Consider the following 56798-nt stretch of genomic DNA (forward strand, 5'->3'; position numbering starts at 1 on the left):
CTCGAACGCCCGGCAAGCGGCTATGAAACTGCTCACCGATCCGCCCTTCGCGGCGCTGAGCACCGAGAGGCGGCTGAGCGGTCTCGCGGTGGCAGCCGGCGGCGACCGTTACGGAATGGTGTTCGGGCAGCGCGCCACGCCGGACGGTCGGCTTGAGGTCGACATCGCCTACGATGCCACCGGTCACGGCGGCGGGTACGTCGCGGCCGTGGTCCACGCCCGGCTCTGCGTCCGGCTGTCCGGCGTGGTGGGTGCCGACCCTCAGGTCGAGATGGTGGACACCCCCTGTGCCGCGTCCTTCGACAGGCATCTCAACCCGCCTGATCTGATCGTCACCCTGGAGGACTGACAGTTTCGCGTACCGGAATGTTTTGCCCCGGGGCGGGACGTGAGGGCCATCGGTACGGGATGATTCCTGTCCATGAGCACCCAGTCGACGGCAGACATGGACGACGCCGGGCCCGGCGACCACCCGTCCCGGTCGGACGGGTTCGTCCGTGGCGCATCCGAGCTGATCGGTGGCCCGCTGGGCGACCACGCGACGGCGCTGGACCGGCCCGCCGACCGGGAGAGCCGGTTCTGGACGGCCGCCCGGATCGTGCTGGCCCTGGCCTGCCTGACCCTCGCCCTGCACTGGGTGCAGAAGTCCCCCTGCCAGGACGGCGCGTGGCAGAACAACATCCAGTACACGCGGATGTGCTACACCGACGTGCTGGCGCTCTACTACGCCGAGGGGCTCAACGAGGGCAAGGTGCCCTACCGGGACCACCCCGTCGAATACCCGGTGCTGACCGGCTACTTCATGGGTGCCCTCGGGCTGCCGGTGCACGCCCTCGGCGTCGACAACCCGGAGATCAACCAGGGACGGTGGGCGTACAACGTCAACGCCCTGGTGCTCAGCGCCCTCGCCGTGGCGACCGTCGCGGTCATCCTCGCCCTGCGCCGCCGACGACCCTGGGACGCCGCCCTCTTCGCGCTGGCCCCCGCCCTGTTCCTCACCGCCACCGTCAACTGGGACCTGCTCGCCATCGGGCTGGCCGCGTTCGGGTTCCTCGCCTGGGCCCGCAGCCGGCCGGCGCTGGCCGGGGTGCTGCTCGGCCTGGCCGGCGCGGCCAAGATGTGGCCGCTGTTCGTCCTCGGGCCGATCCTCGTGCTCGCGCTGCGCGCCAACCGGATCCGCGCCGGCCTCACCGCCGTCGGCACGGCCCTCGTGGCCCTCGTCGCGGTCAACCTGCCGGTGGCCGTTCCCTACCGCGACAACTGGGACCGCTTCTTCGAGCTGAACACCACCCGGCCCATCGACTGGGGCACGCTCTGGTACATCGGGCGCTACCTCGACGGCAAGGTCAACACCGGCGGCCCCGGCTCGATGGGGCCGTTCGAGTGGCTCAACGCCAACATTCCCACCCTCAACTGGCTCTCGTACGCCCTGTTCGGGCTGGCCTGCCTCGGCGTGGCAGTGCTGGCCCTGCGCGCGCCGAAGCGGCCCCGGCTGGCCCAGCTCGCCTTCCTCGTCGTCGCCGCGTTCCTCATCTTCAGCAAGGTCTGGTCGCAGCAGTTCGTCCTCTGGCTGCTGCCGCTGGTCGTCCTCGCCCGCCCGAAGTGGGGCGCGTTCATCGCCTGGCAGGTCGCCGAGATCGGCTACTTCGCCGCCTTCTACGGGGAACTGCTCGGCTCGGCGACCAGCCGCCCGGTCTTCCCCGAGGGGGTCTTCGTGCTGGCGGCGGCGCTGCGGTTGGGCACCGTCGTGGTGCTCTGCGTGCTGGTCGTGAAGGAGATCATGCACCCCGAGCGCGACGCGGTGCGGGACACCTACGCCGACGACCCCGACGGCGGGGTGCTCTACGGAGCCCCGGACGCCCCCTGGGTGGACCGTTGGCGACGGCGACCCGAGCCCACCGAGCCCGCCGCCGTGCCGGCTCCTGCGCCAGCCTGACGTCCCTCGGTGCGGCCCAGGCCACCCCCCGGCCCCGCCACCCGGCCCGGCCCCGCCACCCGGCCCGGCCCCGCCACCCGGCCCGGGCCGCACCGAGGCTCGCCGTCAGAGGCGGAAGACCACCGCGTTGTCGACCTGCTCGCGGGTGATGCCGAGCGCGTCGACCGGGGCGTCGATCGTGGTGGCCCACGGAGTGTCGGCGATCTGGTCGCGCAGCACCACCACGCTGCGCACGCCCAAGGCGCGCAGGTAGGTCACGCTCGCCTGGTCCGGGAAGGCCTCGGTCGCCTTCCGGATCTCGGCCAGCCGCGCCGGGGTGAAGCCGCTGCCGCCGTTGACCACGTCCTGGAAGCGGCTGGTCGACCACAGCATCACCGGCTGGTCGTGGCTCTGGCTGCTGGGCAGCACCAGCATCGGGCCGTCCACCGACCGCATCGCGGCCGGCTGGATCGGCACCACCGGATGCGGGGTGACGTTGAGGCCCTCGGCGATCACCAGCAGCAGCGGCAGCACGGTGGCCAGCCGCAGCCACGGGCCCGGCCACGGCGGAACCCGCTCGGCGGCCCACTCCCGCACCCGGATCGCGAAGGCGCTGACCGCCCCAGCGGCGAGCAGCCCGAGCAGCAGCGTCGTCCAGAGCATCATCCGCCCCGGCGTGCGCAGGCCGTTCCAGCCCGGCAGATACTCGAAGAGCAGCCCGTAGGTGAAGGTGCCGCCGAAGAACCGGGTGCCCATGGCCAGGATCGCCGTCACCACCACCCCGGCGAGCAGCAGCAGCCGGTGCCGCAGCCGCCACACCGAGAAGAACAGCCCGCCGGCCGCCAGCGCATAGAGCACGAAGCCGGGTAGCAGGGTCATCTCCGGAGAGGACCAGGGCAGCGCGGCGCGCGCCCCCTCGTGCAGCTCGCCCCAGACGCCGGACTCGGCCGGGGCGGTGAAGAAGCCCGAGAACGGCGGCGAGTAGATGCCGACGTCGTCGAGGGTGCGGGCGGCGTTCGGGTGCAGCTCGGCGACCTTGAAGTAGGGGACGGCCAGCAGAGCGCCCACCCCCGCGAAGAGCAGCGCGCCGACGACGTCGGCGACGAGCAGCCGCATCCCGAACGGCCGCCGCACCGACCGGCGCCGGACGAACCAGGTCACGGTGGCGACGAGCGTCACCCCCGCCAGCACGTACGCGAACGGCAGCCCGATGCCGAAGCCCAGGCTGAGCTGCCAGGCGGCCACCACCCACCCGGCGTACGCCCACCCGGCGTGCCGCCGCTCGGGCCGGTAACCGTGGCGCAGCGACCAGCCGTGCCCCCGGGCCAGCATGGCCAGCGCCAGCGGGATGCCGCCGTTGGAGACGATGTGCAGGTGCCCCGCCTGGGCGAGCAGCCAGGGTGCGTACGCGTAGCCGGCCCCGGCCACCGCCGCGCCCGCGCGCCCCGCGCCGAGCTGCCGCGCCAGCGCGTACGCCCCGAGCGTGGCGAGCGCGTGGGCCAGCACGAACATGATGTTGTAGCGGAGCAGGGCGGCCTCGGGACCGGTGCCGATCATGCCGGCCGGCGCGTATCCGAGCAGGGTGTCGGAGAAGGCGAAGCTCCACGGCTCCGGGAAGAACGTGTTGGCGTGCCACAGCCGCGCCGGATCGGTCAGCAGGATGTGCCCCGACCAGGCCATCTGCCAGGCCTGGAGGCTCGGGTCCCAGTAGTCCTGCGGAAGTGTGTGGCGTGGGTAGCGCAGCGTCGGCCAGGTGAGCGTGACGGCCAGCGCCAGCGATCCCAGCACCGCCAGGGTCCACTCGTGGATGCCGAAGCGGCCGACCACCCGCAGCCCGCGACGCAGTCGCCCCGGCACCGGCTCCGGCGCGGGGGCGAACGCCTCCCAGCGGTCCGGCTTCCCGTCGCCCTTGCCGCTGCCGTCGTCCTTCGCGCCGCTGTCGTCGCTGTCGTCGGTGTCGCCGTCCTTCGCGCTGCTGTCGTCCTCGGCGTCGCTGTCCTTCCTGAGCTCGCCGTCCTTCCGGGCGTCGCCGTCGCCGGGGGCGGCCTTTGCGGCTGTGTCGGCCACGGCTGTGTCGCCCACGGCCGGCTCCGCTGCGGAGGCGCCGCCGGTGGCCGGCTTCGTCGCGGCGGCGGCCTCGTCCGTGGCGCCGGACGGCTCGGTCGTCATGCGGCCCGGCTCCCCACGCCGAGCCGGTCGCGCAGGAAGGCGATGTCGGCGCCCTGACCGTCCGCCCCGCCCGGGGTCTCCACGATCGCCGGCGCGCCCGCCGCCCGGATCACGGCCACCACCAGCTCCGGGTCGATGGTGCCGCCGTCGAGGTTGTCGTGCCGGTCCCGCCCCGAACCGAACGTGTCCTTCGAGTTGTTGGCGTGCACCAGGTCGATCCGCCCGGTGATCGCCTTGACCCGGTCGACCAGGTCGAGCAACTCCTCGCCTCCGGCGTGGGCGTGGCAGGTGTCGAGGCAGAAGCCCACCTCGTAGTCGCCGACGGCGTCCCAGAGCCGGGCGAGCGCGTCGAGGCGTCGGGCACAGGCGTTGTCTCCGCCGGCGGTGTTCTCGATCAGCACCGGCAGGGCGAAGCCGCCGGCGTCCGCCGCGTACGCGAAGGTCTTGCGCCAGTTGTCGAACCCGACCGCCAGGTCGTCGCCCGCGTTGACGTGGCCGCCGTGCACGATCAGGCCCTTCGCGCCGATCTCCGCCGCCGCGGTGGCGTGACCGAGCAGCAGCTTCCGGCTCGGGATGCGGATCCGGTTGTTCAGCGTCGCGACGTTGACGACGTACGGCGCGTGGACGTAGAGGTCGACCTCGGCGGCGCGCAGCCGGTCGGCGTCCTCCCGGGGTTGCGGGGCCTTCCAGCCCTGCGGGTCGGAGAGGAAGAACTGCGCGGCCTCGGCGGCCCGGGCGGTCGCCTCGGACAGCGGGTCGGCGGAATCGACGTGGGCTCCGATACGCATGGAGGCGAGCCTACGTCGGGGCACCGACGTGCGGGGCGACGGTGCGGCCGGGTCGCGGTGTCCACGGCGGGCCGGCCGGGTGCGACCGGACGGCCGGTCGTCACCCGGCTCGCCCCCCGGTCGTTGGTCCAGGTGGGATCGACGGCGAGGATCATCGGGCAAAAGCGCCAACTCTCTCCATACGTGACGAAATCGTTGTACGGTCGGATAACAACACAAAAAAGCTCCGCGGGGCGTTTCGGTCCAACCTCATCGGTGTGGTCGTTCCTCCCCAGGTCCCACCCAAAGAATGCGGACGGGACGCCCCGCGGCCTCGTGACCGGGGGCCGTGGTCGACGCGCGATCGTCGGCCCGGCCCCCGGCTCCGTGCGTGCCGCCGGAGGCGCGTCCCGCCGCGCGGAATCGCCGACGCCGACCTGCCCGGGCATGATCGTCCGGGCCGGGTATCCTGGTCCGGTTGTCCGCGTCCGGCCGGGTTCCCCCGGCCCGGAGCGGCCACGACGCCAGACCTCCTGCCACGGAAGGACCGTGGCCGCTTAGCCCACAGGAGGTGAGCACGTCTTGCGTCATTACGAGATCATGGTGATCCTCGACCCCAGCCTCGAGGAACGCACCGTCGCCCCGTCGCTCGACACGTACCTGAACGTGATCCGGACCGCGGGTGGCTCGGTCGAGAAGACCGACGTATGGGGCCGCCGGCGCCTCGCGTACGAGATCAACAAGAAGGCCGAGGGCATCTACGCTGTCGTCGACCTGCAGGCCACGCCTGCCGCGGTGGCCGAGCTGGATCGTCAGCTGCGGCTCAACGAGTCCGTGCTGCGCACCAAGGTCATCCGGCCGGAGATGCGCTAACAGCAGTCCAACCCGGTTCACCACCCGGATCAGCCTCATCGAGGTTGTCGTAGGGCCCTGAGAGCCTGTACGGCGAACGATGAGTGCGCGAGGAGATGGTCATGGCAGGAGACACCACCATCACGGTCATCGGCAATCTGACCGATGACCCCGAGTTGCGTTTCACCCCCTCGGGGGCCGCGGTCGCCAAGTTCCGGGTCGCCTCGACGCCCCGGTTCATGGACAAGGCGTCCGGCGAGTGGAAGGACGGCGAGCCGCTGTTCCTCGCGTGCACGGTCTGGCGGCAGGCCGCCGAGCACGTCGCCGAGTCGCTGCAGCGCGGTGCCAGGGTGATCGTGTCGGGCCGGCTGCGTCAGCGGTCCTACGAGACCCGCGAGGGCGAGAAGCGCACCGTCATCGAGCTCGAGGTCGACGAGATCGGCCCGTCCCTGCGCTACGCCACGGCGAAGGTGCAGAAGATGTCCCGCTCCGGCGGCGGTGGCGGCGGCTTCGGCGGTGGCGGTGGCGGTGGTGGCAACCAGGGCGGCGGCGGAGGCAACTTCGACGACCCCTGGGCCTCGGCTGCACCGGCTCCTTCGCGCGGTGGTTCTGGTGGCGGCAACTTCGACGAGGAGCCTCCGTTCTAATGGCGCCGAGCGCCCGTGATCGCAAACCAGGAGCCCGAGCAATGGCCAAGGCCGCTGCACTTCGCAAACCGAAGAAGAAGGTGAACCCGCTCGACAAAGACGGGATCACGTACATCGATTACAAGGACACCGCGCTGCTGCGCAAGTTCATCTCCGACCGCGGCAAGATCCGCGCTCGGCGGGTGACCGGCGTGACCTCGCAGCAGCAGCGGCAGATCGCCCGCGCGGTCAAGAACGCCCGCGAGATGGCGCTCCTGCCGTACACGGCCACGGCCCGCTGAGAGGAGGCACCGATATGAAGATCATCCTGACTCAGGAGGTGTCCGGCCTCGGTGCCCCGGGCGACATCGTCGAGGTGAAGAACGGCTACGGCCGTAACTACCTGCTCCCGCAGGGCTTCGCGATCGCCTGGACCAAGGGTGCGGAGAAGCAGGTCACGGTCATCAAGCGGGCCCGCTCGGCCCGCGAGATCCGCGACCTCGGCCACGCCAACGAGGTCAAGGCCCAGCTCGAGGGCCTGAAGGTCAGCCTCAAGGCCCGTGCCGGCGACGGCGGGCGGCTCTTCGGCTCGGTCACCCCGGCCGAGATCGTCGACGCCGTCAAGGTGGCCGGCGGTCCAGCCCTCGACCGTCGGCGGCTGGAGACGCCCGGCCACATCAAGTCGCTCGGCGCGTACCCGGTCAGCATCAGGCTGCACCCCGAGGTGACCGCCAAGTTCGACCTGAACGTCGTCCAGGGCTGACACCCGCCAGCACTACGCGAAGGGCCCGCACCGGATCGCCGGTTCGGGCCCTTTCGCGTTCGGCGCGGACGATTCCGCTCAGCGGGCGGGACGCTGAGGACGCTGCGGACGCTGCGCGGTCATGCACGATCAACCGATGGGCTGACCGGTCACCGCGCTGATCATCACCGTCGACAGCCCGCCGCCGACCACCGCCGCCGCCAGCGCCACCGTCGCCGACCGCCACGTAGTGCCGACCCGCCGCAGCAGCAGCGCGACCACGAGGCTGCTGGCCAGCGCCAGGCCGAACCGGGGTGCCCCGTCCACCAGCGAACCGAGGGCGTGCGACCGCGGCGAGTCACAGCCGCCACCGCTGATGTCCGTGACGCAGCCGGCCGGCGCCTGACCGTCCAGCGTCAACAGCCAGACGAAGACCAGCACCGCCGGCAGCAGATAGCACGCCGCCGTGTAGACCAGCGGCCGGAACGGCCCGCCCGGATCCGGATCGAGCAGGTCGTCCTCGAGACGACGGTTCCACGACCTACTGGCGGGCGTGGACTCCGCCCGCCGACGGGATGGCACGCCCACCGCCCGCGCGCCACCGACCGGCTCGCCCCGGCGACGAGCCGGCTCCGCCCGGCGTCGCGGCGCCGACCGCGGCCGGGGCGCGGTGTACGGCACCACCGGCGACCGTGGCGCGGACGCCGGAGCGTCCATCCACCGGGGATCGTCTCCGGCGAGCCGGGTGCCCGACCAGAACCCCTCCACGTGCTCCGGCCAGGACCATCCCTCGATCGAGCCGTCCCCGGACCGGGGTTCCGCCGCCCGATCCCAGCGTCGGCCGTCGTCGACCCGGTCCCGCTGCCCCGTCTCGGTGGTCGACCGTTCCCGAGACCCGGCCTCGCCGGCCCGTTCCCACCGCCCGACCTCCTCGGCGCGGTCCCACCGGCCGATCTCACCCGTGTGGTCCCACCGCCCGGCGTCCCCGGGCTCCTCCCACCGCCCGACCTCACCAGTGCGGTCCCAGCGCCCGATTTCGCCGATTTCGCCGGTCTGGTCCCAGCGGGCCGCGCCGTCGGGTGACTCCCACCGGCTCTCGACCGTCGACCGGTCCCACGCGTGCACGCCGGAGGCGTCCCACGGGTCCACCGCCGGCTGGTAGGACGCCACCTCGGCGGTGGCCTCCGGCGTATCCGCCGCGCCCCGCTCCCACGGGTCCACGGCCGGGCGGGTGGACCAGGAATCGGCGCCCGCCCGGCGGCTGCGGCGGGTCCGCCGTCCTCCGCTCTCCGCCGCGTCCGCGCCGGCCGCGCCCGTCGCGGTGCCCACGTCCTCCAGACCCGACCAGACCACCTGAGGGCGGCGCGACGACGATCGGCGGGGCCGCGCAGCCCGCGCCGCGCCCGACACCGGCTCGTCCTCGTCGGCCCGCCGGCTGCCCACGTAACCCTCGTCGCGGGAAGCCTCGTCCCACCACCCGCCGGACCGCTCGGGCTCCGGGGCCGCCTCGATCGCGGGCACGTCCCGCCACCCGCCCGGCTGCTCCCGCTCGGGGGCCGCTTCGATCGCGGGCACGTCCCGCCACGTCGTCTCGCTGACGCGCCGCCAACTGGTGGTCGTCTCGGTGGTGCGCCAGCCCGCGCCCGAGTGGGGCCGGACGTCGTCATCGTCGTCGCGCGCCGCGTGTCGACCCCCACCGTCGGCTCGCTCGACGCCCGAGTCCAGCGCCCATCGCGGCAGGTACGTCTCCACCGGTTCCTGCTGGCCACGGCGCGCGGCACGGCGGCGGCTCGGGGTGCGGTAGCGCTCGACGGCCGAACTGTGCGAGTCGGCCGGAGGCTGGTCGCCGGAGGCGTCCCACGGGAGGCTCGGCTGCCACTCGCGCGGGCTGCCCTCCCCGCGTCCCCAGTCCCGGTGTCTCACGGCCGGAGCGTGACCCTTCTGACCCGAAAGTGCAATCCGCTGTCCAGGTGTAGCCGTTTGCAGGAGATAGTACGGGACGAAGCGCCGGAGAAGCTCACCAGAAATTTCTCATCCACAGGGTGGGGACAACGTTTGTGCAGGTAGAGGCGTTTCGGGCCGGAATTCCCCAACACTTATCCACAACCTGTGCACACCCTGCGCACATGTTGTCCACCGGCGTCCACAGGTTGTCCCAAGGCTCGTCCACCGGCCTGGTTGAGTCGCTGACCTCGGGTTCCGTATGGTTGCCTCTCGACCGACGGTGCGATGACCCCCCGATCGACCCGACCGGTCCGATCGGACGTCGTCGTGCCTGGCGGCGGAGCGATAGTCCACGCCGACGCAGCGGAGGGGGGATCCCGTGTCGGTCACCGACGACATGCGGACGGAACCACGGGGCGGCGGCCAGCCACCGGCACCCGCGCAGCGGGACGGCCAGTTCGAGAAGACCCCACCCCAGGACGTCGCTGCGGAGCAGTGCGTCCTCGGCGGCATGCTGCTGTCCAAGGACGCCATCGCCGACGTCGTCGAGATCCTGAAGTCCAACGACTTCTACCGGCCGGTGCACGCCACGATCTTCGACGCCATTCTCGACATCTACGGCCGGGGCGAGCCCGCCGACGCGATCACCGTGGCCGCCGCCCTGGCCGACTCCGGCGACCTCGCCCGCATCGGCGGCGCACCCTACCTGCACACCCTCATCGCGACCGTCCCCACCGCCGCGAACGCCGCCTACTACGCCCGCATCGTCGGGGAACGGGCCGTGCTCCGCCGCCTCGTCGAGGCCGGCACCAAGATCGTGCAGCTCGGGTACGGCACCGGCAACAACGGCAGCCGCGACGTCGACGACGTCGTCGACCTCGCGCAGCAGGCCGTCTACGAGATCACCGAGCGCCGGGTCAGCGAGGACTTCGCCATCCTGGCGGACATGCTCCAGCCGACCCTCGACGAGATCGAGGCGGTGGGCGCCCAGGGCGGCGTCATGACCGGCGTGCCGACCGGCTTCACCGACCTCGACCGGCTGCTCAACGGCCTGCACCCCGGCCAACTGATCATCGTGGCCGGCCGGCCCGGTCTGGGCAAGGCGCTCGCGCTGGACACCCCGCTGCCCACCCCCGACGGCTGGACCACGATGGGCGAGGTGACGGTCGGGGGCCGGCTTCTCGCGGCGGACGGCACCCCGACCACCGTCACGGCCGCCTTCGAGGTGCGCCACGACCGCCCCTGCTACGAGGTCGAGTTCTCCGACGGCTCGGTCATCGTGGCCGACGCCGAGCACCTGTGGAAGACCACCACCCGAGAGGGCGCGGTGACGACCGCCCAGATCGCCGCCACGCTGCGCACCGACACGGCGGACCGGCGCCCCCGGCACACCGTCGAGAACTGCGCGCCGCTGCAACTGCCCGAGCGGGACCTCGCCGTCGCGCCGTACCCCCTCGGGGTGAGCCTCGGCGAGGAGCGCACCGAGCCGCACATCCCGCCGGAGTACCTCCGCGCGTCGGAGGACCAGCGCCGGGCGCTGCTCGCGGGCCTGATGGACGCCGCCGGGACGGTGACCCCCGACGGGGGCCTCCGGTACGCCTCGACCTCCCGGCGGTTGATCGGGTGCGTCCGGGAACTCGTGGTCGGCCTCGGCTACCGGTGCACCGTCGACGAGCAGCCGGCGCGGGAGGGCCCGTCCGGCGCGTACACCGTGAACTTCTCGACGCCCGACGCCGTCTTCCGCCTGGCGGACAAGCAGGCGGCGCACGCCGCCCGGCGGCGGACGGCCCCGGACTCCCGCGCCCGGTTCGTCGTCGACGTGCGGCCGGTGCCGAGCGTCCCGGTCCGCTGCGTGTCGGTGGACAACCCGGACCACCTCTACCTGGCCGGCTGGTCGATGATCCCGACGCACAACAGCACCGCGAGCATGGACTTCGCCCGCAACGCTGCCATCCGGGCCAACCAGGCGGCGGCGATCTTCTCGCTGGAGATGAGCAAGGTCGAGATCGTCATGCGACTGCTCTCGGCGGAGGCCCGCGTCCCGCTGCACGTGCTGCGCAGCGGCCAGCTCTCCGACGACGACTGGACCAAGCTGGCCCGCTGCATGGGCGAGATCAGCGAGGCCCCGCTCTTCGTCGACGACACGCCGAGCATGAACCTGATGGAGATCCGGGCGAAGGCGCGCCGGCTCAAGCAGAAGCACGACCTGAAGCTGATCGTCGTCGACTATCTCCAGCTGATGACGTCGCCGAAGCGCACCGAGAGCCGGCAGCAGGAGGTGGCGGACCTGTCCCGTGGCCTCAAGCTGCTCGCCAAGGAGGTCGAGTGCCCGGTGATCGCGGTGAGCCAGCTGAACCGTGGCCCGGAGCAGCGCACGGACAAGCGACCGCAACTGTCCGATTTGCGCGAGTCTGGGTCAATTGAACAAGATGCTGACGTGGTAATCCTTTTGCACCGTGATGACTATTATGACAAGGAGTCGCCGCGCGCGGGGGAGGCGGACTTCATTGTCGCCAAGCACAGGAACGGGCCGACCGACTCCATCACCGTGGCCGCGCAGCTCCACCTGTCCCGCTTCGTCGACATGGCGATCGTCTGAGCCGGCGGGGCGATCCCGGCCACTGAGCCGGCGGGGCCGGTCCCCGGCCGCCCCGGTGCCGCACGGCTCACACAATGCCGGCGACGTGGGGCGGTCACCGGGACCGGATGCCCCCACGTCGCCGACATGGCGATCGCCTGAACGGGTCAGTCGAAGAGTTCGCCGAGGAAACCGCCGTGGTGCTTCTTGCGGCGGTAGTGGCCGTGGTAGCCGTAGTGCTGTTGCCCGTGCCCGCCGTAGGCCGGGGCGGGCGGCGGGTAGCCGTGCGTCGGGGGCGGCGGCGGGGGCACCGCGCCGTAGCCCGGCTGCTGCGGCTGGTGGGCTGGCGGCGGGGGCGGCGGGTAACCGCCACCGGGCGTCTGGGCCGGCCGTGCCGGGTTCGGGGCGCCCGCCGACTGCTGCCGGTTCCAGTTCGCCTCGGCCTCGAACAGCTTCTCCAGTTCGCCGCGGTCGAGGAAGATCCCCCGACATTCGCCGCACTGGTCGATGACGACTCCGCTGCGCTCGTACTGGCGCATGTCTCCGTGACACTTGGGACAGGTGAGCTGCATTACCCGAAGGTACCTGGTGAAGTCACCCGATCGCCGCGAGCGCGTCGGTTACCTCCTCGTCGGACACCTCGTGGAAGTCCTCGTAGTAGGCGCCGACCGCGCCGAAGTCGGCGGGCCGCTCGGCGCAGACGACCTCGTCGGCCTCGGCGGCGAGTATCTCGTACGCCTGCGGCGAGCCGACGGGCACCGCGACGACCACCCGGCGGGCGCCGAGTTGCCGGGCCACCTGGACGGCGGCGCGGGCGGTGGCCCCGGTGGCCAGGCCGTCGTCGACGACGACGGCGGTCCGGCCGGTCAGGTCGAGCGGGGACCGTCCGGCCCGGTAGCGGCGTTCGCGCCGTTCCAGTTCCGCCTGTTCCCGGCGCTGCACCTCGGCGACCTCCCCGGTGCCGAGCCGGGCGGCCACCGTCTCGTTGAGGACCCGCACACCGTTTGGGCCGAGCGCGCCGAAGGCGACCTCGGGGGCCAGGGGCAGGCCGAGCTTGCGGACCACCAGCACGTCGAGGGGGACGCCGAGCCGTTCGGCGACCGCCCGGGCCACCGGCGCGCCGCCCCGGACGAGCCCGAGCACGGTGACATCGGAGTGCCCGACCAGCCCGGCGAGCCGGTCGGCGAGGACCCGGCCGGCGTCTTCCCGGTCGCGGAAGGTCATGGTCATGTCTCAGGTGTACGCCGTGCCGGTCGGCCGCGCCGGCGGTCGGCGGCGAAGACCCCCGGTCAGGGGGTGGTGGAGGGGCCCGGGGCGGGGTGGGTCAGGGCGGGCGCCCAGGCCAGCAGTGCCGCCGGGTAGAGCAGGTAACCGAAGCGGGTGGTGGGCATCAGCAGGATCGCCGCGAGCAGCCCGTACCCGCAGATCAGGGCGGTGGCGGTGGCCGTGCGGGGCGGGCGGCGCAGGAGCCGGACGGCGATCGCGGCCCCGGCGGCGACGAGCAGCGCGGCGGCGATCACCCGGCCGGCGGGCAGGCCGGTCGCGATCAGGTGCCCGGGAAACGGGGACTGCGCCGGGCTGGTGACCAGGCCGTGGCCGAGCGGGTAGCGCAGCACGTTCTCGACCAGCGCGTCGCGGTCGACGAGCAGCGCGGGGAGCAGGGCGAGCGCCGGCACGCCGAGCGCGCCGACGGCGAGTCGCCCGGCGGAGCGGCGGGTGGCCGCCCAGGCGATCAGCACGAGGGCGACCGGCCAGGCGAACAGCTTCAACGCGCCCGCCGCGCCGATCGCGAGCCCGGCCAGGCCCGGCCGCCCGCTGGCGGCGAGGGCGAGGGCCAGCAGGCACCCGGCGAGCACCGGCAGGTCGTCGCCGCCGGTGGCGAGGGTGAGTGCGCAGACCGGCAGCACGGTCGCCGCCTGGACGCCGCGCAGCACGGCCGCCGACCGGTCGCCGGTGCCCACCGGACCGCTGGCGGCGGTCGGCGCGGTGGGGCGCAGGGCGCGCACCGCCAGGGCGAGGAGCAGCGCGGTGGCGACCGCGAACCAGACCCGGGCGTCGGTCCACCAGCCGTCCGTGACGGCGCGCGGCAGGCCGAACAGGGCCATGCCCGGCTGGTACGGGGTGTAGCCGAGCAGCCGCTCGTCGGCGGGGAGCGCCGCGATCGCGTCGTGCCCGAGGTAGGGCGTGCCGGTCTCGACGAGGCGGTTGCCGCTGTGCTCGACGACCACCACCTCCTCCTGCGCCCGGTCGGTCCGGCCGGCCGCCCGCTGCGCGCTCTGCAGGAGCAGTGGCAGCAGTGTGGCGCCGGCCCAGGCGAGCCCGGTGACCGCCCAGCGGGCCGGCAGCCCGGCGAGCGGCGCGGCGGCGTCCCGGTGCGGGCTGCCCGGCCGGTCGGCTGGGCGGAGACGGTGGCGGGCGGCGAGCTGGCCGGCGACGGCGAGCGCGGCGAGCAGGTATCCGAACGCGGCGACGGTCCCCCAGGCGCGGTGCGCCGGGAGGGTGGAGGTGGCGGCGGTGACCGCCGCGAACGCGGCGGAGGCGGCGTACAGGCCGAGGTCGAGGGCAAGGCCACCGGCGGCCCGGTCGATCCTCCGCCAGCTCGCCGGGGCGCGGGTGGTCCGGTCGGTGGCGGCGGTCACGCGGGCAAGTGTGGCAGACGCTCTCCCCGGCTGCGGCCGCCCTGCCGGCGCCCGGCGGGGAGCCGGACCACGGTGCCCGCGTCGTGCAGCGGCGGGGCGAGGGTGCCGGTGCGGCCGCCGAAGCCGCGGTGCAGGGTGGACAGGAGCGTGCCGGCCGGCACCGGCCGGCCGAAGAGGTGGCCCTGCCCGGCGGTGCAGCCCAGTTCCCAGAGTGCGCGGCGCTGCGGTTCGCTCTCCACCCCCTCGGCGACGACGGTGAGCCCGAGGCTGCGGCCGAGGTCGAGGGTGGACCGGATGACGGCGGCGGCCTCGGCCGACCCCTCCATGGCCGACACGAAACTGCGGTCGATCTTGAGTTCGTGGACGGGGATGCGGGAGAGTAGGGACAAGGACGAGTAGCCGGTGCCGAAGTCGTCCAGGGCGAGCCGGACGCCCTCGTCGCGTAGCCGGCTGAGCACCCGGTCGACCACGTCGAGTTGGCTGAGGGTCAGCGTCTCGGTCAGCTCCAGGACCAGCCGGTCCGGCGGCAGGTCGTGGGCGCGCAGCCGGGCCAGCACGGAGCCGGGGAAACGGGCGTCGAGGAGGCTGCGCGGCGACACGTTGACCGCCACCGGCAGGTCGAAGCCGGCGTCGCGCCAGCTGTTGGCGGCGATGAGCGCCTGGTCGAGGATCGCCTCGGCGAACGCGGGGAGCAGGCCGGAGCGTTCGACGGCCTCCAGAAAGCGCAGCGGGTCGATCACGCCGTGCACCGGGTGGTGCCAGCGGGCCAGCGCCTCCGCGCTGGTCACTTCGCCGGTGCCGAGGTCGACGATGGGCTGGAAGTTGACGGTGAACTCCTGGTCGGCGACCGCCCGGGGCAGCTCCCCGCCGAGGGTGAGCCGGCCGAGGTCGGCGGTGTCCCGGGTCGGCGCGTAGGTGGAGATCCGCTGGCCGGCGCGTTTCGCCTGGTACATCGCGACGTCGGCGCGGCGCAGCAACTCGGGCATCCCGCCGCTGGCAGGCGCGACGGAGATGCCGCCGCTGGCCTCCACGCTGATCCGCATGCCGTCGAGGTCGAGGGGCTCGTGCAGCGCGGCGAGCAGGGCCTCGGTGCGGTGCGCGGCCACCGCCGGGGCGGGCAGGCCACGCAGGAGCACGGCGAACTCGTCGCCGCCGAGGCGGGCCACTAGGTCGTCGCCCTGGGCGGCGCCGCGCAGCCGGTCGGCGACCTGCATGAGCACCTGGTCGCCGGCGGCGTGGCCGAGGGTGTCGTTGACCTCCTTGAAGTGGTTGAGGTCGATCAGCACGAGGGCGGTCACCCCGTCGGCGTGCCGGGCGTTGAGCTGCTCGCTTCCCTGGTCCAGCAGGTGCCGCCGGTTGGCCAGGCCGGTCAGGATGTCGTGGGTCGCCGCGTACGCGTGCTCGTCGGCGACGCGGGCCAGCTCGGCGTACGCCTGGGCGTTGCGGACCGCGGTGCACAGCGCCGAGGCGAAGGTACGCAGGGTGTACTGCTCGCGTTCGGAGAACCGGACGGGGCCGCGGAACCGCAGGCGGAGGGTGCCGACGTCAACGGCGCGGTCGTGCCCCTCCAGGCGGGCGGAGATCACCGACCCGTCCGCCGTGCCGCCGGGATCGGTCGGCCCGTCGTACGTGAGGGTGTCGGCGGAGCCGCGGACGGTCCGGCCGGTCTCGCGCAGGGCGATCTCCACCTCGTCGGCGGAGAAGAGCTCGGCGGCCTGGGTGACGGCGGTGGTGAGGACCTTGTCGAGGTCGACGACGTTGAGCGCGTCGGTGGTACGGGCCAGCCGCTGCCACGCCTGCTGCTCGGTGCGGGTGCGGACCCGGTTGGAGTAGAGCAGGTGCAGGCTCAGTACGAGGGGCGGGACGGCGAGCAGAAGGCGGCTGTCCGCCCGGAGGATGAAGACGGTCCCGACGATCACCAGGAGCCGGGCGGCGGCGGTGGCGGCCCGGAGGCCCCAGTCCTCCCGGAACAGATCCCGCAGTCGTTCGCCGGTCGCCATCGCGATGACCGGGAGGGTGACCAACTCGTCGATGACCACGGCCGCCAGGTAGGCCATGGAGAGCGGCAGGACGAGGTGAGCGATCAGGCTGTCACCGGTGTGCCAGCCGGAGGCGTGCAGGACCACTCCCGCGACAGCGGCGACGAGCGTGTTCTTGCCGATGCCGAACAGCGCTTTGAGGGTGGTTCGCCGGTGCAACCAGGTGGTGACTGCTATGCCGAGGCTGGTGGCGACGACCACCGTGGGGGTCGGGGCGACGGCCAGACCGATGAGGATCGCGGTTTCGGTCCAGGCGATGTCGTGGTTGGTGGCTCTGATCCTGATCCGGACCTTGACGGTGACCCCGACGGCCACCAGTGAGACGAGCGCGGCCCAGAGCGCCGGGTTGCCGGGTTCGTTCTCGGCCAGTAGTTGGTTCGCGGAGACGGCGAGGGCGGCGGATGCGCAAACGACGACGAGACCGACTAGCGACAGGAGTCGCCGATCGGTCCCGGTCCGTCGATCCTTCGGAGCAGACACCCATCGTCCTCGCGTTGTCACCGATGGCTATGCGTCCCTCAGGGTAATGGCGTTTCCCTGCTCCGAGAAGTGTCTTCAGTGCCACTCGTGCGACTTCATCATGACCCCCAGCCGTCCGTTCTTCCTGTCTGACGTAGGGGAGCTTAAGGCCAGCGTCATCCGTTTCTGTACAGATAAATGTCGGTATGCGCAATATAAGCCAAGATGGGGGTGATTTGTTACCTTGCGTCCACCGAGCCTATGCGGAGCGCTCCATATGGAAATGCGTCGCGCTCGCCGGTTCTGTGTCATGCGCTTCGTGGCCTGCAAAGGGTACGGCTTCCCAGGTACCCAGTGTGGCGAGGTGCCCTCTCCAGTTCATCCACGCTTCGGGTGTTTCTTCCCGTGAGTGTGTGGAAGCGGCGGGTGCCCTCCCGGGCGGTGATGCACGGAGCAGCTCGCGGCTGCACTGTTGGCCGTCCGTCCCGCGCGGCGAAAACGGTGCCTGGCCGACGCAATTTCCTTGTCCGCCCCGTTGGGCGATCGGGGACAGGTCTTCCGATTCAGTCAACCTCGGCTGTGTCGCTGGCACTGCCCGCAGGATGGGCGGAAACCGAAGCCGGGCGTACCGGAAGGATAGGCTCACGACCGTGACGGACCCCGCGCAGCTCACCCACGTCGACGCCGCGGGCGCGGCCCGCATGGTCGACGTCTCCGCCAAGGCGGTCTCCGGTCGGCTCGCGGTGGCCGCCGGCCGGCTGCGCACCACCGGCGAGGTGGTCGACCTGCTGCGCCGCGACGGGCTGCCCAAGGGCGACGCGCTCGCCGTCGGCCGGCTCGCCGGCATCATGGGGGCCAAGCGGACCCCGGATCTGATCCCGCTCTGCCACCCGATCGCGCTGCACGGCGTGACGGTCGACCTCGCGCTGACCGATGACACCGTCGAGATCACCGCCACGGCCCGCACCGCCGACCGCACCGGCGTGGAGATGGAGGCCCTGACCGCCGTCGCGGTCGCCGGCCTCGCCCTGGTCGACATGGTCAAGGCGGTCGACCCGGCGGCGTCGGTCGACGCGGTGCGGGTCCTGCGCAAGGAAGGCGGCAAGACGGGCCTGTGGCAGCGGCCGGCGGACCGGCCGTGATCCGCGCCCGGGTGGTGGTCGCCTCCAACCGCGCGTCGGCCGGCGTGTACGCCGACACCAGCGGCCCGCTGCTCGTCGCCGGCCTGCGCGAGCTGGGCTGCCAGGTCGACGACCCGGTGGTGGTGCCCGACGGCGAGCCGGTCGGCGCGGCGCTGCGGGCCGCCCTCGCCGACGGGGTCGACGTGGTGCTGACCAGCGGCGGCACCGGGATCACCCCGACCGACCGCACCCCCGACGTGACCCGCGCGCTGCTCGACCACGAGATCCCCGGCATCGCCGAGGCGATCCGCGCGCACAGCCGGGACCGGGTCCCGACGTCGGCGCTGTCCCGGGGCGTCGCCGGGGTGGTCGGCCGGATGCTGGTGGTCAACCTGCCCGGCTCCACCGGCGGCGCCCGCGACGGCCTCGCCGTCCTCGGCCCGATCCTGGCCCACGCCGTCGACCAGCTCCGGGGCGGCGACCACTGAGCGGTCCATCCGGTCCGCCCGATGTCCGGACGCGGTCCGGCGACCCGGGGCGGCGGGCGTGGGACGGCGCGGCCACTGGCGGGGCGGGTCCCGCCGGCCGACGCTAGGCTCGGCCGGTGAGCACGGAAACCGCGTCCGCCGCGGAACAGGTCGCCGTACCGCCGCCGGCCGGCTGGGAGGAGGCCCGCTCCCGGGTGTACGCCGTAGGCCTCGCCGCCGCGCTGCCCGCCGTCGGCCGGCCGCTCGCCGACACCGACGGGCACACCCTCGCCGAGCCGCTGACCACCCGCACCGACCTGCCCGCCTTCCCCACCTCCAGCGTGGACGGCTGGGCGGTGCGCGGGGACGGGCCGTGGCGGGTCGTCGGCCGGGTGCTGGCCGGCGGCAGCCCGGCCCCGCTGCCCGACGACGGCACCGCCGTCGAGATCGCCACCGGCGCGATGGTGCCCGAGGGGGTCACCGCGATCCTGCGGGTCGAGGAGTCCACCCGCACCGCCGACGGCCGGATCGCCGGCACTCCCCGGCCGAGCCCGGAGTGGCGCAACCCCGGCGAGGAGGCGTACGCCGGTGAGAGGCTGCTCCCGGCGGGCACCCCGGTCGACCCGGCGGTGATCGGCCTGGCCGCCTCCTGCGGGCACGACACCCTGCGGGTGCGCCGACCGCCCCGCGCCGCGCTGCTGGTCTTCGGCGACGAGCTGCTGACGTCGGGGCCGCCGGCCGCCGGCCGGGTCCGCGACGCCCTCGGGCCGGCCGTGCCGGCGTGGCTGCGGCGGTACGGCTGCCAGGTGCGCCCCGCCGACGTGGTCGGCCCGGTGGCGGACACGCTGCCGGCGCACGTCGCGGCCCTGCGCGCCGCGCTGGCCACCGCCGACCTGGTCTGCACCACGGGCGGGACGATGCACGGCCCGGTCGACCACCTGCACCCCACCCTGGAGGCGCTCGGCGCGGACTACGTGGTCAACACGGTCGCGGTCCGTCCCGGGTTCCCGATGCTGCTGGCCCGGCTGGTCGACCCGGACGGCCGGGTCCGCTTCGTCGCCGGCCTGCCCGGCAACCCGCAGTCCGCGATCGTCGCGCTCGTCTCGCTGGTCGCGCCGCTGCTGGCGGGCCTACAGGGCCGGCCGATGCCGGTGCTGCCGCACGCCACGCTGGCCGAGGCGGTGCCGGGGCGCGGCGACCACACCCACCTGGCACTGGTCCGGCTGGACCGGGTCGCCGGCACCGCCCACCCGGTCCGGCACGTCGGGTCGGCGATGCTGCGCGGGCTGGCCAGTGCCGACGGCTTCGCGGTCATCCGTCCCGGCACGACCGGCGAGCCGGGCGCGCGGGTGCCGGTCGTGCCGCTGCCCCTGGTCCCAGGGGAGCGGTCGTGGTGACCGTCTTCGGCACGGTCACCACCGAGCCGCTGGACCTGGCCGCGCACGAGGCGGCGGTGGCCGACCGGCGGGCCGGGGCGGTGGTGTCGTTCCAGGGCGTGGTCCGCGACCACGACCACGGCCGCGCGGTGCTCAGCCTGGAGTACGAGGGGCACCCGAGCGCCGCCGCCGTGCTCCGGGAGGTCGCCGCCGAGGTGGCCGCCGACCCGGACGTCCACGCGGTCGCCGTGTCGCACCGCGTCGGCCCGCTCGCCATCGGCGACGCGGCCCTGGTGGCGGCGGTGAGCACCGCGCACCGGGCCGCCGCGTTCACCGCCTGCGCCCGGCTCGTCGACGAGGTGAAGGCGCGGCTGCCGATCTGGAAGCGGCAGGTCTTCGCCGACGGCACCGAGGAGTGGGTCAACTGCCCCTGACGGCACCCGCGGCGCGGCCGAAGCGGTCGGCGTAGAAGGCCGGCTCGGCACCCGGCCGCCACGGCAGCGCGGCGACGAGCACGATCAGGGCCACGGCCAGCGAGTTTTCCATCAGCGCGCCGAACAGGCCGTCCTGGTAGTGCGACACCTCGGGTAGCTGGTGCTCGTACGGCCAGATGGGCGAGATCAGGAACAGCAGGTAGAGCCCCACCGCCGCCACGCCGTGCCGCAGGCCGGTCAGCGTCGGATACCAGATCGGCGGGCGCAGCCCGTTGACCCCGGGCAGCCCACCATAGGACGACGCCTGGCCGGGGCGCTGCACCACGCCCCGGCTCGCCTCCCGGCGGCGTAGCGCGGCGTCGGCCAGGACGACGACCGCCGGGACGACCCAGACCAGGTGGTGCGACCAGGAGATCGGGCTGACGACGTTCGCGGTGAGCCCGACCAGGGTGAACGCGGTCAGCTCGTCACCGTCGGCGCGCGCGCTGACGGCCCGGGACAGCCCGAGCGCGAGCATCAGCACCGAGAACGACAGCCAGAGCAGCCCGGGGGTCTCGATCGAGTCGTAGAGCCGCGCCAGCAGGCCGGCGAGGGACTGGTTCGGGGTCATGTCGGCCGCGCCAACCCGCTCGGTCTGCCAGAGCACGCCGCCGAAGTAGGCCCGCGACTCGGTGCCGACGAGCGCGAAGCCGGCGAGGGTCACCCCGATCGTGGTGCCGACCGCCGTGGCCGCCGCCCGCCACTGTCGGGTGATCATGAGGTACGCGATGAAGAGCGCCGGGGTCAGCTTGACGGCGGTGGCCAGGCCGATCCCGACCCCGGCCCACGCCCCGCTGAACACGAACCGCCGCAGCGGCCCGGCGGCGGCGTCGAACCGGGTGCCCCGCCGCGCCCGCCAGCGCAGCCCGATCAGGTCGGCCATGATCAGCGCGAACAGCAGCAGGTTGACCTGCCCGTAGCCGAGGGTCTCACGCCCCGGCTCGATGGCGATCGCCATCGGCGTCGCGATGCCCACCGTGTACCACAACGGCCAGCCCAGCCGGTCGACGATCGGCCGCAGCAGCCCGGCCAGGACGAGGGCGAGCGCGCCGATGCTCGCCAGCGCGTTGAGCCAGCCGGCGACGTCCACGGGCACCAGCGCCATGGGCAGCATCACCAGCGCGCCGAACGGCGGGTAGGTGAAGCCGAGCGTGGTGGAGGGGGCGATGAAGTCGTACAGCTCGTTGCCGTTCGCCCACCACACCACCGCGCCGTGGTAGATCTTCATGTCGAAGAAGTTGTACGGCCGCCCGAAAGCGCCGATCGCGAGCCACGCCGCGTACGCGACGGTGGCCACGACACCGGCCCGTACCGCCGTCCTGCGGTCGACCCCACGGGTCGCGCGACGGACCGGGGCGAGGCGGTCCATCCGTCGTCCGACGGTTGCCGGCATGGCGTGGCCACCCCCATACCAAGGTCGTCCTACCCGTCCAGGTCCAGCACGGAGCCTAGAACGGCGCCTCACGTTGATGCCTCCCGCGTTATGCGACCGTGTCCGATCCCACACTGGTTTTTTACATTTCCACCGCGTTAACGCCTACCGGGCGGTTCAGGTGATTCGCGGCGTTGGCGGGGGCGGGCCACCGGGAACGGGGTCGCGCCGCAGGTCAGCCGGGCAGTCGACGGGCGGTGGCGGCCGAGCGTACGGCGATCCGGGCCTCGCGGCGGGCCGTGCGGACGGCCCGGGCCACCGACCGTCGCGAGTGGCCGATCCGGTGACCGGCGCGCCACCGCAGGCCCGGCTTGCCCTCGGTGTCGGCGGCGGCCAGCAGCAGCCCACCGAGGAGCCCGAGGTTCTTCAGGAAGTGGACCTGGTTCTGCGTCCGCTCGGCCGGGTCGACACTGTTCCAGAAGGGATGGCCGGCGGCGGTCGTCGGGATCAGCGTGCCGGCGAGCACCAGCGCGGCCGGGCGGGTGAACCTGCCGGTGGCCAGCATCAGCCCGCCGACGAGCTGGGTGGCCGCGTTGGCGCGGATCAGCGTCTCGGTGTCGGTGGGGATGCGGGGCGAGACCTGCTGGAGCAGCGGGGTCACCCGGTCGGTGACCGGCTTCGCCGCCGGCACCAGCCGCCCGGGATGCTGGAGGTTGCGGGCGCCGCTGACCACGAAGATGCCGCTCAACATGACGCGGGCGAGGGAACGCACGGGTGTCATGGACCAGTCATACCCCGTCGCGGGCGTCGCCACCCCTGCAACGGCCCGATCCGATCGGCGAACGTGGACGTCGCGGGCGTGCCCGTGGCCTGCGGGCCGTCGTGCCGGTCGAAGCGCGTCGCCGATGGGAGCGCCACGCCGATCGGGGCGACCGTCGGTGGTGGACCCGGCTCGGCGGGTAACCTCGCCCGGGTGACGACTCTGCGGCTGCGTCCCGAGGGCCCGGCGGACACCGGCCCCGTCCGGCGGGTGCTGACCGCCGCGTTCGCCCGCCCGGACGTGTCGACCCCGCCCGAGGTGGGGCTGGTCGAGGACCTCCGCGGCACCGAGGCCTGGATCCCCGAGCTGGCCATGGTCGCCGAGTACGGCGGCGAGGCGGTCGGCTACGCCCTGCTCACCCGGGTCCAGGTGCGCGGCGACGGCGGGAGCGCCCCGGCGCTGGCCCTCGGCCCGGTGGCGGTCGCCCCCCACCGGCAGCGGATCGGGCACGGCACGGCCGTGGTGCAGGCCGCCCTGGACGCCGCCACCGAGCTCGGCGAGCGACTCGTGGTGCTGCTCGGGGACCCGGCCTACTACCGGCGGTTCGGCTTCACCCGTGCCGACCGGATGGGGCTGACCAGCCCGTGGTCCGGCCTGGGCGACCCGTGGCAGGCGCTGGTCCTGCCCGCCAGCACCAGCGGGGACGGCCCCGTGCCCCGGGGCGAGGTGCTGTTCCCGCCGCCCTGGTCGAAGGTCTGACCGCTGCCGGGCCGGCATGTGTCGCCGGCGGGCCGGGTGCTGGGGCGGTCAGGCGGGCTGGGTGCGCAGGTAGCGGCCGAAGTGCGGGACGGTGAACGCGACCGTGCCGCGCTCCCCGGAGTAGATCAGCCCCTTCTTGATCAGCGCGTCCCGCGCCGGGGAGAGGCTCGCCGGCTTGCGCCCGAGCGCGCGGGCGATCTCGGCGGTCGGCACGGCCGCGTCCATGTCGTCCCGGCCGCCCGCGTCCCCTTCGACCAGGGACAGGGTGGCCATCGCGCGCATGTACTCGCGCTCGGCCGGCGTGGCCCGCTCGAACCGGGAGCCGAAGAAGCCCACCGCCAGCTCGGCCTCCGCCTCGGGGGCGGCCACCCGGACGTCCGCGTCGGTGATCGGGGAGCGCGGCGCATGGTCCCAGGTCGCCTTGCCGTACGCCTGGACGAAGTACGGGTAGCCGCCCGACTTCTCGTAGAGCAGGTCGAGGGCCTTCGGCTCGTACTCCACCTCCTCGCGCTCGGCCGGCGCGCAGAGCGCCTGGTCGGCGGCGATCCGGTCGAGCCGGTCGATGCGCTGGTAGCGGAACAGCCGCTCCGAGTACGACTTGGCCGCGCTGAGCACGGCCGGCAGGTGCGGCAGGCCCGCACCCACCACGATCAGCGGCGCGCCGAGCTGCGACAGCTCGTGGCAGGCGGCGCAGAGCGCCGAGACGTCCTCGGGGCCGAGATCCTGCATCTCGTCGATGAAGACGGCGATGCCGGTGCCCACGTCGGCGGCCACCGCCGCGGCGTCGCTGAGCAACTCCACCAGGTCGATCTCGATGTCGCCGGAATCGGCCCGGCCCGTCGCGGCCGGCACGTCGATGCCCGGTTGCCAGCGGTCGCGCAGCTTCGGGGCCGCGCCCGCCCGCCCGGTCGGCGCGGACCGCTGGGCGAACGCCTTCAACACCCCGAGGAACGCGTCGATCCGGTCCGGGGCGCGGTGCCGGGGCGCCAGCTCCCGCACCGCCATGTGCAGCGCGGCGGCGACCGGGCGGCGCAGCGACTGGTCCGGCCGTGCCTCGATCTTGCCGGTGCCCCAGAGGCGGGTGATCGCCTGCGAGCGCAGGGTGTTGAGCAGGACGGTCTTCCCGACGCCACGCAGGCCGGTGAGCATCAGGCTGCGCTCGGGGCGGCCCCGCGCGATGCGTTCGAGGACGACGTCGAAGACGTCCAGCTCCCGCCCCCGCCCCGCGAGCTCGGGCGGGCGCTGGCCGGCGCCCGGGGCGTACGGGTTGCGGACCGGATCCACGAATCGCACAGTATCGGGCCGTCTAGCTGGGAGGCTAGACATCCGTAGAGGACACTACCGGCGTGTCGCCGGCCGTCGAGGCAAAACTAGGGCTGTCTAGCGTCCAGGCTAGACAGCCCTAGTTTCGGGTAGCGGTTCTGTGCCCGGCGGCGCGAACCCCGCCGGCCCAACCCCAGCGTGCCCGGGCTCCTCAGCTCGTGCGCTTCGTCAGGCAGAGCACGTAGTCGAGGGCGTCGATCGGGTTGTCGCTGACGAAGTTGGCGGTCGCGTTCGGCGACGCCGTCTTGCACCGGTCGCCGTTCGTGGTGCCCGGGATGCGCAGCAGGACCTCGTACGTGTCCGGCCCGCACGGAACCTTCCGCAGGTCGGCGTTCGCGTCCGTGCCGTCGTTGACCACGCAGTCACCCCTGGCGAAGTCCCGGTCGTCGTCCTCGGTCGGGCTCGGCTCGGCCGTGGTCGGGGCGGCCGTCGGGTCTTCCGTCGCGGCGTCGCTCGGCTCGCCCGTAGGCGCCGCCGACGTGGTCACCGTCGGCGCCGCCGAGCCGTCGTCGTCGGCCACCCGCCAGATCCCCCACCCGGCCAGCCCGAGGCAGGGGCAGAGCAGCAGCACGATCACCAGGGCGATGATCAGGCCGATCCGGCGGCCCCTGCCCGGCGCGGGCGGGGCGAGGGGAGAGGGCCCGTACCCCGGAGGCGGCGGCGGACCCCACGGCCCGGCCGGGCCCGGCTGGGTGACGGGAGGAAAGGGGCCGGGGGGCGGGTAACCGCCGGGCTGGCCGGCAGCGGGCTGGGGCGGTGGGTAGCCCGGCGGGCCGGCGGGCGGCCGGGCGTACGGGTCGTCGGGTGCGCCGGAGCCGGGTGGTCCGAAGGATGACATCTCTTCCCCAGGGGTGTGGCGGACGGGGGCGTGGCACCGGGTGAGCGGGGTCAGCGGAGCTTCGGGCAGGAGCACTCAGCGGAGCTTCAGGCAGAGCACGAAGTCGAGGGTGTCCAGCTGGCTGTCGAAGAAGTACCAGTTGGTGTAGCCGGTCACCTTGGCGCACTTCGCCTCGGCATCCTTCTCCCCACTGGTCTGCCCGTCGAACCGGCGCAGCACCTCGTACGTCTTCGGGCCGCACGGGCTGATCAGCAGCTTGGGCTTGCCGCCGGCCGGCCCCTCGTTGCGTACGCACTGCCCCACCTTGACGAACCGGGGGTCCGCCGACGACTCGGGCGCCGGGGCGGTGGGCGCGGCCGTCGGCGCCGCCGGGGTGTCCTCCGCCGTCGGATCGGCGCTGGGCGCGGCGGGACCGGCGGCGGGCGGCGGACCGTCCTGCCGCAGCAGGTACCACACCGCCGCGCCGCCGACGAGCGCGAGCACGACCAGGGTGGCCAGCACGGCGGTCAGCGGACCACGACGGCGCTTGCGGTCCGACGACGGCCCGGCCTCCCCGGGATACGGAGACGCAGGCCCTCCGGGATACGACGGCGGGGCCCCTCGGGGATACGGCGGCACGGGCTCTCCCGGGTAGGGCGGCGCTCCGCCGAATCTCGGGTACGGCGTGGGGGGCTGCCGGTCGTCGACGTACCGGTCCCCGGGGTGCGCCGGGCCGGCCCCCGCCGGCCGGTACACGTCGGTGCGCCCCGGGTCGTGGGGTCCGGGTCCGCCCCACGGGCCGGGCTGCGGTTCCCGGGCACCGGCCGCGAACCGGCCGGGGTCACCCGGCCACGGTGCCCGCTCAGCCGGCTGCGGGCCGGGCTGTGGGGGGCCGTAACGCCCGGCGGGACCCGGCTCGGGCGGATGCCCGGCGTACGTCGGATACGGACCCGGCTCGGGCCGGTGGCCGGGGGGTGGGCCCGGCTCGGGCCGGTAGCCGCCCTGCGACGGGTACCCCGGCTCCGGTGCGGCCGACCGGCGCGACGGGCCCGCCGCATCCGGGTGCCCCCAGGCGTCGTCCGCCCACGGCTCGGCCGGCGTGCCGTACCCGCCGTCGGGCCGTCGCCCGGGCCCCGGCCCGGCGGGACCCTCACCCGATGGTCCGTAGTTCGACATGCGCACCCTCCTACCCCGAGCGGTGAGGCCGGCCACCAACCAGGGACGCCGACGCCGTGGTCACCGTAGCGTGGCGAACCGATGACATCACCACCCCGGCGGGTCACGCCACCCCTACCGAACGTGCCGGAGCCGGCCGGCGGACCCTCCGCGCCGGCGGCCCGACCGGCGCTGATCTGGACGGCGCTGGCCGTCGTCTACGTCCTCTGGGGCTCCACCTACCTGGGCATCCGGGTCGCGGTGGAGTCGCTGCCGGCCCTCGCGTCGGCCGGCCTCCGGTTCGGCGCCGCCGCCGCCGTGCTCGCGCTCGTTCTCCGGGTACGCCGGGGCGCCGGTGCCCTGCGCGTCGACCGGCGGCAACTCGGCTCCGCCGCTGCGGTCGGCGTGCTCCTGCTGGCCGGCGGCAACGGCATGGTGGTCCTCGCCGAGTCGGGCCCGCCCGGGACGGCGGTGCCCTCCGGTATCGCGGCGCTGCTGGTCGCCACGGTTCCGCTGCTGGTCGTCCTGCTCCGGACGGTCGGCGGCGACCGTCCCCGGGTGTGGACCTTCGCCGGGGTGACGCTGGGCTTCCTCGGCCTGGTCCTGCTGGTGCTGCCGACCGGTGGGTCGGGCGCGGCTCCGCTGGCCGGCGCGCTGACCGTGGTCGTGGCGGCCACCTGCTGGTCGGTCGGGTCGTTCCTGGCCGGGCGGCTGCGGATGCCCACGGATCCGTTCGTCGCCACCGTCTACGAGATGGTCGCCGGCGCGGTGGCGCTGACCGTGCTCGCCGCCGCCCGGGGCGAGCTGCGGGACTTCGACCCGGGGCGGGTCACCGGCCGGTCGTGGCTCGCCCTCGCGTACCTGATGATCGCCGGCTCACTGGTCGCCTTCACCGCGTACGTCTGGCTGCTGCACCACGCGCCGATCTCGCTGGTGTCCACCTACGCGTACGTGAATCCGGTGGTCGCGGTCGCGCTCGGCGCGTTGCTGGTCGCGGAGCCGATCACCACCCAGGTGCTGCTCGGTGGCGCGGTGATCGTCGCCGGGGTCGCGTTGGTGGTCAGCACGGAACGCCCCGGACGGCCCACCGGGACGGCGGCCCGACCCGCCCGGCGGTAGCGTCCGGCCGGTGCCCACCACCGGCCCGCCGACCGTCGCCGTCCTGGCCCTGACCAGCCGGCCGACCGTCGGCGTTCTCGTCCTTGCGCTGATCGGAGCGGTGATCGGGGCGTTCGTGCCGTGGCTGACGGGGCGCTTCACCGCCGTACCCCGGCTGGTTTCCACCGGGTTCGTTCCCCGCCGGCCCGTTCGCAGCCGGGGCGGGGCGGCCCGGGGGAGGGTGGTGGCCTGGGCGGCGGTTGCCGCGGTGGTCTTCGGCGGGCTCGGCGTCGCGCCCGGCGTCGGCTCGGCGCTGCCGGCGTTCCTCGCGGTGGCGGCGGCCGGCCTGGTGCTCGCGGCGGTGGACCTGGCCTGCCTGCGGCTGCCGGACCCGCTGGTCGGCCTGGCGGCGCTCGGCGCGGTGGCCGGGCTGGTCACGGCGGCGGCGGTCGACGGCCGGCCGGATCGGCTGCTAGCGCCGCTGGCCGGGGCGGGGCTGTCCTTCTTCGGGTATGCGCTGCTCGCCCTCCTGCCCGGCTCGCGGCTCGGCTTCGGGGACGTGAAGCTGGCCGCCGCGCTGGGGCTGCCGCTCGGTTGGCTGGGCTGGCCGGCGCTGCTGACCGGGCTGGTCCTGCCGCACGTGCTGCACGGGCTGGCCGTGTTGGGCCTGCTGGCCGCCCGCCGGGTAGGCCGGGACACCCTGCTGCCGCTCGGGCCGGCCCTACTCGCCGGTGCCTGGCTGGCGGCCCTCACCGCCTGACCGCACCCCGCCGGCCCCGGCCGGCCCAGCGCCCCCGCCCCTTCAGCGGCGGTGGTGAGCGCCGCCCAGGTGTCACCCCTGAATCACCTGGGCGACGCCGTCCTCATCGCACCTCCCGGTGGCCGCCGGCTAGCGACTGACCAGCTCGAACGCCTCGGCGAGGAGCTGGTAGGAACGCAGCCGGGCCTTCGGATCGTGCACCAGCGTGTTGATCACGAGCTCCTCGACGCCGTGCACGTCGGCGAGCTGGGTCAGCGCCGTCCGCACCTGCTCCGGGGTGCCGCAGAAGACCGCCGAGGTGTTGGCGAACCGACGGTGCTGCTCCGCGGGTGTCCAGTCGTGCCGCCGGGTGGCCTCGGGCGAGGGGAAGCGCTCGTCGTGTCCGAGGTCCCGCCTGCTGCGCCACAGCAGCACCGCTTCGGTGAGGTCCCGGACCTCCTCTGTGGTCTCGGCCACGACGACCCGTACGGCCAGCGCCGACTGCCGGGGGGCCGGCGGGGTCGGTGGGACGAACCGCTGCCGGTATGCGTCGAGCACGTCCAGGGCGGGCCGGGGGTCGAGGAAGTGGCCGAAACAGAAGTTGGCGCCCCGCTCGGCGGCGAGCAGGGCCGAGCGGGTCCCCGCGCCGAGCAGCCAGACCTGCGGCGGCACCGCCGCTGCCCGGCTGGTCGCGAGCTGTCGCAGGCCGGCGGTCAGTGCCGAGAGCTTGGCCGGGAAGGTCTCCGCCGGCCCGCCGGCCCGGCCGAGGCCGAGGTCGACCCGGCCGGGGTGCAGCTCGGCCAGGACGGTGAACGTCTCGGCCACCCGCATCGGGTCGTGCCGGGGCAGCAACACCCCGCCGCTGCCGACCCGCATGGCACGGGTGTTCTCCAGCACTGTGGCGACGAGTACGTCCGGGGACACTCCGGCGAAACCGGCGGCGTGATGGTGCTCGGCCACCCAGAACCGGGTGAAGCCGAGGCCGTCCAACTCGGCGGCGAGTTCCACGGTCTGCCGCAGGGCGGTGGCGGAGGTGGTGCCGTCGGGAACGAGGGACTGGTCGAGCACCGAGAGCCTGAGGGTCATCGCCGACCATCCGCTCGGGCCCGGGTGGCCGGTACGATCCGGAAGTCCGCCTGGAAGACCAGGTTGTGCAGGTCGGCCGCTGCGATGGCCCGCAGGGTGTCGATCTGGCCGGCGGCGTCGGCGGTGCTGAAGACGTTCAACGGCCATTCGCCGACCGTGCCGCCGCGCAGGTGCGGGTGGTGGAAGCCCCGGCCGTAGTGGGCGTGGATGGTGATCGGGGCGACACCGGCGCGTTCCTGCTCCCGCCAGGAGAGCGTCCAGAGCGCGGCCAGCCCGCCGTCACGGCTGGGTTGGGGGCCGACCAGTTCGATCTGCCCGGAGTTCAGCAACAGCGTCTCGTCGATCTCGCGGAGTGCCTGCCTCGCGTACGGGTCCAGCAGGGTGACCGCCTCGGTGAAGAGCCGCTCCTTGTCGGCCCGGCGTACCAGGTCGCCGTGGGTGCCGTCCCGCAGGTCGGCGAAATGTCGCAGCAGAGCCTCCAGGTGCGGCTCGGCGGATCCCTGGGTGGTGGAAACGTTGTTGGTCGTCACGACATCGCCCTTCTGGTCTGGGTCGTCGCGGAGAAATCGCGCGGCCGGTTCAGCACCTCGCGCAGGGTGGCGCCGAGCCAGCTCCGTAACGGGTCGTCGGCGGCGCGGTCCCGGCCGCTCGACTGCGTGGGCGGGCGCAGGAACACGCCGTGCCCGAGTTGGGGAAACTCGCGGAAACTGACCGGGACGGCGGCGCCGGTGAGGCGCTCGGCGTACGCCCGGACGTCGTCGGCGACCGGGTCCCGGGAGCCGACGACGAGCACGGCCGGGGCGACGTCGGTCAGGTCGGCGGCTTCGGCCGGAGTGCTGTAGTGCCCGGTGCTGGCGTCGAACCGGTATCCGGGCCCCCGGTAGGCCTCCCAGGACCCGACCAGCCCGCCCCGGGTGGGGAAGCTGGCCGGGTCGGTCCGGTAGGACGCGGCGTCGCACTCCGGGTCGATCGGCGGATACGCGAGCACCTGCGCGCCGAGCGGTCGGTGCCGGTCCCGCCAGACGAGGGCGGCGCAGGAGGCCAGCGTGCCCCCGGCGCTGTCCCCGCCCACGGCGATCCGGCTGCCGGGCTGTTCGCGGTCGGCCTGCCGCTGGGCCCAGTCCATCACGTCCAGAACGTCGTGCAGCGCCGCCGGGTGTCGGTGTCGCGGCGCCAGCCGGTAGTCGACGCTGACCACCGTGCCGCCGGCCAGCCGGGCGAGGTCGGCGCAGGCGTGGTGCCAGGCCCCGCCCACCGATCCGCCGGTCCAGCTTCCGCCGTGCGCCCAGACCAACCAGAGGTCGCTGGCCCGGGTGGGGCGGAAGAGGCGGATCGGCACCTGTCGACTCTCCGTGGCCACGGTGGTGGCGGTCCAGCCGACGGCCGGGTCCTCGTCGGCGCCCTCCCGGAGAGGGCCGGTCCTGACGTTCATGCCGCTGGCCCTCCTCCTGCGTGGAGCGGGTTCGTCGGAGCCCGGCTCACGTGGCGACCTCGGCGGGTGCCTTCGCCTCCCGGGGGGCCCGGAGCGTGACGGCAACGACGAGGGCGGTGGCCACACAGAGCAGGGTGTTGACGACGATGGCTGCGGAGACCCCGGAGAGCACGGTCGAGGGGCTCTCCCCGCCGCCGAGCGAGTTGACCCGTGCCGTCACGATCGCCGACATGATCGGGATGCCGAGGGTGATGCCGATCTGCTGGCTCATCGTCGCCAGGCCGGTGGCCAGGCCCTGCTCCCCGTCGGGTAGCCCCGAGGTGGCGGTGACCATGAAGCCGACGATCGCGATCAGGTTCGCCACGCCGCCGAGGAAGGTGGCGACCAGCAGCACCGGCATCCAGGCGGAGTCGGGGCCGAGGAAGATCAACGGGAGGGTCGCGGCGGCCTGCGCGAGCAAGCCCACGACGATGGCGCGGGCGCTGCCCAGCCGACCGATGATCTTCGGACCGACCATGCCGCCGAGGACGGTGCCGACGCCGAGGACGGCGAAGGACAGGCCGGCGGCCAGGGCCGAGTAGCCGAGCACCTTCTGCAGGTAGAGGGTGAGCAGGAAGACCAGCGAGGTCTCGGTGGCGAAGGCAAGCAGGCCCGCGAGGTTGCCGATGCCGACCGTCGGGCGACGCAGGATCTGGACCGGTACCAGCGGTGCCTCCGCCCGACGCTCGATCATGAAGAACGTGATCAGCAGGACGGCGGCGACGGCGAGCGAGCCCAGCGCGACCGGGTCGGTCCAGGACTTCTCACCGGCGATGGTGAGGCCGTACACCAGGGCCAGCAGACCGGCGGTCACGGTGACGGCGCCGGGGACGTCGAGGCGGGGACGCTCGGCGGGGCGGCTCTCCGTGAGCACCGCCGGCGCGATCAGCAGCACGACGACCGCGACGAGCACGTTGATGAAGAACGCCCAGCGCCAGCTGAGCAGGTCGGTCAGGACGCCGCCGAGGATCGCCCCGGTGGTGAAGCCGGCGGCCATCAGCGCTCCGTTCAGGCCGAGCGCCCGGTCCCGAGCGGGTCCCTCCCGGAACGAGGTGGTGAGCAGCGAGAGCGCCGCCGGTATGACCGCGGCGGTGGCAAGGCCCTGGGCGACGCGCGCGACCAGCAGCAGACCGGGGCTGTTGGCGACGCCGCCGACCAGGGACGACACGCCCAGCAGCAGGATGCCGGCGAGGAAGAGCCGACGCCGGCCGAAGAGGTCTGCGACGCGGCCGAACAGCAGGGTGCAGCCAGCGGCGAACAGGGCGAAGGAGGTGGCGATCCACTGGAGGTTCTCCAGGGAGAAGCCGACGTCGTTCCCGATGACCGGCAGGGCGACGTTGAGGATGGAGAAGTCGACAGCGAGAGTGAAACTCGCCGTGAGCAGGACGGCGAGGACCAACCGTTCCCGCTTGGTCATTCCGCTGGACGGCTGCGACAGTTCCGGCGGGCTGAGCTGCTGGCGACTTGTCATGGTGCGTCACTCCCTTGGTGACCAGGTGAACTGCTTGTGCCTTCACCCTGCGTGCCGTCGACCGGGGCAGCCAGACCTCTGCCGACGCTATCCTGAGGCTGTCTAGCACTGACAGTGACAGGCAGACCCCGAACGGTTCAGGCAGGATGGTCCCCATGAAGGAAGAGAACGGGCTCGGGGTGGGTGAGCTGGGTGCCTTTCTGCGCAGTCGTCGGGCGCAGGTAGCCCCCGAGGACGTCGGTCTTGTCTCCTACGGCGCCCGCCGGGTGCCTGGCCTGCGTCGGGAGGAGCTGGCCCATCTGGCCGGGGTCAGCGCCACCTACTACACCCGGCTCGAGCAGGGGCAGAGCAGCAATGCGTCCGAATCGGTCATCGAGTCCCTCGCCAGGGCGCTCGGGCTGAACGAGGACGAACGGCAGCACCTCTACGACCTGGCCCGGCCGCAGCCGTCGAAGCGGCGTCGGACCGTCCGGCCGGACGTGGCCCGCCAGGGCACCCGCCGGTTGCTCGACGCGATGCGTGACGTGCCTGCGGTGGTCCTCGGCCGGCGCAGCGAGGTGCTGGCGTGGAACCAGCTGGGGCACCGGCTGCTCGCCGGCCACCTGGACGAGAGTGCCCCGAACCGCCCCGCCGACCGCCCCAACCTGACGTGGATGCTGTTCCTCGACCCGCACACCCGTGACCTGTACACGCGGTGGGAGGAGGAGAGCAGCCGAGCGGTGGCGTCGTTGCGGCTGGTGAGTGGGCGTTATCCGGACGACCCGGAGCTGGCCGCCCTGATCGGGGAGCTCTGCGTCAAGAGCCCGGAGTTCTCCACGCTCTGGTCGAAGCACCCCGTGCAGAAGTGCCTCTCCGGTTCGAAATACCTGCGCCACCCCGAGGTCGGGGAGCTGGAGCTGGAGTTCGAGGCGCTCCAGCTGTCCGACGACACCGGGCACCGGATGCTGACGTACACGGCGGTCCCGGGCACCTTCTCGGAAGCGGCGTTGCAGCTTCTCAAAGCCGGCGTGCCCACCGAGGATCCGGTGGTGCGTCGCAACCGCAGCGAAAGCATGCGCCGCCACTGATTCTCCCGAAGCCGGCCGCCGGCATGCAAATTGCGCTTCTTGCGAAGTCGGCTGCCGGCGTGCAAATTGCATCTCTCATTGGCTGACGGCCCCGCCCACGGTCGCGCATTCTCCGCACCGATGAACGGGGTCCTTTCCCGTATGCGCGGCCCGGGCCTTCCTTCCACCCGACCGCCGTCCCGAACAGAGACGGATCATGAAATGGATTTACAGGTAGCGGACAGGGTTTACCTGGTGACCGGGGCTTCCGCCGGTATCGGTGCCGCCATCGTGCGCGTTCTGGCCGCCGAGGGGGCGTTCGTGGTGGGGGTGGCCCGCCGGGAGATCGACGTCGTGAGCGCCGGCCCGCGAGTGAGCGGGATCGGCGCGGACATCACCGATCCCGATTCGGCCGAGCGGATCGTGGCGGAGGTGCTGGCCCGGCACGGCCGGCTGCACGGCCTGGTGAACAACGCCGGCGGCCTGGAGTCCCGGGAGGGCTTCCTGGACATCGACGACAAGCAGTGGCAGTGGACCTTCGACCTGAACTTCCACGCCGCGGTCCGGCTGACCCGGGTGGCCCTGCCGACGTTGCTCGACCAGGGCGAGGGCAGCCTGGTGCACGTCACCAGCGAGGCGGCGCGGTTCCCGGACGCGGCGTTGGCCGACTACGCTGCCGCCAAGACCGCGCTGCTCTCGGTGTCCAAGTCCCTGGCGGTCGAGTTCGGTCCACGGGGGATCCGGTCGAACATCGTTGCCCCGGGCCCGACGAGGACCCGGCTGTGGGACGCCCCGGGTGGCTTCGCCGACCAGCTTGCGGCACGGTTCGGCCTGCCGGTGGAGGAGGCCGTGACCCACTTCGTCCAGGAGGTGCGGCGTCTGCCCAGCGGGCGGCTCGGCACCGCCGACGACGTCGCGAGGGTGGTCGCCTACCTGCTGTCCCCACTTGCGAGTCAGGTCACGGGCGCGGAGTGGGCCATCGATGGTGGAGCATTGCGCCAAATCTGACCAATTTGCTGCGGAATACATTATTGCCGGTAGGCCCCGGGCCTGCCGGCAATTCTTGTGCCTGCGGGTGGGGTCGTTGATCTAATGGCCAACGTATTAAAAATACTATGATGTGCGTCACACTGGATGCGTCGCGCCGAGAGGTTGACAGAAGTTGCACGGCAACCACAAAATTTACATGCGTCTATTCTTTGGCGCTAAGCGATGTTCGGCAAGACAATTTCGCGCGGTGGCGGGCCGGAATGCTCGACAGTCACCTTTTCTGCGAAAACCGGACCATCTGCTCAACCTCACATGTTCCGGCTGTCCAATCAGCCGAACAATCCACCCCTGAATGGAGTTGGCAGCTATGACACAGATCGATCGGCGGAAGCTTCTGGCCGGTACCGCGCTGGCCGCGGGCGCGGCGGCGATCGGTGCCGGGACCGCCCTGCCCAGGACTGCCGGGGCAGCCGCGCCGGCGGCAGTCGGCGACGTGATCACTGCGGCGGACCCGCGCTACGTCGCGCTGGTGACCGGCAACAACCAGCGTTTCGTCGCCCGGCCGGACTACGTCAAGATGATCCGGTCGACGCAGGACGCCGTCGCGGCCGTGCAGGAGGCGGTGCGCGCGGGCAAGCGGCTCTCGGTCCGCAGCGGCGGACACTGCTTCTCGGACTTCGTGTGCAACCCGGATGTCGAGGTCATTCTGGACCTCTCGGAGATGACCGACATCTCCTATGACCCGGGGCGCCGAGCCTTCTCGGTACAGCCGGGTGCCCGGCTGATGAACATCTACGAGGAGCTCTTCAAGGGTTGGAACGTCACCCTCCCCGGCGGCATCTGCTACAGCGTCGGGGCCGGCGGCCACATCTCCGGCGGCGGGTACGGGCTGTTGTCCCGGCGGCACGGACTGGTCAGTGACCACCTCTACGCCGTCGAGGTGGTCGTCGTCGACGAGCGCGGCCGGGCCCGCGCCGTGGTTGCCACCCGGGAGAAGTCCGACCCGCACCACGACCTGTGGTGGGCGCACACCGGCGGCGGTGGCGGCAACTTCGGGCTGATCACCCGGTTCTGGTTCCGTTCGCCGGACGCGCGGGGCACGGAGCCGGCCGACCAACTCGTCGCACCGCCGTCGGAGGTGCTGGTGAGCGCGTTGGCCTTCCCCTGGGAGCAGTTGACCGAGAAGCGGTTCGCCCGACTGCTGAAGAACTTCGGCGCGTGGCACGCGGAGCACAGTCGCCCGGACTCTCCGACCTGCGCGCTGAGCAGCCTGTTCAACGTCAGCCACAAGGCGCACGGCAGCATGGGGATGTTCACCCAGGTGGACGCGACCGTGCCCGGCGCACAGCAGATCCTCGACGACTACCTGGCCGCGATCCTCGACGGGGTCGACATCACCCCGCAGGCGGCGAGCAAGCCCACCGGCGAACTCCCCGCCATGCCGCACCTGATCGAGCCGCGCCGGCTGCCCTGGATCCAGGCGACCCGACTGGTCGGCACCAACAACCCGACCATCACCAACCCCACCTCGCGGGGGGTGCACAAGTCGGCCTACATGCGTCAGAACTTCAGCGACGCTCAGGTGGCCACGCTCTACAAGCACATGACCGGCGACAACTTCCACAACCCGGACACCATGCTGGTGCTCTTCTCCTTCGGCGGCCAGGTCAACGGGATCTCCCGCGACGCGACGGCGAACGTACAGCGGGACTCGATCTTCAAGATGTGCTTCCAGACCTTCTGGGAGGACGCCAAGGAGGACTCCTTCTACGTCGGCTGGGCGCGAGCCGTCTACGAGGAGTTCTTTGCCACCACCGGCGGCGTGCCGGTTCCCGGCCGGGAGTACGACGGCTGCTACATCAACTACCCGGACAACGACGTCGCCAACTCTGCGTACAACCGGTCCGGAGTGTCCTGGGAGACCCTCTACTACGGCACGAACTACCCCCGGTTGCAGCGGGTCAAGCGCCGCTACGACCCGCGTGACCAGTTCCGCCACGCGCTGTCCATCCGTCCCTGACACGTGCGTGCCCCGGGACGCGTTCCCGGGGCGCCGACGGACCCGTCGTGGCAGCCCAACCAGCTCAGCCCGTGTTTCCAGCGTCCCCACCGGCCCTGCGCGCCGACTGCGAGAATTGGAGCACCAAGGTGAGATCAATTGCGGTCATTATCGGCACCCGACCTGAGGCGATCAAGGTCGCCCCGATCATCCGGACGATGCGTGAGGACAGCCGCTTCCGCCCGGTGGTCGTGTCCACCGGGCAGCACCGTCAGATGCTCGACGAGACCCTGCGGGCCTTCGACATCGAGCCCTGCATCGACCTGGGCATCATGGCCACCCGACAGACCCTCTCCGAGGTGACCTACCGGGTCATCCAGGGCCTCGGCGAGCACCTCGGCTCGCTGGACGTCGACGCCGTCATGGTGCACGGCGACACGGCCACCACGCTGGCCGGCGCCGTGGCCGGATTCCAGCACCAACTGCCGGTCATCCACGTCGAGGCCGGGCTGCGCAGCGGGAACGTGCACTCCCCGTTCCCCGAGGAGGCGAACCGCCGCCTGGTCGGTCAGATCGCCGCCCTGCACCTGGCACCCACCCCGGGGAACGCGGCGAACCTGATCCGGGAGGGCGCCGACGTGACCCGGATCGTGGTCACCGGCAACACGGTCATCGACGCCCTGCAGTGGGGCGTTCGGCAGCAGGTGGAGTTCACCGAGCCCGCGCTGCGGGAGCTCGAGGCCGGTTCCGACCGGGTGGTCCTCGCCTCGGCGCACCGCCGGGAGTCGCACGGGGCCCCGATGCCGGAGATCGGCCGGGCGCTGCTCGACATCGCCGACATGGGCGCCGTGCGGGTGGTGGTGCCGATGCACCGCAACCCGGCCGTGCGGGACGTCCTGATGCCGCTGCTCTCCGGTCACCCGAGAATCACGATCGTCGACCCGCTGCCGTATCTCCAGTTCTGTCGGCTGATGCAGCGCAGCGACATCATCCTCTCCGACTCCAGTGGCGCGGAGGAGGAGGGGCCGGCGTTGGGCAAGCCCACCCTGGTGCTGCGCGACCTCACCGAGCGGCCGGAGGCGGTAGCCGCCGGCACGGCCCGGCTGGTCGGCCGTACCCGGGCCCGGATCGCGGCCGAGGTGCAGCGGATCCTCCTCGACGACGTCGCGTACGCGGAGATGGCCACTGCCGTCAACCCGTACGGAGACGGCAGGGCGACCGAGCGGGTGCTCGCCGGGATGTGCCAGTTCTTCGACATGGGCCCGAGCGTGCCGCCGTTCGTCCCGGGCATCCGGACGATCCCGCGTACGCCGCTCCCGGCGCGCCTCGTCGCCGCCTGAGGGCGTCCCCATGATCCCGTTCGAGCCCTGTTCCCGCACTGTCAGAAGGGAGTACGCCATGGCCCTGGAGGCCACCCCCAGCTATCCCGCACCGCGGTTCATCCCCGAGGTCGTCGCCGACCAGCTTCGTGACGGCTACTGGTTGGAGGCCCCCGACATCGACGGGGACGGCCGGCCCGACCTGATCGGTTTCGGTCTGACCCTCGGCGAGATCTCCTGGTACCACAACCCGGACTGGACCCGCCGGCTGGCGGTCAACAAGATTCACATGCCAGTCGGCGGAGCGTTCGCCGACATCACCGGCAACGGTCGTCCGGACCTGGTCGTCTCGTACGAGCTGTACGGCCCCGGCGGCACCATCCACCACCCGAACGCCGAGGGCGGCAAGATCGACTGGCTGGAGCACCCCGGCGACGCCACCTCGGCGGACCGCTGGGTGCGGCACTACGTCGGTAACACCGTCGGCATGCACCGACTGCGGATCGGCCACTTCACCCAGACCGAGCGGTGGGAGATCATCGGGCTGCCCGTGGTGGCGATGGAGGGAGTGCACGGGCTGCTCCCGGTGGTGCTCTTCACCGAGCCCGACGACGTCCGCGACGCCAAGGAATGGCCGATGACGGTCATCGACGACACCAGCTTCCGGATGATCCACGGAGTGGCCCGCAAGCCGGGCCTGATCCCCGGCTCCGACCTCGACTCGGTCCTGCTCGCCTCCGACGAGGGCGTCACCTGGCTCTGGTACGACGCCGACGCCGGGCAGTGGCGGACCGAGCTGATCGGCACCGGCGAACGGACCCGGTTCGAGCAGACCGGGTTCAGGGGCAGCGGTGACGTCGACAGCGGCCGGGTCGGCGCCGACCCGATGGCCTACGTCGCGGCGATCGAGCCGTACCACGGAAACACGGTCGCGGTGTACCACCGCGACCCGGCCGACGGTGGTTGGAAGCGGGTGCTGCTCGACATCTTCGGCGAGCCGAACGAGAACGGCGAGGGTACGGGGCACTCCGTGCTCTGCGCGGACTTCGACGGCGACGGCGACGACGAGTTCCTGATCGGGCTGCGCGGCCCGGCACCCTGGCAGGGCGTCTACTACTACAAGGCGATCGACCTGGCCAACGGGGTCTTCGCGAAGTGGAAGGTCGGCGAGGAGTCCGCCGCCCGGGTGGTCACCGGCGACTTCAACGGCGACGGCACCCTCGACTTCGCCACCATCGCGTACAAGGTCCCGCACTACTACGAGGCCAGGGACGCGAAGCTGATGGTCTACCGCAACCAGCGCGGCAGGACCGCCTCCTAGCGCGGCACAGCCCTCGAACCACCCCTCACAGAGATTCCGCCGGGCGGGCGGGCGCGTCCCTGCCCGCCCGGCGCCCCTTCACTGATTGGAGCTGGTCATGGCAGCCGATCGTCACAACCAGGAGCGACCGCTCGGCTTCTCCGGACGGCACGTGCGGGCGAGCCTCGTCGAGCACGCCAAGGAATTCCCGGTCGAGGGCCGAACGATCGTGGTCAACCTCGACGCCACTCCGGCCTACCTGGCCGAGGACCCGCGCGCGGTGATCCCGGCCTTCTCCGCGACCACGGTGGTGGACTCCCGGCTGGAGCAGGCCGGGTCGGTGGTGCTGCTGCGGGTCGACGAGTCGACGGAGATCGCCGGCATCACCCGCGAGCCCGGCTGGGCGCACTTCGCCGACGTCCTCGCCGAGCGGGCGCCGGCCGGCGCCCCACCCCCCTCCTTCCCCCGTGCGACGCAACTCTGGCGATCCCCGGTGGACGACGGCGGCGTGGTCGTCTTCGACCCGGCCGCCATGCTCGGCGAGGGCAGGGGTGACCGGCTCCGGCGATTCCGCGTCCGGGTCAACCTGTGGTTCTCCCCGGCCGGCACCGACTGCGGGCTGCACGACCGGCACGACTTCATCGAGACCCACGCGCAGGTGGCGGGGTTCGGGCGGATGCAGAAGTTCCGCCGGGAGGAGCACGGCTCGCTCTACGAGGACGTGCTGATGAGCCCCGGTTACGCCACCCCGGTGCCGTTCTGCGCGTTCGGCACGGACCCGGTCTTCCGCTACCCGTGGCACCAGTACCGGGCCGACACCGACTGCGTCTGGCTGGTGGCCGAATACCACCTGGCGGACTGACGTACGCATCCTCCTCCCGCCTCGATCCCGCGACGGCGGCAACCGGAAAGGCCGTGATCGTATGCCTCCCGCCCTGCTGGCCCTGGCCGTCAGCGCGTTCGGAATCGGTACCACCGAGTTCGTCATCATGGGGCTCCTGCCCGAGGTGGCCGGCGACTTTCACGTCTCGATTCCCACCGCCGGCCTGCTCATCTCCGGCTACGCCCTGGGCGTCGTGGTGGGCGCCCCGGTGCTGACCGTCGGCGCTGCCCGGTTGCGTCGCAAGCACGCCCTGGTCGGGCTGATGGCGATCTTCGTCATCGGCAATGCGCTCTCGGCGCTGGCACCGACCTACGGGCTGTTGATGACCGGCCGGATCGTCGCCTCGCTCTGCCACGGGGCGTTCTTCGGGCTCGGCTCGGTGGCCGCCGCCAGCCTGGTCCCATCGGCGCTGCGGGCCCGCGCGATCGCCCTGATGTTCGGCGGGCTCACCCTGGCCAACGTGCTCGGGGTGCCGATGGGCACCGCCCTGGGCCAGCGGTTCGGCTGGCGTGCCACGTTCTGGGCGGTGGTGCTCCTCGGCGTGGTCGGGCTGGTCGCCCTGTTGCTCCTGGTGCCGGACCGGCAGCCCGAGGGCGACACCGGAGTACGCGCCCAGTTGGCGCCGTTCCGCCGCCCGCAGGTCTGGTTGGCCCTGGCCATGACCGCGCTCGGGTTCGGCGGCCTCTTCGCCTCGTTCACCTATGTGGCACCGATGATGACCGAGGTGGCCGGCTTCGCGCCGAGCAGTGTCACCTGGCTGCTGGTGCTCTTCGGCATCGGCCTCTGCCTGGGCAACTACCTGGGGGGCCGGGCCGCCGACCGGGCGCTCATGCCGACCCTGTTCGTCGTGCTTGCCCTGCTCACGGCGGTGCTGGCCGTCTTCACGGTCACCTCCCACCACCGGCTGCCCGCCGCGGTGACCCTGTTCCTGCTCGGCACGGCCGGCTTCGCCACGGTTCCCGGCCTGCAGATGCGGGCGATCCAGCAGGCGGGCAGGGACAGCACGTTGACCTCCGCGCTCAACATCGCCGCCTTCAACCTCGGCAACGCGATCGGTGCGTACCTCGGTGGGGCGGCGATCGACGCCGGGTACGGATTGACCGCGCCCAACCTGGTCGGTGCGGGCCTGACCGCCGCCAGCATCGCCGTCGCGGCGGTGGCGGTGCTGCTCGCCCGGCGGACGCCGGTGCCCGCCGCGGGGGCGGGAACCGGGAAGGCGCGTCCCCTCACCTTGCCCGCCCAGCGCTGACCCGCCGGGCGACTCACCCCTGACACCCCTCCTGCCGAAAGGTCGTCACCCCTGATGGAAACGAAGCTGCCCGCCAGAGCGGGCGCCGGGCCCAGCACCCGGCTCCCCTCCCTGACCGGGCTGCGGTTCATCGCCGCGATGCTGGTCTTCTGCTTCCACATCACGCTCTCGGACTCCCCGATCCCGCCCAACGACCCGATCAACCTTTTCGCCGACGACTCGTTGGCGGCCAACTCGGCGTGGCTGTTCAGCAAGGCCGGCTACCTCGGGGTGTCCTTCTTCTTCGTGCTCAGCGGCTTCGTGCTGACCTGGTCGTCGAAGCCGAGCGACTCGCTGATGTCGTTCTGGCGCCGTCGGATGTTGAAGATCTTCCCGAACCACCTGGTCATGTGGGTGCTGGCGATGGTCCTCTTCGCGGCGGCGATCACCGAGCCGAGGTCGTGGCTGCCGAACATCTTCCTGCTGCACTCGTTCTTCCCGCAGCCCGAGACATACGTCGGGGTCAACCCACCGAGCTGGACGCTCTGCTGCGAGCTGCTCTTCTACGTACTCTTCCCGTTCCTGCTGCGCCCGGTGCAGCGGATCAGGCAGAGCCGGCTCTGGTTCTGGGCCGGAGTCATGGTGGCCGGCATGGTGGCCGTGCAGTTGGTGACCCAGTTCATCATCCCGGACGAGCCGCGCTCGCCGATCACGCCGGTGTCGGTGCAGCAGTTCTGGTTCGGCTACATCTTCCCGCCGTCGCGGCTCTTCGAGTTCGTGCTGGGGATCGTGCTCGCCCGCATCGTGATCTCGGGACGGTGGCTGCCGATCAGCATCGGTCAGGCCGCCGGGCTCTCCGTGGTCGGCTACGTCGTCGCGCTGTTCGTGCCGTTCCTGTATGGCTTCAACGTCGCCACCATCATCCCGGTCGCCGCCCTGATCTGCGCCGCCGCGGCGGCGGATGCCGCAGGCCGGCCGACCGTCCTCTCCACTCCGCGGATGCAGTGGCTCGGCGAGATATCCTTCGGCTTCTACCTCTGCCAGGGCGTCGTGATCTTCTACGGCCGGCAGCTCATCGGTGCCCCGGACGGCTTCGGCACCCCGATGGCGCTACTGGTCACGCTCGGGTTCTTCGTCGCCACGCTGATCGGGGGCTGGCTGCTCTACTCCCGCATCGAGCATCCCGTCATGCGGCGGTGGAGCAGGCCGCGCCGACCGGCCGCGTCGACCACCCCGCCGGTTCGGCCGGGGCCCGCCGGCGGGGCACCGCTCGGCGAAGCGGCCCTGGTGGTCCCCGCGCCGGCCCCGGTCGCCCCCGGCGGATCCTCCGGTGAACCGGTTCCATCCGGGGTTCGGCACGACCCCACCACCTGACGACTCGGTCGGCGGGCCCCGACCCGCGGCCCGGCGGAGTTGGGCCCGCCGACCGAGTCCCCGGTCTGTAGGTAGAGAAGGGGATCCTTCTCTACCTCAGGCGTTAGCAGGGGGCCCTTCCTTTCACAGCAGGCGGAGCTGGCGGTCCTTGGGGCGGCGTGGCTCCGCCTCGCCCAGGCGCTCGAACAGCCCCGGGTCGATCACGTCGAGGAACGGCGTCGGCCGGCAGTCCCGCTCCGACCCGTGCCGGCTACGCCGCGCCGCGTGGCTGACGTAGAGCCGGTCCTGGGCGCGGGTGAGGCCGACGAAGAACAGCCGCCGCTCCTCGGCGATCGCGTCCTCGTCGGGCGTGGAGCCGGGCCAGCGCAGCGGGAGCAGGCCGTCCTCGCAGCCGACGAGGAAGACGACGGGGAACTCCAGCCCCTTCGCGGCGTGCAGGGTGAGCAGGGTGACCGCCTCGGCGCGCGGGTCGAGGGCGTCGACCTCCGCGCCGGTGGCGAGCTGGGACAGGAACAGCTCCAGGTCGTCGCCGCAGCGGCGGGCCAGCGGGGTGAGCAGGTCCACGGCGGCGCGGACCTCCTCGGGGCGTACCGCGCCGGAGCCGTCGAGGGTGGGGGCGGCGAACCGGTCGGCGACCACCTGCCCGGCGAGGCGCACCCGGGCCGGCAGGCCGCCGCCGAGGCTGTCGGCGTGCCGCAGTTCGCGGGCGATCGCGGTCACCCCGGGCCGGTCACGCAACCGGTCGTGCGAGCGCTTCTGCACCGGCACGTTGGCGCGGGCCAGGGCGTCCACGATGGGGGCGGCCTGCGCGTCGGTGCGGTACAGCACGGCGATGTCGGAGAACGACAGGCTGGTGGACCGGCCGTCGATGCGCCCCGAGTCCAGCGACCGGTGGGACAGGCCGCCGACCAGGTCGTCGACGGTGCGTACGACGAAGTCGGCCTCGTCGGCGACGGACGCGGCGGCGTACCGGCCGACCAGCGGGGCCTCCGGGTCGAGCCGGGCCGGGTCGAGCCGGCGGCCCCGGACCAGCGACGACGGTGCGATGGCCTGCACGGCGGCGGCGAGGATCGGCGCGGACGAGCGGTAGTTGCGGTTGAGCCGCACCAGCCGGGCGTCGGTGAAGTCCTGCGAGAAGCGCAGGAAGTAGCCGACGTCCGCGCCCCGGAACGAGTAGATCGCCTGGTCCGGGTCGCCGATCGCGCACAGGTTGCCGTCGGCGGGGCTGAGCAGCCGCAGCAGCTCGTACTGGACGGCGTCGACGTCCTGGTACTCGTCCACGAAGATCCACTGCCAGCGGTCCCGGTAGCGTTGCATCAGCTTCTTGTCCGCGCGCAGCAGCTCGACCGGCAGGGTGAGCAGGTCGTCCAGGTCGACCAGGTCCCGCTTGCGCAGCAGCGCGAGGTAGGCCGCCTGGTCCTCGCCCGCCGCCACCTTCGCCGCCGCCCGGTCGGCGTCGTCGGCGATGCGGAAGCCGGCCGGTAGCCCGGCGGCGCCCGCGTTCTCCCGCAGGATGGTCAGGCCCAGCGAGTGGAACGTGCCGACGGTGACGTCCTCGGCCACGGGCCCGAGCAGCCCGTCGAGGCGGTGCCGCAGCTCCTCGGCGGCCCGCCGGGTGAAGGTGATCGCGAGACAGCGCTCCGGGAACACGTTCAGCTCGGCGCAGAGGTAGGCGATCCGGTGGGTCAGCGTCCGGGTCTTGCCGGTGCCCGGGCCGGCGACGATCAGCAGCGGCCCGCCCGGCGCGGACGCGGCCACCCGCTGCATCGCGTCCAGCCGGTCCAGCAGCCCGGTGCCGACCTCCTCCATGCCGGCGAGCATCGGCTCGAACGGCTCGTGCGGGGAGGGCTGCGGTGGGATCGGGGGCGGCGGGGCGGGCTTCCGCTTCGGCTCGGCCTTCGCCGCGGCCGGGCGCTTCGCCTTCGCCGCCGGCTCCGCAGCCGGTCGCTGCGCCGGCACGGGTACGTCGAACAGCGTCTCCGCCTGCGCCCCCGTCCCCTTCGCGCCCAGCTCGGCCGGGTCGAAGAGGGTGATCACCCCGTACTCGCCGTCGTAGCCGGGCACCCGGCGCACGTCGCCCCGGCGCAGCCGGCCGATCCCCTCGGCGAGCAGTTCCCCGCCGACCCGGCCGATCTCGTCGAGCGGGGCGCGGGTCAGGATCTCCAGCTCCGGGCCGAGCGCGGCCACCAGGTCGTTGAGCTTCCCCTCGACCTTCTTGGACTTCGGGCCCACGTGGTTCAGCTCGCCGAGGATCTCGGCCAGCGGCACCAGGTGGGTGACGCCCCGGGCGTGGGCCGGCCGGTGACCCTCGGGCCGGTCGGCCAGCTCCTCGACGCGGCTGAGCACCCCGACGGTGAGCGGCTTGCCGCACTCGGGGCAGCGCCCGCCGGCCGCCCGGGTCCGCTCCGGTGACCAGTTGACGCCGCAGAGCCGGTGCCCGTCGGCGTGGTACTTGCCCTCCTCGGGGAAGAACTCGATGGTGCCGGCGAGCCCGTCGCCGGTGCGCAACGCCTCGCGGATCGCGAAGTAGTCGCGGCCCGTGGCCAGCACCGTCGCCTCGCGGGCCAGGGCGGGCGGCGAGTGAGCGTCCGAGTTGGACACCAGCTGGTAGCGGTCGAGGCTGCCGACCCGCCAGTTCATCGCCGGGTCCGACGACAGCCCGGTCTCCACCGCGAAGATGTGCTCGGCCAGGTCGGCGTAGCAGTCGGCGATCGCGTCGAAGCCGGACTTCGAGCCCAGCGCCGAGAACCACGGCGTCCAGATGTGCGCGGGCACCAGGTAGCCGTCCGGGCTGGCCTCCAGGGTGATCTCCAGCAGGTCGCGGGAGTCGAGGCCGAGGATCGGCCGGCCGTCGGAGGCGATGTTGCCGATCCGCCCGAGCGTGGTGTTGAACCGTTCCACCGCGTCCAGGTCGGGCAGGTAGACCAGGTGGTGCACCTTGCGGGTGCGGTCGTCCCGCTTGTAGATCGTGGAGATCTCCACGCTGAGCATGAACCGGACCGGGTCCGCCTCCGCCTCGCTGGCCAGCCGGGGCGGCAGCCGGCGGGCGACGTCCCGCTCCGCCTCCGGGGAGAGCCGGTAAAGGCCCGGCTCGGCCGGGTGCAGCGTCTCGCGCAGGTGGTCGTACCAGGCGGGGTGGGTGAAGTCGCCGGTGCCGAGCACGCCGATGCCCTTGCGTCGGGCCCACCAGGCGAGGTTCGGCATGGTCAGGTCGCGGCTGCACGCGCGCGAGTACTTCGAGTGGATGTGCAGGTCCGCGACGAACGGCGAGGGGCCGGCCGGAGGTACGGCGCTGAACGGGAGCACGCCGCATCCTGTCACGCCCGCCCCGAGGCCCGCCTGCCGCCACGCGTACGCGTGACCTGAGCAATCCTTGTCTGGACACCGGGGCGAGGGCGCGCTAAGCCCATCAGGGGGTGCGCAGCTCCACAAGGGTGACCTGAGGGTTGGCACCCACCCGCACGGGCGGCCCCCAGAAGCCGGCGCCGTTGGTGACGTACACCTTCGTGCCGTCGACCTCGCCGAGCCCGGAGACGACCGGCTGCTGGAGCCGGACGGCCAGGTCGAACGGCACCATCTGACCGCCGTGGGTGTGCCCGGACAGTTGCAGGTCCACGCCGAACTTCGCGGCCTCGACGGCGGCCACCGGCTGGTGGGCCAGCAGCACCACCGGCCGGCTCGGGTCCCGGTCGCCGAGCGCGGCGGCGTAGTCGGCGGGGGCGGCCAGCCCGGTCCCGGCGGCGCTCACGTCGTTCACGCCGGCGAGGTCCAGCACCCCGGCCGGGGTGCGGATCTCCTGCCGGACGTTCTGGAGCACCCGCAGGCCGATCCGGTCCACCTCCCGCACCCACTCCTCCACGCCGGAGTAGTACTCGTGGTTGCCGGTGACGAAGAAGCTGCCGTACCGGGAGCTCAGGTCGCCCAGCGGGGCCGCCGCCTCGCCCAGCTCGGCGACCGACCCGTCGACCAGGTCGCCGACGATCGCGACGAGGTCGGCGTCCAACCGGTTGATCATCGCGACGATCCGCTCGGTGTGCGCGCGGCCACGCAGCGGGCCGAGGTGGATGTCGGAGACGGTGGCGATGCGCAGGCCGTCCATGCCGCGCGGGAGCTTCGCCAGCGGGATCTGCACCCGGTCCAGCCGGGGCGGGCCGAGGGCGTTGCGTACCCCGTACCCGACGGTGCCCGCGGCCGTGAGGCCCGCGAAGATCGCCGCCCCGCGGGCCAGCAGCAGCCGGCGGGACGGGTCGTGGTCGGGCTGGTCGACGGCCTCGGCGGCCGGCGGGTCGGCGGCACCGGACGCCCCGACGAGCACCGGCTCGGGCGCGGCGGCGGCCGGCTCGGCCGCGACCGTCCGGCGGCGCAGCACCCGCCGGGCGACCAGCAGCGGCACCTCCAGCACGACCAGCGCGACCAGCAGGTAGAACATCAGGGCCAGCCACACGTATCCCGGCCAGGCCAGCCAGTACAGGCCGTTCTGGGTGCCGGCCATCGTGGCGGGCACGAGCAGCGTGAGCAGCGCCGCCGCGACCGCGCCGGCCCGGCGCAGCCGCCGCGACGAGGTGGTGCCCGCGACCAGGCGCATCCACAGGTAGAGGTGGATGAGGCCGATCACGATCAGCACGAAACCCACCAGAGCCACAACCGCCAACACCGAGCCTCCTCAGCCGCCCGCGAACGGCGGCAGCACGTCGATCGTCGCCCCTGCCGGCAGCGGTGTCCGGCGATCGTGACAGGTCACGCCGTCGACCAGGAAACTCGCCACCCTCAGCACGGCGGCGAGGCGTTCGCCGTGCCGTCGCGTCAGTTCGTCGGTGAGTTCGTCCAGGCCGCAGCCGGCGGATGCGGTCTCCTCGGCCGTGCCGGCGGCGGCCCGCGCCCCGGCGAAGTAGCGGATGGTGAGCCGGCCGGCCGGGGTTTCGGCAGCGTAGTGGCGCACCGGTCACCCGCCGATCGCGGACATCGGCCGGGCCGGCTGGAGGAACGTCGGGTCGTCGATGCCGTGCCCGGCCCGCTTGCCCCACATCGCCGTACGCCACCGCCGGGCCAGCTCGTCGTCGTCCGCCCCGGCCCGCAGCGCGCCGCGCAGGTCCGACTCCTCGGTGGCGAAGAGGCACGCCCGGACCTGCCCGTCGGCGGTGAGCCGGGTGCGGTCGCAGTCGCCGCAGAAGGGCCGGGTGACGCTGCCGATCACGCCGACCCGGGCGGGACCGCCGTCGACCAGCCAGGTCTCGGCGGGGGCAGTGCCCCGCTCGGCGGGGTCGGGGGTCAGGTCGAATCCGGTGCGCGGGTCGGCTCCGGTGCGCGGGTCGGCTCCGTTACGGAGGTCGGCTCCGGGACGCGGGTCGGCTCCGGGACGGAGGCTGGCGAGGATCTCGTCGGCGGTGACCATCGCGGCGCGGTCCCAGCCGTGCTGGGCGTCCAGCGGCATCTGCTCGATGAACCGCAGCTCGTAGCCGTGGGCCAGGGCGAAGCGGAGCAGCGCGGGGGCCTCGTCGTCGTTGACGCCCCGCATCAGCACACTGTTGATCTTCACCGGGGTCAGCCCGGCCGCAGCGGCCCCCGCCAGCCCGGCGAGCACGTCGGCGAGCCGGTCGCGGCGGGTCAGCCGGGCGAACCGCCCGGCGTCGAGGGTGTCCAGCGACACGTTCACCCGGTCCAGGCCGGCGGCCCGCAGCGCCGGCGCCAGCCGGTCCAGCCCGAGCCCGTTCGTGGTCAGCGAGATCCGGGGCCGGGGCTCCAGCCCGGCCACCGCCGCGACGATGCCGACGACGCCGGGGCGGATCAGCGGCTCCCCGCCGGTGAACCGCACCTCGGTCACCCCGAGCCGCTCCACCGCCACCCGGACCAGCCGGATGATCTCGTCGTCGCCCAGCAGCTGTGGGCCCGCCAGCCAGGGCAGCCCCTCGGCCGGCATGCAGTAGGTGCAGCGCAGGTTGCACTTGTCGGTCAGCGAGACGCGCAGGTCCCGGGCGACCCGGCCGTACCGGTCGACGAGGACGCCGTCGGTCCCTCGCGCGGCGGTCACCGCTCGACGGTAGCGCGCCCGACCCCGCGCAGGGTGTCCCGGGCGGTGGCACCGACCGCATCGCGGTACGCCGCGCCGAACAGAGCGGTGTGCACCAGCAGCAGGTGCAGCTGGTGCAGCGGCACCCGCTCGCGCCACCCGTCGGCCAGCGGCCACGCCTCCCGGTAGGCCGCCATGATCCGCTCGTGGTGCGGCGGGCCGCCGAAGAGTGCCAGCTGGGCCAGGTCGGTCTCCCGATGGCCGCCGTGTGCGGCCGGATCGACCAGCCAGGCCCGGTCGTCGGCACCCCAGAGCACGTTGCCCGGCCACAGGTCGCCGTGCACCCGGGCCGGCGGCTCGTCGCCGCCGAACTCGACGACCCGCTCGACGACCTGCTCGACCAGGCCGGTCTCGGTGGCGGTGAGCGCGCCAGAATCGACCGACATCCGCAGGTACGGCAGCAGCCGTCGGCGCGCGAACCACGGCGACCAGGGACCGTCGTCGGGCGTGTTGTCCTGGGGGAGCGCGCCGACGAAGCCGGCCCACTCCGCGCCGAACGCGGGGGCCCCGGCGCGGTGCAGCGCGGCCAGCTCGCGGCCGAACCGCTCGGCGGCCTCCGGCGTCGGCTCGCCGGGCTCCACCCAGTCGAGCGCCAGCAGCTCCGGCAGCGCCACCACCACCTGCGGTACGGCCACCGCGCCGGCCTCCCGCAGCCAGCGCAACCCGGCCGCCTCTGCCGCGAAGAAGCCCTCCGGCACCGGCTGCCCGGCCCGTTCCTCGGGCCACGTCTTCGCGAAGACCGAGTGCCCGTCGTCCAGGGTCAACCGGGACGCCGCGCAGACGTCCCCCCCGGCCACCGGCGTCTCCCGGATCCGCTGGTGGGTGAGGAAGGTGGGGAGGTGCTCCGGATGCGCCCGCAGGTACGCCAGGTCCATGTGCGCAAGGTAGCCGCTGCGCCGCCCGGCCGTTGCTCTCGGGCCGTTTATGAACTGCGCTGACCTGCTCGAATACTGTCAGTAATGTGGACAACTCGGCGTGTCGTCCACAGGGTCTCCTGGGGTGCCCTTGCTCGGCCCAGGCTGCCTGCATGACCCGCACCGATCCCGCCCGGCTCACCGTCCGCTCCCCCGCCGACCTCATCGCCGCCGTGCCCTACCTGCTCGGCTTCCACCCCGCCGACAGCGTGGTCGTGGTCGCCCTGCGGGGCCGGCGAATCGTCTTCGCCGCCCGCGCGGACCTGCCCGGCCCCGGCGACGACCCGCTGGACCCGGCCGTCCACCTGGCCGGCGTGATCGCCCGGCAGGAGGCCGAGTCCGCCACGGTGCTCGGCTACGGTGACGCCTCGGGGGTCACCCCCGCCGTCGACGCGGTACGCGAATCGCTGGCCGCGGCAGGGCTGGCCGTGCTCGACGCGCTGCGGGTCACCGACGGCCGCTACTGGTCGTACCTGTGTGACGAGCCGGCCTGCTGCCCGCCCGAGGGCACCCCGTACGACACCGGCATCAGCGAGGTCAGCGCGGCGGCCGTCTTCGCCGGCCAGGTGGCGCTGCCCGACCGGGCGGCCCTGACCGCGCAGGTGGCCCCGTTCGGCGGCCCGGCGCGGGTGGCGATGCGCCACGCGGTCGACCGCGCCGAGCGCAAGCTGGACGCCCTGATCACCGCAGCACCCGAGGCCGACCTGCTCGGCGGGCGGGCGCTGCGTCGGGCCGGCGTCGACGCGGTCCGCGCCGCCCAGCGCCACAGCCGCCGGGGCGAGCGGCTCACCGACGACGAAGTGGCCTGGCTGACCCTGCTGCTGCTTCACCTGCCCGTCCGCGACCACGCCTGGGAACGCACCGACGGGCGGGACGGGGACATCGCCCTCTGGACGGACGTCCTGCGCCGCGCCGAGCGGGACCTGATCGCCGCCCCGGGCTCGCTGCTCGCCTTCGCCTGCTGGCGGGCGGGGCAGGGGGCGCTGGCGGCGGTGGCGCTGGAACGGGTGCTGGAGGCGCATCCGGACTACTCGCTCGGCCTGCTCCTCGACGACCTGCTGCGCCGTGGGGTGCCACCGTCGCAACTCGACGGGTGGCCGGCGAAACGCCCGCCGGGGGTGCTTCGGCGGCGCCGCCGCCGCCGGGATCCCTGAGGCGAACGTGGTCGGCTCGCTGGGCGTGTTTGCCGGCCCGATCTATGGGTGGGGGCGCCTTCATGTGGGTGGGGTTCGCCGGGGCCCGCCCGCTCCGGGCGGTCAGGCTCGATCCCGCCGACGGGAGTGTCCGAAAGCGACAGACGATCATGGAAGCCCCGACGGGCGGCCGGCAGGACGGGCGGCAGGAGGCTCCTGCCGGGATTCCTGCCTGGTCCGGGCGTACATCCATGGGTTGACTCTCGGTCATGAGACGAACCTGGAAGGTGACCTCCCGCGTTCTCGCCGCAGGGGTCCTCGCCGGTGCCACGGCGCTGGCCGGCCCGGCGGCGGTCCCGGCCCACGCGCAGGCTGCCCCCGCCCCCCGGGCGGGCGACGCCACGATCCTCGACCTGATCCCGGGCGGCACCCGGGACCGGATGGTCGCGCAGGTGCCGCTGGTCGACGCGGCGACCGGGCTGCGGGCCGCCGTCGAGCGCGGCCCCTCGCACGGGTACGCCGGCATCGGGCTGGTCGGCGGCCACGTCACGCTCTGGTGGAAGGGCAGCCTCCCGGCCGACGTCGCCTCGGCCGTCGCCGTCGCCCGCCGGATCGCGCCGGTCGAGGTCGCCAAGGCGACGTACGCCAAGACCGAGCTGGCCGCCGCCGCCGCGCGGATCGCGCCCGTGGTGGACGGCGACGCGCGCGACGCGGCGCACGATGTGCGGCTGCGTACCGACGGTTCGGGCCTTGAGATCGCCGTCGACGACGCCGACGCGGCACTGCCGAAGCTGCCGGCGACCGGGGTGCGCACCACCGTCGTGGAGCGCGACCGCCTGGCCCCCCGGTCCCGCGAGGACGACTCGGCGCCGTGGAACGGCGGGGCCCGGATCTGGAGCGACTCCGGCGCCGGCTGCACTGTCGGCTTCGGCGTACGCGAGGTGGCTACCGACACCAACCACCTGCTCAGCGCCGGGCACTGCGGCTCGGTGGGGTCGCAGTGGAGCGACGGTCAGGGCGAGCCGATCGGCCTGCAGACCCACAAGAACACCGACCACGACACGATGCTGATCGGCACCCCGTCGGCCGGCGGCTGGCTCTACGTCGGCGGCTCGAACGACGAGGTGAAGGCCCGGGTGGTCGGCTGGACCGAGGTGTTCCCCGGCCAGCTCCTCTGCCAGTCCGGGGCGACGTCGGCCTGGGAGATCGGCGTCCCGGTCTGCAACCTGGAGGTGCAGTTCCACTACACCGACCAGGAGGACCTGGTCGAGGCCACCCAGCTCGACGGTGACGAGTCGGCCCGCAGCGGTGACAGCGGCGGCCCGGTGTATGCGGTCAACGCCAACGGCACCGTCCTGGCCGCCGGCACCACGACCCGCTCGGCGGGGCCCGGGTTCGGGTTCCAGGACTTCGCCACCGCCCGGGACGACTTCGGCGACATCGTGCCGGTGACCGGGACGGCCACCACCTGCCGGGTGTCCTTCGCCGTCGTCAACTCCTGGGGTACCGGCTACGAGGCGGCCGTCACCGTCTACAACGACGGCCCGCAGGTCACCGGCTGGACCGTCGGCTGGACGTTCGGCGGGAGCCAGATCGTGCAGGGGCACTGGAACGGCGTCTTCCAGCAGAGCGGCGCGACCGTCACGGTCACCAACGAGAACCACAACGCGACGATCCCGTCCGGTGGCTCGGTGAGCTTCGGTTTCACCGCCGACGGGTCCGCCACCAACCCGGCCCCGTTCACCCTGAACGGCGCCACCTGTTCCTGACCCCAGCTTCCCACCACGGGTGGGTCCCACCGGGCGGGCACCCGGTGGGACCCACCGCTCTTTCATTCACACGTTGGTGAGAAGGGGACCCTTCTCTACCCCAGGCGTTAACAAGGGGCCCTTCCTTCCCCTTCAACCGCGAGGCGCTCGCGGGCGTAGATGCGGGTCAGGCCGTGGAAGGCGTACCGGTCGCCCTGGGGGAGCAGGAGGCCGGCGTCGACCAGCTCCTCGGCGGCTGCCGCCGCGCTCTCGACGTCGACGCCGGTGACGGCGGCGAGCAGACCGGCGTCGAACTCCGCCCCCGGCACGAGGGAGGCCCACCGGAAGACCCCGGCGACCGTCGCGCCGAGCCGGCGGTACGACACGTCGAACGCGGCCCGGACGTCGAGGTCCCCGGTGGTCAGCGCGGTCAACCGGCGGCGTGGGTCCGCGAGCTGGGCGACGAGTTGGGTGACGGGCCACCCCGGCCGGCTGGCCAGCCGGTTTCCGGCGACCCGGATCGCCAGCGGCAGTCGGCCGCAGAGCTCCACCAGTTCGGCTGTTCCCGTCGGGTCGGCGGCCAGCCGGTCCTCGCCGGCGATGGAGGCGAGCAGCCGCCGAGCGGCGTCCGGGGCGAGCAGCCCGACGGAGACGCGGACGGCGCCGGTGAGCCCGGTCAGCGGTTGCCGGCTGGTGACCAGGGTCAGGCAGTGCCGTCCGGCCGGCAGTAGCGGGCGTATCTGTGCCTCGTCGTCGGCGCCGTCCGCCACGATCAGCAACCGCCGGTCCCGGGTGAGGGTGCGGAACAGCCGGCCCCGCTGCTCCGGGGAGCCCGGGATCGCCTCCTCGGGCAGGCCGAGGGAGCGCAGCAGGCTGGCCAGCGCCTCGGTCGGGTCGACGGCGTCGGCGGGTGCGGTGCCGCGCAGGTCGAGGAAGAGTTGGCCGTCGGCGAACGTGGTGCCGAGGCGGTGCCCGGCGGTGACGGCGAGGCTGCTCTTGCCGGTGCCGGGTGGGCCGTGCAGCACGACGACGGAGGCAGTGGTGGCGCTGCCGTCGGTGACCCCGGTGGTCAGCCGGGTCAGCACGGCGAGTTCGGCCTCCCGGCCGACGAGGTTCGGTACAGCGGCGGGCAGCTCCGAGGGGACCACCGGGGGCGCGGCGACCACAGGGCCGGAGTGCGGGCGGTGGCCGGCGCGCGCCAGCCCGACGAAGCGGTCGCGGTCTGGGCCCGCCAGGCCGAGGGCGTCGGCGAGCAGCGCGACCGTACGTCGTTGGGGTGTGCGGACCCGGCCGCGTTCCATCTCCCGGATGGTGCGGACGCTGGAGCCGGACACCTCGGCCAGCTCCTCCTGGGTCATGCCGCGGGTGTCCCGCAGCGCCCGGAGCCACTGCCCGAAACCGGTCCGTTGTTGCATGCCGACGCGCATGTTCCCCCATAACCGCTGACACGTCTACGCTCACTGAGCGTGTGTCGATCGTGGCATGGCGCAACGGCGTGGTGGTATCCACAGTGGAGTGAACATCGCCATAGCAACCGGTGGGTAACGGGCTGTTTCCGGGTCGGCGGCCGGTCCCGTGCGCCCCGCCCGGACGCCGGATTCGATACGATCACCTGTTCTGCATCCGGTATCGGAGGAGCCGTACATGCACCACACCGCCCCGGCGCCCATCGCGGCACTGCTCGCCGGCTACCGGCCGCGTACCGCCGCCGAGAGCGCCGACGTGCGACAGGTCCTGGATCTCGTGGCGGCCGGCGATCCCTGGTCCCGCGACCTGCCGCTCCACGTCACCTCGTCGGCGTTGGTCGTCCACCCGCCGACGCGGCGCGTGTTGCTGCGTTGGCACGTCCGTATGCAGTCCTGGTTGCAGATCGGTGGCCACGGAGACCCCGGCGAGCACGACCCGGTCGACGTCGTGCTGCGCGAGGGAACGGAGGAGACCAACCTCGATGACCTGGTGTGCTGGCCGGACGGTGTGCTCAGGCAGGTGGTGATCCTGCCCGTGCCGGCCGGTCCCACCGAGCCCGCCCACGAGCACGCCGATCTGCGGTTCGTGCTGGCCACCGCGCAACCCGAGCGGGCCAGACCCGAGAAGCCGGCCGCCGCGCTGCGCTGGCTGAGCCTGCCCGAAGCACATGCCCTCGTCGTCGAGCCGAACCTGCGCGAGCTGCTCGCCCGCGTCGAGGAGCTGCTCGACCAGCACGGCTGACCCGCGAGGGAAGCCCTCGTGACATGTGTTGCTCGCTCAGCGGCCGATCCGGTGGGCGCCCGTGTAGACGTTCATGGTCTGGCCGCGGAGGAAGCCGACCAGGGTCATGCCGGCCTCCTCCGCCAGGTCACCGGCCAGGGTGCTGGGGGCGGAGACCGCCGCGAGCAGCGGCACCCCGGCCATCCACGCCTTCTGGGTCAGCTCGAAGCTCGCCCGCCCGGAGACCAGCAGCAGGTGCCCGGCCAGCGGCAGGCGGCCCTGCCGGACGGCCCAGCCGACGACCTTGTCGACGGCGTTGTGCCGGCCGACGTCCTCGCGCAGCACCACCAGTTTCCCGTCGCCGGTGAACAGCCCGGCCGCGTGCAGGCCGCCGGTGCGGTCGAAGTTGCGCTGGGCGGCGCGCAGCCGGTCCGGCAGCTCGGCCAGCAGCTCGGCCGGCACGGTGAGCGGGTCGTCCGCGACGGCGTACCGGGAGCGGGTCCGGACCGCGTCGATGCTGGCCTTGCTGCAGACCCCGCAGGAGCTGGTGGTGTAGAAGTTGCGGGTCGGGTCGGTGGCCGGCTCGGGCACGCCCGGGGCGAGCACCACGTCGACCACGTTGTACGTGTTCGGCGTGTCCGGGCCGGCGCAGAGCTGGGCGGTGCGCACGTCCGCGTCGTCGCGGATGAGTCCCTCGGTGAGCAGGAACCCGATCGCCAGGTCCAGGTCGTCGCCGGGGGTGCGCATGGTCACCGCCAACGGCCGCCGCCGGCCCGGTCCCCCCGGCCCGACCCGGATCTCCAGCGGCTCCTCGACGGAGAGGCTGTCCGGCCGGCGGGTCGCGACGCGGGCCGGGTCGACCGCGTCGAGGTCGATCCGCAGCACGTTCCGCCGGTCAGTCGCCCGTCCCATCCCGCCATCCTGCCCGACCGGCCGCCTCGGCGAGGCCTCGGACCCTGGCCGCCGCCGGTAGCGGCCTCGCCCGGAGAGGAGGCCGGTGCTTCGGGGCCGGGAAGCTGGCGGCCCCGGGGCGGCCGGGGGCCGCTGCGGTGTCGGGCGCGATCGGGGTACGAATCTGCCACGGAAGTCTGCGCTGTCAGACGTCCCTGAAACAGGCCTGCACGGCGAAGCCGTAGTAGCTGACGGGACGCCCGAACGGAATCACGAGCCATCCGTTCCCGTTGCTCACCCCGCATGCCGTGCAGCGGTCTCCCAGCGTGTAGCCGACGCAGTCGTACTGGTAGCCATTCAGGCCCTGGGTCAGGATCGGCGCGTCGACCTCCGGGGCGACGCGGATGTTCACCGATGTGGCGGTGACCGCAATGCGGCTGGTGTCGCAGTACGAGATTGTGGGCGACACCGGGCCGCCGTCGGGAACCGGCCGGGACGGGGCGGCCTGGGCCATGGTCGTCCCGATTTTGGTTGTCGTCGAGCGCCCTGATCTCCTTCGGTTCCGGCGGGGCCCGCGCCGCCCATGTTCCCGATCCAACGCGCACGCTGCGGAAACTTCGGCGTTGCGCAGTTGTGCCGGATTCGGCCGCTGAATGGAAGGTCCGTGAAGAAGTGCGCAGTGGGCCCGGCGAGCGATGCGCGGAGGCCCGGCAATGCCTGCCCGGACGGACATCGAACCCTTCCCGAAGGGCTGCCTGAATGGCACCGGGTGTTCTACGGGCTGCGGCACACGAGCGGTGGTGGCGGCGAATCCACGCCCGGCATGCAACGGATCCGGCGGCGGTCCCGTAGGAGGGGTGTCCGAGTGGCAAGCGGGGACGAGGAGAGGTGGGTGGCCTGTGAAACGGCCTTCCGAACGGGATCGCGAGTTCACCGAGTTCGTGACGGCCCGGCGCGCCGCATTGGTTCGCGTGGCGACGCTGTTGGTCTCCGGTGACCTGGCCAAGGCCGAGGACGTGGTGCAGACGGCACTGACCCGGCTGTACCTGGCCTGGCCGAAGGTGCGGCCGGAAACCGTGTACGCGTACGCGCGGCGGTGTGTCGTGAACGCGGCGACGGACGAGCGCCGCAGCCTGTTCCATCGGCGTGAACGGGTGCACGCGCAGTTGCCCGACGTCGTCGTCGGCGAGGCCCCGGGCGTCGACGAGACGAGGGTCCTGGCGTTGCTGGCCACCCTGCCGACGGGAATGCGGGCGGCGGTGGTGCTGCGGTACGTCGAGGGGCTCAGCGTCACCGAGACCGCCGATGCGATGCGGTGCAGCGAGGGCAACGTCAAGAGCCAGAGCGCCCGTGGGCTGGAGCGGCTGCGGGCGCTCCTCCCGGCACATACGTACGACTTCGCCTGACCCTCACCCGACTTGATCCGAAACCTGATCCGACTGATCGAAGGAGTTACCGACATGCCAGACGTCATGGACGTCCTGCGGGCCCTGCCGAGTGC

General features: G+C 73.1%; 50 protein-coding genes and 2 pseudogenes (2 of these 52 only partly in view). 27 read left to right on the top strand and 25 right to left on the bottom strand.

The features are described from left to right. Together ACFT41_RS02155 and ACFT41_RS02160 are read left to right on the top strand one after the other, a co-directional pair. Positions 1-349, top strand: partial view of a hypothetical protein gene (locus ACFT41_RS02155; RefSeq protein ID WP_377581478.1) — the 3' portion only. The gene continues 110 nt to the left of window position 1, outside the view; only the last 349 of its 459 coding nucleotides appear in the window; its start codon lies off the left edge, out of view; its stop codon occupies positions 347-349. A gap of 72 nt (positions 350-421) precedes the next feature. Continuing rightward, positions 422-1936, top strand: a complete 1515-nt coding sequence (locus ACFT41_RS02160; protein ID WP_377581480.1) for a glycosyltransferase family 87 protein — start codon at positions 422-424, stop codon at positions 1934-1936. A gap of 105 nt (positions 1937-2041) precedes the next feature. On the opposite strand, the gene ACFT41_RS02165 is transcribed toward ACFT41_RS02160, so the two are convergent. Both ACFT41_RS02165 and ACFT41_RS02170 read right to left on the bottom strand, forming a co-directional pair. After that, on the bottom strand, positions 2042-4084 hold the full coding sequence (locus ACFT41_RS02165; protein ID WP_377581483.1) for a hypothetical protein: 2043 nt from the start codon (positions 4082-4084) through the stop codon (positions 2042-2044). Next, the gene (locus ACFT41_RS02170; RefSeq protein WP_377581485.1) at positions 4081-4872 is read right to left on the bottom strand and encodes a deoxyribonuclease IV; all 792 of its coding nucleotides are present in this window, start codon (positions 4870-4872) and stop codon (positions 4081-4083) included. The genes ACFT41_RS02165 and ACFT41_RS02170 overlap by 4 nt, the downstream gene beginning before the upstream one ends. Positions 4873-5433: 561 nt before the next feature. On the opposite strand from ACFT41_RS02170, the gene rpsF reads away from it, so the two are divergent. From rpsF to rplI, 4 genes are all read left to right on the top strand, one after another. Continuing rightward, positions 5434-5724, top strand: coding sequence for a 30S ribosomal protein S6 (gene rpsF, locus ACFT41_RS02175; protein WP_007073791.1), 291 nt, complete (start codon positions 5434-5436; stop codon positions 5722-5724). Positions 5725-5807: 83 nt separating this feature from the next. After that, positions 5808-6350: a single-stranded DNA-binding protein gene (locus tag ACFT41_RS02180; RefSeq protein WP_207919668.1), complete on the top strand. Its 543-nt coding sequence runs from the start codon at positions 5808-5810 to the stop codon at positions 6348-6350. A gap of 41 nt (positions 6351-6391) precedes the next feature. After that, positions 6392-6631: a 30S ribosomal protein S18 gene (gene rpsR, locus ACFT41_RS02185; RefSeq protein ID WP_007073789.1), complete on the top strand. Its 240-nt coding sequence runs from the start codon at positions 6392-6394 to the stop codon at positions 6629-6631. A 14-nt stretch (positions 6632-6645) separates the two neighbouring features. Then, positions 6646-7092: a 50S ribosomal protein L9 gene (gene rplI / locus ACFT41_RS02190; RefSeq protein WP_377581487.1), complete on the top strand. Its 447-nt coding sequence runs from the start codon at positions 6646-6648 to the stop codon at positions 7090-7092. Positions 7093-7221: 129 nt separating this feature from the next. Here rplI and ACFT41_RS02195 read toward each other — a convergent pair whose 3' ends face one another. Continuing rightward, complete coding sequence (locus ACFT41_RS02195) at positions 7222-8994, bottom strand: hypothetical protein (RefSeq protein WP_377581490.1); 1773 nt, start codon at positions 8992-8994, stop codon at positions 7222-7224. A gap of 418 nt (positions 8995-9412) precedes the next feature. Between ACFT41_RS02195 and dnaB the strand changes: the two genes are divergently transcribed. Next, complete coding sequence (dnaB, locus tag ACFT41_RS02200; RefSeq protein ID WP_377613724.1) at positions 9413-11614, top strand: replicative DNA helicase; 2202 nt, start codon at positions 9413-9415, stop codon at positions 11612-11614. A 146-nt stretch (positions 11615-11760) separates the two neighbouring features. Here dnaB and ACFT41_RS02205 read toward each other — a convergent pair whose 3' ends face one another. The 4 genes from ACFT41_RS02205 to ACFT41_RS02220 are packed head-to-tail and all read right to left on the bottom strand — an operon-like array spanning position 11761 to position 16751. Further along, positions 11761-12165 (bottom strand): zf-TFIIB domain-containing protein, encoded by a 405-nt coding sequence (locus tag ACFT41_RS02205; protein ID WP_377581494.1) that lies wholly within the window; start codon positions 12163-12165, stop codon positions 11761-11763. 22 nt (positions 12166-12187) lie between these two features. Then, positions 12188-12823, bottom strand: coding sequence for a phosphoribosyltransferase (locus ACFT41_RS02210; RefSeq protein ID WP_377581497.1), 636 nt, complete (start codon positions 12821-12823; stop codon positions 12188-12190). A 59-nt stretch (positions 12824-12882) separates the two neighbouring features. Beyond that, positions 12883-14232 (bottom strand): glycosyltransferase 87 family protein, encoded by a 1350-nt coding sequence (locus ACFT41_RS02215; RefSeq protein WP_377581499.1) that lies wholly within the window; start codon positions 14230-14232, stop codon positions 12883-12885. Beyond that, positions 14229-16751 carry a putative bifunctional diguanylate cyclase/phosphodiesterase gene (locus ACFT41_RS02220; protein ID WP_377581502.1) on the bottom strand — a complete coding sequence of 841 codons (2523 nt, stop codon included), beginning with the start codon at positions 16749-16751 and terminating at the stop codon, positions 14229-14231. The genes ACFT41_RS02215 and ACFT41_RS02220 overlap by 4 nt, the downstream gene beginning before the upstream one ends. 629 nt (positions 16752-17380) lie before the next feature. Between ACFT41_RS02220 and moaC the strand changes: the two genes are divergently transcribed. The 4 genes from moaC to ACFT41_RS02240 all read left to right on the top strand — a co-directional run bounded on the left by moaC (position 17381) and on the right by ACFT41_RS02240 (position 20128). After that, on the top strand, positions 17381-17872 hold the full coding sequence (moaC, locus tag ACFT41_RS02225; protein WP_377581504.1) for a cyclic pyranopterin monophosphate synthase MoaC: 492 nt from the start codon (positions 17381-17383) through the stop codon (positions 17870-17872). Continuing rightward, a complete protein-coding gene (locus tag ACFT41_RS02230; RefSeq protein WP_377581507.1) occupies positions 17869-18339 on the top strand; it encodes a molybdenum cofactor biosynthesis protein B in 471 nt (156 codons plus the stop codon). The genes moaC and ACFT41_RS02230 overlap by 4 nt, the downstream gene beginning before the upstream one ends. A gap of 116 nt (positions 18340-18455) precedes the next feature. Next, the gene (locus tag ACFT41_RS02235; protein WP_377581509.1) at positions 18456-19715 is read left to right on the top strand and encodes a molybdopterin molybdotransferase MoeA; all 1260 of its coding nucleotides are present in this window, start codon (positions 18456-18458) and stop codon (positions 19713-19715) included. Next, on the top strand, positions 19709-20128 hold the full coding sequence (locus ACFT41_RS02240; RefSeq protein WP_377581511.1) for a molybdenum cofactor biosynthesis protein MoaE: 420 nt from the start codon (positions 19709-19711) through the stop codon (positions 20126-20128). The genes ACFT41_RS02235 and ACFT41_RS02240 overlap by 7 nt, the downstream gene beginning before the upstream one ends. Here ACFT41_RS02240 and ACFT41_RS02245 read toward each other — a convergent pair. Then, positions 20115-21560 carry a glycosyltransferase 87 family protein gene (locus ACFT41_RS02245; RefSeq protein ID WP_377581514.1) on the bottom strand — a complete coding sequence of 482 codons (1446 nt, stop codon included), beginning with the start codon at positions 21558-21560 and terminating at the stop codon, positions 20115-20117. The two genes, ACFT41_RS02240 and ACFT41_RS02245, sit on opposite strands and share 14 nt — an antisense overlap. 214 nt (positions 21561-21774) lie before the next feature. Next, positions 21775-22320, bottom strand: coding sequence for a DoxX family protein (locus tag ACFT41_RS02250; RefSeq protein ID WP_377581516.1), 546 nt, complete (start codon positions 22318-22320; stop codon positions 21775-21777). 192 nt (positions 22321-22512) lie between these two features. Here ACFT41_RS02250 and ACFT41_RS02255 point away from each other — a divergent pair, with 192 nt between their 5' ends. Beyond that, the gene (locus ACFT41_RS02255; protein ID WP_377581518.1) at positions 22513-23058 is read left to right on the top strand and encodes a GNAT family N-acetyltransferase; all 546 of its coding nucleotides are present in this window, start codon (positions 22513-22515) and stop codon (positions 23056-23058) included. Positions 23059-23106: 48 nt separating this feature from the next. On the opposite strand, the gene ACFT41_RS02260 is transcribed toward ACFT41_RS02255, so the two are convergent. From ACFT41_RS02260 to ACFT41_RS02270, 3 genes are all read right to left on the bottom strand, one after another. Next, positions 23107-24342 carry an ATP-binding protein gene (locus tag ACFT41_RS02260; RefSeq protein ID WP_043960942.1) on the bottom strand — a complete coding sequence of 412 codons (1236 nt, stop codon included), beginning with the start codon at positions 24340-24342 and terminating at the stop codon, positions 23107-23109. A gap of 190 nt (positions 24343-24532) precedes the next feature. Continuing rightward, positions 24533-24973, bottom strand: coding sequence for a hypothetical protein (locus ACFT41_RS02265; RefSeq protein WP_377581606.1), 441 nt, complete (start codon positions 24971-24973; stop codon positions 24533-24535). 321 nt (positions 24974-25294) lie between these two features. After that, a complete protein-coding gene (locus ACFT41_RS02270) occupies positions 25295-25720 on the bottom strand; it encodes a hypothetical protein (RefSeq protein WP_377581521.1) in 426 nt (141 codons plus the stop codon). 735 nt (positions 25721-26455) lie between these two features. Here ACFT41_RS02270 and ACFT41_RS02275 point away from each other — a divergent pair. After that, entirely contained in the window at positions 26456-27472 is a 1017-nt protein-coding gene (locus ACFT41_RS02275; protein WP_377581525.1) for an EamA family transporter, read from the top strand. Positions 27473-27482: 10 nt separating this feature from the next. Then, complete coding sequence (locus ACFT41_RS02280) at positions 27483-28211, top strand: prepilin peptidase (protein WP_377581528.1); 729 nt, start codon at positions 27483-27485, stop codon at positions 28209-28211. Between the two features lie 129 nt (positions 28212-28340). Here the strand turns inward: ACFT41_RS02280 and ACFT41_RS02285 are convergent, their stop codons facing one another. From ACFT41_RS02285 to ACFT41_RS02300, 4 genes are read right to left on the bottom strand one after another with little or no spacing between them, the layout of a single operon-like run. Further along, positions 28341-29276 carry an MsnO8 family LLM class oxidoreductase gene (locus tag ACFT41_RS02285; protein ID WP_377581530.1) on the bottom strand — a complete coding sequence of 312 codons (936 nt, stop codon included), beginning with the start codon at positions 29274-29276 and terminating at the stop codon, positions 28341-28343. After that, positions 29273-29806, bottom strand: a complete 534-nt coding sequence (locus ACFT41_RS02290) for a hypothetical protein (RefSeq protein ID WP_377581532.1) — start codon at positions 29804-29806, stop codon at positions 29273-29275. Before ACFT41_RS02290 ends, ACFT41_RS02285 begins: the two co-directional genes overlap by 4 nt. Next, positions 29803-30708, bottom strand: a complete 906-nt coding sequence (locus tag ACFT41_RS02295) for an alpha/beta hydrolase (RefSeq protein WP_377581535.1) — start codon at positions 30706-30708, stop codon at positions 29803-29805. The genes ACFT41_RS02290 and ACFT41_RS02295 overlap by 4 nt, the downstream gene beginning before the upstream one ends. A gap of 46 nt (positions 30709-30754) precedes the next feature. Next, complete coding sequence (locus ACFT41_RS02300; protein ID WP_377581538.1) at positions 30755-32218, bottom strand: MFS transporter; 1464 nt, start codon at positions 32216-32218, stop codon at positions 30755-30757. A gap of 155 nt (positions 32219-32373) precedes the next feature. Here ACFT41_RS02300 and ACFT41_RS02305 point away from each other — a divergent pair, with 155 nt between their 5' ends. From ACFT41_RS02305 to ACFT41_RS02340, 8 genes are all read left to right on the top strand, one after another. After that, positions 32374-33285: a helix-turn-helix transcriptional regulator gene (locus ACFT41_RS02305; RefSeq protein WP_377581541.1), complete on the top strand. Its 912-nt coding sequence runs from the start codon at positions 32374-32376 to the stop codon at positions 33283-33285. 234 nt (positions 33286-33519) lie between these two features. Beyond that, positions 33520-34272: an SDR family NAD(P)-dependent oxidoreductase gene (locus ACFT41_RS02310; RefSeq protein WP_377581544.1), complete on the top strand. Its 753-nt coding sequence runs from the start codon at positions 33520-33522 to the stop codon at positions 34270-34272. A gap of 349 nt (positions 34273-34621) precedes the next feature. After that, complete coding sequence (locus ACFT41_RS02315) at positions 34622-36274, top strand: FAD-binding oxidoreductase (RefSeq protein ID WP_377581547.1); 1653 nt, start codon at positions 34622-34624, stop codon at positions 36272-36274. A 128-nt stretch (positions 36275-36402) separates the two neighbouring features. Then, entirely contained in the window at positions 36403-37593 is a 1191-nt protein-coding gene (gene wecB, locus ACFT41_RS02320) for a non-hydrolyzing UDP-N-acetylglucosamine 2-epimerase (protein ID WP_377581549.1), read from the top strand. Positions 37594-37651: 58 nt separating this feature from the next. Then, positions 37652-38893, top strand: coding sequence for an FG-GAP repeat domain-containing protein (locus ACFT41_RS02325; protein ID WP_377581552.1), 1242 nt, complete (start codon positions 37652-37654; stop codon positions 38891-38893). 97 nt (positions 38894-38990) lie between these two features. After that, the gene (locus tag ACFT41_RS02330; RefSeq protein WP_377581555.1) at positions 38991-39734 is read left to right on the top strand and encodes a hypothetical protein; all 744 of its coding nucleotides are present in this window, start codon (positions 38991-38993) and stop codon (positions 39732-39734) included. 61 nt (positions 39735-39795) lie between these two features. Beyond that, the gene (locus ACFT41_RS02335; protein WP_377581558.1) at positions 39796-41004 is read left to right on the top strand and encodes an MFS transporter; all 1209 of its coding nucleotides are present in this window, start codon (positions 39796-39798) and stop codon (positions 41002-41004) included. Between the two features lie 54 nt (positions 41005-41058). Beyond that, positions 41059-42357: an acyltransferase family protein gene (locus ACFT41_RS02340; protein ID WP_377581560.1), complete on the top strand. Its 1299-nt coding sequence runs from the start codon at positions 41059-41061 to the stop codon at positions 42355-42357. 123 nt (positions 42358-42480) lie between these two features. Here the strand turns inward: ACFT41_RS02340 and ACFT41_RS02345 are convergent, their stop codons facing one another. From ACFT41_RS02345 to ACFT41_RS02370, 6 genes and pseudogenes are all read right to left on the bottom strand, one after another. Next, a complete protein-coding gene (locus ACFT41_RS02345; protein ID WP_377581563.1) occupies positions 42481-45663 on the bottom strand; it encodes a UvrD-helicase domain-containing protein in 3183 nt (1060 codons plus the stop codon). Between the two features lie 103 nt (positions 45664-45766). Beyond that, a complete protein-coding gene (locus ACFT41_RS02350; RefSeq protein WP_377581567.1) occupies positions 45767-47011 on the bottom strand; it encodes a metallophosphoesterase in 1245 nt (414 codons plus the stop codon). Between the two features lie 9 nt (positions 47012-47020). Then, positions 47021-47296, bottom strand: a complete 276-nt coding sequence (locus tag ACFT41_RS02355) for a MoaD/ThiS family protein (protein ID WP_377581569.1) — start codon at positions 47294-47296, stop codon at positions 47021-47023. A 3-nt stretch (positions 47297-47299) separates the two neighbouring features. Continuing rightward, a pseudogene (locus ACFT41_RS02360) lies at positions 47300-47629 on the bottom strand (GTP 3',8-cyclase MoaA); the annotation flags it as partial. Positions 47630-47716: 87 nt separating this feature from the next. After that, positions 47717-48385 (bottom strand): annotated as a pseudogene (locus ACFT41_RS02365) (radical SAM protein); the annotation flags it as partial. Then, positions 48382-49299, bottom strand: a complete 918-nt coding sequence (locus ACFT41_RS02370; protein WP_377581572.1) for a fructosamine kinase family protein — start codon at positions 49297-49299, stop codon at positions 48382-48384. The gene ACFT41_RS02370 and the pseudogene ACFT41_RS02365, both read right to left, overlap by 4 nt. A 152-nt stretch (positions 49300-49451) precedes the next feature. On the opposite strand from ACFT41_RS02370, the gene ACFT41_RS02375 reads away from it, so the two are divergent. Then, positions 49452-50492 carry a DUF4192 domain-containing protein gene (locus tag ACFT41_RS02375; RefSeq protein WP_377581575.1) on the top strand — a complete coding sequence of 347 codons (1041 nt, stop codon included), beginning with the start codon at positions 49452-49454 and terminating at the stop codon, positions 50490-50492. Between the two features lie 248 nt (positions 50493-50740). Further along, the gene (locus ACFT41_RS02380) at positions 50741-52240 is read left to right on the top strand and encodes a cellulose binding domain-containing protein (protein ID WP_377581578.1); all 1500 of its coding nucleotides are present in this window, start codon (positions 50741-50743) and stop codon (positions 52238-52240) included. 107 nt (positions 52241-52347) lie between these two features. Here the strand turns inward: ACFT41_RS02380 and ACFT41_RS02385 are convergent, their stop codons facing one another. Continuing rightward, positions 52348-53634 (bottom strand): helix-turn-helix domain-containing protein, encoded by a 1287-nt coding sequence (locus ACFT41_RS02385; protein ID WP_377581580.1) that lies wholly within the window; start codon positions 53632-53634, stop codon positions 52348-52350. Between the two features lie 229 nt (positions 53635-53863). On the opposite strand from ACFT41_RS02385, the gene ACFT41_RS02390 reads away from it, so the two are divergent. Next, positions 53864-54427, top strand: coding sequence for an NUDIX hydrolase (locus ACFT41_RS02390; RefSeq protein WP_377581583.1), 564 nt, complete (start codon positions 53864-53866; stop codon positions 54425-54427). Between the two features lie 36 nt (positions 54428-54463). Here the strand turns inward: ACFT41_RS02390 and fdhD are convergent, their stop codons facing one another. Both fdhD and ACFT41_RS02400 read right to left on the bottom strand, forming a co-directional pair. Next, complete coding sequence (gene fdhD, locus ACFT41_RS02395) at positions 54464-55318, bottom strand: formate dehydrogenase accessory sulfurtransferase FdhD (protein WP_377581586.1); 855 nt, start codon at positions 55316-55318, stop codon at positions 54464-54466. A gap of 184 nt (positions 55319-55502) precedes the next feature. After that, the gene (locus tag ACFT41_RS02400) at positions 55503-55811 is read right to left on the bottom strand and encodes a hypothetical protein (protein ID WP_377581588.1); all 309 of its coding nucleotides are present in this window, start codon (positions 55809-55811) and stop codon (positions 55503-55505) included. A gap of 385 nt (positions 55812-56196) precedes the next feature. On the opposite strand from ACFT41_RS02400, the gene ACFT41_RS02405 reads away from it, so the two are divergent. Together ACFT41_RS02405 and ACFT41_RS02410 are read left to right on the top strand one after the other, a co-directional pair. Then, the gene (locus ACFT41_RS02405; protein ID WP_377581591.1) at positions 56197-56703 is read left to right on the top strand and encodes a sigma-70 family RNA polymerase sigma factor; all 507 of its coding nucleotides are present in this window, start codon (positions 56197-56199) and stop codon (positions 56701-56703) included. A gap of 54 nt (positions 56704-56757) precedes the next feature. Beyond that, positions 56758-56798, top strand: the 5' end (the start) of a protein-coding gene (locus ACFT41_RS02410; protein ID WP_377581594.1) for a hypothetical protein. The gene runs 649 nt beyond the window's last position; 41 of the gene's 690 nt are visible here — the first part of the coding sequence; the start codon lies at positions 56758-56760; its stop codon lies off the right edge, out of view.

This window comes from Micromonospora sp. NPDC057141 (assembly GCF_042670805.1).
Classification (GTDB): domain Bacteria; phylum Actinomycetota; class Actinomycetes; order Mycobacteriales; family Micromonosporaceae; genus Micromonospora.

Excerpts from the sequence above, each read along its gene's own strand:
- ACFT41_RS02160 (WP_377581480.1), top strand. The coding sequence starts at position 422 with ATGAGCACCCAGTCGACGGCAGACATGGACGACGCCGGGCCCGGCGAC.
- ACFT41_RS02165 (WP_377581483.1), bottom strand. The coding sequence starts at position 4,084 with ATGACGACCGAGCCGTCCGGCGCCACGGACGAGGCCGCCGCCGCGACG.
- ACFT41_RS02170 (WP_377581485.1), bottom strand. The coding sequence starts at position 4,872 with ATGCGTATCGGAGCCCACGTCGATTCCGCCGACCCGCTGTCCGAGGCG.
- rpsR (WP_007073789.1), top strand. The coding sequence starts at position 6,392 with ATGGCCAAGGCCGCTGCACTTCGCAAACCGAAGAAGAAGGTGAACCCG.
- rplI (WP_377581487.1), top strand. The coding sequence starts at position 6,646 with ATGAAGATCATCCTGACTCAGGAGGTGTCCGGCCTCGGTGCCCCGGGC.
- dnaB (WP_377613724.1), top strand. The coding sequence starts at position 9,413 with ATGCGGACGGAACCACGGGGCGGCGGCCAGCCACCGGCACCCGCGCAG.
- ACFT41_RS02205 (WP_377581494.1), bottom strand. The coding sequence starts at position 12,165 with ATGCAGCTCACCTGTCCCAAGTGTCACGGAGACATGCGCCAGTACGAG.
- ACFT41_RS02210 (WP_377581497.1), bottom strand. The coding sequence starts at position 12,823 with ATGACCATGACCTTCCGCGACCGGGAAGACGCCGGCCGGGTCCTCGCC.
- ACFT41_RS02245 (WP_377581514.1), bottom strand. The coding sequence starts at position 21,560 with ATGCCGGCAACCGTCGGACGACGGATGGACCGCCTCGCCCCGGTCCGT.
- ACFT41_RS02250 (WP_377581516.1), bottom strand. The coding sequence starts at position 22,320 with ATGACACCCGTGCGTTCCCTCGCCCGCGTCATGTTGAGCGGCATCTTC.
- ACFT41_RS02275 (WP_377581525.1), top strand. The coding sequence starts at position 26,456 with ATGACATCACCACCCCGGCGGGTCACGCCACCCCTACCGAACGTGCCG.
- ACFT41_RS02285 (WP_377581530.1), bottom strand. The coding sequence starts at position 29,276 with ATGACCCTCAGGCTCTCGGTGCTCGACCAGTCCCTCGTTCCCGACGGC.
- ACFT41_RS02295 (WP_377581535.1), bottom strand. The coding sequence starts at position 30,708 with ATGAACGTCAGGACCGGCCCTCTCCGGGAGGGCGCCGACGAGGACCCG.
- ACFT41_RS02300 (WP_377581538.1), bottom strand. The coding sequence starts at position 32,218 with ATGACAAGTCGCCAGCAGCTCAGCCCGCCGGAACTGTCGCAGCCGTCC.
- ACFT41_RS02305 (WP_377581541.1), top strand. The coding sequence starts at position 32,374 with ATGAAGGAAGAGAACGGGCTCGGGGTGGGTGAGCTGGGTGCCTTTCTG.
- ACFT41_RS02315 (WP_377581547.1), top strand. The coding sequence starts at position 34,622 with ATGACACAGATCGATCGGCGGAAGCTTCTGGCCGGTACCGCGCTGGCC.
- ACFT41_RS02325 (WP_377581552.1), top strand. The coding sequence starts at position 37,652 with ATGGCCCTGGAGGCCACCCCCAGCTATCCCGCACCGCGGTTCATCCCC.
- ACFT41_RS02330 (WP_377581555.1), top strand. The coding sequence starts at position 38,991 with ATGGCAGCCGATCGTCACAACCAGGAGCGACCGCTCGGCTTCTCCGGA.
- ACFT41_RS02335 (WP_377581558.1), top strand. The coding sequence starts at position 39,796 with ATGCCTCCCGCCCTGCTGGCCCTGGCCGTCAGCGCGTTCGGAATCGGT.
- ACFT41_RS02340 (WP_377581560.1), top strand. The coding sequence starts at position 41,059 with ATGGAAACGAAGCTGCCCGCCAGAGCGGGCGCCGGGCCCAGCACCCGG.
- ACFT41_RS02370 (WP_377581572.1), bottom strand. The coding sequence starts at position 49,299 with ATGGACCTGGCGTACCTGCGGGCGCATCCGGAGCACCTCCCCACCTTC.
- ACFT41_RS02375 (WP_377581575.1), top strand. The coding sequence starts at position 49,452 with ATGACCCGCACCGATCCCGCCCGGCTCACCGTCCGCTCCCCCGCCGAC.
- ACFT41_RS02380 (WP_377581578.1), top strand. The coding sequence starts at position 50,741 with ATGAGACGAACCTGGAAGGTGACCTCCCGCGTTCTCGCCGCAGGGGTC.
- ACFT41_RS02385 (WP_377581580.1), bottom strand. The coding sequence starts at position 53,634 with ATGCAACAACGGACCGGTTTCGGGCAGTGGCTCCGGGCGCTGCGGGAC.
- ACFT41_RS02390 (WP_377581583.1), top strand. The coding sequence starts at position 53,864 with ATGCACCACACCGCCCCGGCGCCCATCGCGGCACTGCTCGCCGGCTAC.
- fdhD (WP_377581586.1), bottom strand. The coding sequence starts at position 55,318 with ATGGGACGGGCGACTGACCGGCGGAACGTGCTGCGGATCGACCTCGAC.
- ACFT41_RS02400 (WP_377581588.1), bottom strand. The coding sequence starts at position 55,811 with ATGGCCCAGGCCGCCCCGTCCCGGCCGGTTCCCGACGGCGGCCCGGTG.